55 protein-coding genes, 1 tRNA gene and 1 other RNA gene (1 of these 57 running past the window's edge) are annotated in these 56639 nt (G+C 60.7%); 41 read left to right on the top strand and 16 right to left on the bottom strand.

Annotation, left to right across the window (positions count from 1 at the left end; translation table 11 throughout):
- On the bottom strand, positions 1-444 hold the 5' portion of the coding sequence (locus KF821_08035) for a flippase-like domain-containing protein (GenBank protein ID MBX3005757.1). It extends 567 nt beyond the left edge of the window; 444 of the gene's 1011 nt are visible here — the first part of the coding sequence; the start codon lies at positions 442-444; the stop codon falls past the left edge of the window.
- 170 nt (positions 445-614) lie between these two features.
- Between KF821_08035 and KF821_08030 the strand changes: the two genes are divergently transcribed.
- From KF821_08030 to der, 5 genes are read left to right on the top strand one after another with little or no spacing between them, the layout of a single operon-like run.
- Complete coding sequence (locus KF821_08030) at positions 615-1799, top strand: glycine C-acetyltransferase (GenBank protein ID MBX3005756.1); 1185 nt, start codon at positions 615-617, stop codon at positions 1797-1799.
- 1 nt (position 1800) lies between these two features.
- Positions 1801-2949 (top strand): dephospho-CoA kinase, encoded by a 1149-nt coding sequence (gene coaE / locus KF821_08025; GenBank protein MBX3005755.1) that lies wholly within the window; start codon positions 1801-1803, stop codon positions 2947-2949.
- 2 nt (positions 2950-2951) lie between these two features.
- Positions 2952-3833 carry a diadenylate cyclase CdaA gene (gene cdaA / locus KF821_08020; GenBank protein ID MBX3005754.1) on the top strand — a complete coding sequence of 294 codons (882 nt, stop codon included), beginning with the start codon at positions 2952-2954 and terminating at the stop codon, positions 3831-3833.
- Positions 3833-5065: a hypothetical protein gene (locus KF821_08015; protein MBX3005753.1), complete on the top strand. Its 1233-nt coding sequence runs from the start codon at positions 3833-3835 to the stop codon at positions 5063-5065. Before cdaA ends, KF821_08015 begins: the two co-directional genes overlap by 1 nt.
- Positions 5066-5078: 13 nt before the next feature.
- Entirely contained in the window at positions 5079-6452 is a 1374-nt protein-coding gene (gene der, locus KF821_08010; GenBank protein MBX3005752.1) for a ribosome biogenesis GTPase Der, read from the top strand.
- A gap of 920 nt (positions 6453-7372) precedes the next feature.
- Here der and KF821_08005 read toward each other — a convergent pair.
- Positions 7373-7822: a hypothetical protein gene (locus tag KF821_08005; protein MBX3005751.1), complete on the bottom strand. Its 450-nt coding sequence runs from the start codon at positions 7820-7822 to the stop codon at positions 7373-7375.
- 130 nt (positions 7823-7952) lie between these two features.
- On the opposite strand from KF821_08005, the gene KF821_08000 reads away from it, so the two are divergent.
- Positions 7953-8612 (top strand): hemolysin III family protein, encoded by a 660-nt coding sequence (locus KF821_08000; protein MBX3005750.1) that lies wholly within the window; start codon positions 7953-7955, stop codon positions 8610-8612.
- Between the two features lie 55 nt (positions 8613-8667).
- Here KF821_08000 and KF821_07995 read toward each other — a convergent pair whose 3' ends face one another.
- Positions 8668-8832 (bottom strand): DUF1328 domain-containing protein, encoded by a 165-nt coding sequence (locus tag KF821_07995; protein ID MBX3005749.1) that lies wholly within the window; start codon positions 8830-8832, stop codon positions 8668-8670.
- Positions 8833-8970: 138 nt separating this feature from the next.
- On the opposite strand from KF821_07995, the gene KF821_07990 reads away from it, so the two are divergent.
- From KF821_07990 to KF821_07925, 14 genes are all read left to right on the top strand, one after another.
- A complete protein-coding gene (locus KF821_07990; protein ID MBX3005748.1) occupies positions 8971-9534 on the top strand; it encodes a dihydrofolate reductase family protein in 564 nt (187 codons plus the stop codon).
- Positions 9531-10331: a GntR family transcriptional regulator gene (locus KF821_07985; protein ID MBX3005747.1), complete on the top strand. Its 801-nt coding sequence runs from the start codon at positions 9531-9533 to the stop codon at positions 10329-10331. Before KF821_07990 ends, KF821_07985 begins: the two co-directional genes overlap by 4 nt.
- A gap of 42 nt (positions 10332-10373) precedes the next feature.
- The gene (gene rpiB / locus KF821_07980; protein MBX3005746.1) at positions 10374-10976 is read left to right on the top strand and encodes a ribose 5-phosphate isomerase B; all 603 of its coding nucleotides are present in this window, start codon (positions 10374-10376) and stop codon (positions 10974-10976) included.
- Complete coding sequence (gene deoC, locus KF821_07975) at positions 10963-11901, top strand: deoxyribose-phosphate aldolase (protein MBX3005745.1); 939 nt, start codon at positions 10963-10965, stop codon at positions 11899-11901. Before rpiB ends, deoC begins: the two co-directional genes overlap by 14 nt.
- 178 nt (positions 11902-12079) lie before the next feature.
- Positions 12080-12367, top strand: a complete 288-nt coding sequence (locus KF821_07970) for a EutN/CcmL family microcompartment protein (protein MBX3005744.1) — start codon at positions 12080-12082, stop codon at positions 12365-12367.
- 2 nt (positions 12368-12369) lie between these two features.
- Positions 12370-13842 (top strand): aldehyde dehydrogenase family protein, encoded by a 1473-nt coding sequence (locus KF821_07965; protein ID MBX3005743.1) that lies wholly within the window; start codon positions 12370-12372, stop codon positions 13840-13842.
- Between the two features lie 45 nt (positions 13843-13887).
- Positions 13888-14211 carry a BMC domain-containing protein gene (locus KF821_07960; protein ID MBX3005742.1) on the top strand — a complete coding sequence of 108 codons (324 nt, stop codon included), beginning with the start codon at positions 13888-13890 and terminating at the stop codon, positions 14209-14211.
- 74 nt (positions 14212-14285) lie between these two features.
- Positions 14286-15113 carry an ethanolamine utilization protein EutJ gene (gene eutJ, locus KF821_07955; GenBank protein MBX3005741.1) on the top strand — a complete coding sequence of 276 codons (828 nt, stop codon included), beginning with the start codon at positions 14286-14288 and terminating at the stop codon, positions 15111-15113.
- Positions 15114-15207: 94 nt separating this feature from the next.
- Positions 15208-15837: a hypothetical protein gene (locus KF821_07950; GenBank protein ID MBX3005740.1), complete on the top strand. Its 630-nt coding sequence runs from the start codon at positions 15208-15210 to the stop codon at positions 15835-15837.
- A 9-nt stretch (positions 15838-15846) separates the two neighbouring features.
- Positions 15847-16200 carry a hypothetical protein gene (locus KF821_07945; protein ID MBX3005739.1) on the top strand — a complete coding sequence of 118 codons (354 nt, stop codon included), beginning with the start codon at positions 15847-15849 and terminating at the stop codon, positions 16198-16200.
- Positions 16201-16521, top strand: a complete 321-nt coding sequence (locus tag KF821_07940; GenBank protein ID MBX3005738.1) for a EutN/CcmL family microcompartment protein — start codon at positions 16201-16203, stop codon at positions 16519-16521. It begins immediately after the preceding gene.
- The gene (locus KF821_07935) at positions 16521-16799 is read left to right on the top strand and encodes a EutN/CcmL family microcompartment protein (protein ID MBX3005737.1); all 279 of its coding nucleotides are present in this window, start codon (positions 16521-16523) and stop codon (positions 16797-16799) included. The genes KF821_07940 and KF821_07935 overlap by 1 nt, the downstream gene beginning before the upstream one ends.
- A 36-nt stretch (positions 16800-16835) precedes the next feature.
- A complete protein-coding gene (gene lepB, locus KF821_07930; GenBank protein MBX3005736.1) occupies positions 16836-17462 on the top strand; it encodes a signal peptidase I in 627 nt (208 codons plus the stop codon).
- Between the two features lie 131 nt (positions 17463-17593).
- Positions 17594-17666, top strand: a tRNA-Glu gene (locus KF821_07925).
- A 266-nt stretch (positions 17667-17932) separates the two neighbouring features.
- On the opposite strand, the gene KF821_07920 is transcribed toward KF821_07925, so the two are convergent.
- Positions 17933-18397: a hypothetical protein gene (locus tag KF821_07920; protein MBX3005735.1), complete on the bottom strand. Its 465-nt coding sequence runs from the start codon at positions 18395-18397 to the stop codon at positions 17933-17935.
- Between the two features lie 139 nt (positions 18398-18536).
- Between KF821_07920 and KF821_07915 the strand changes: the two genes are divergently transcribed.
- From KF821_07915 to KF821_07900, 4 genes are all read left to right on the top strand, one after another.
- A complete protein-coding gene (locus KF821_07915; GenBank protein MBX3005734.1) occupies positions 18537-19613 on the top strand; it encodes a zinc ABC transporter substrate-binding protein in 1077 nt (358 codons plus the stop codon).
- Between the two features lie 128 nt (positions 19614-19741).
- Complete coding sequence (locus KF821_07910) at positions 19742-21319, top strand: diguanylate cyclase (protein ID MBX3005733.1); 1578 nt, start codon at positions 19742-19744, stop codon at positions 21317-21319.
- A gap of 83 nt (positions 21320-21402) precedes the next feature.
- Entirely contained in the window at positions 21403-23442 is a 2040-nt protein-coding gene (locus tag KF821_07905; GenBank protein ID MBX3005732.1) for a PAS domain-containing protein, read from the top strand.
- A gap of 14 nt (positions 23443-23456) precedes the next feature.
- Complete coding sequence (locus KF821_07900; protein MBX3005731.1) at positions 23457-23897, top strand: response regulator; 441 nt, start codon at positions 23457-23459, stop codon at positions 23895-23897.
- A gap of 228 nt (positions 23898-24125) precedes the next feature.
- Here KF821_07900 and phoU read toward each other — a convergent pair whose 3' ends face one another.
- Positions 24126-24827, bottom strand: a complete 702-nt coding sequence (gene phoU / locus KF821_07895) for a phosphate signaling complex protein PhoU (protein MBX3005730.1) — start codon at positions 24825-24827, stop codon at positions 24126-24128.
- Positions 24828-25025: 198 nt separating this feature from the next.
- Between phoU and KF821_07890 the strand changes: the two genes are divergently transcribed.
- Positions 25026-25703, top strand: a complete 678-nt coding sequence (locus KF821_07890; protein MBX3005729.1) for a metal-dependent transcriptional regulator — start codon at positions 25026-25028, stop codon at positions 25701-25703.
- Positions 25704-26110: 407 nt separating this feature from the next.
- Here the strand turns inward: KF821_07890 and KF821_07885 are convergent, their stop codons facing one another.
- The 5 genes from KF821_07885 to KF821_07865 are packed head-to-tail and all read right to left on the bottom strand — an operon-like array spanning position 26111 to position 30950.
- The gene (locus KF821_07885) at positions 26111-26905 is read right to left on the bottom strand and encodes a hypothetical protein (GenBank protein MBX3005728.1); all 795 of its coding nucleotides are present in this window, start codon (positions 26903-26905) and stop codon (positions 26111-26113) included.
- 47 nt (positions 26906-26952) lie between these two features.
- Positions 26953-28248, bottom strand: coding sequence for an ATP-binding protein (locus tag KF821_07880; protein ID MBX3005727.1), 1296 nt, complete (start codon positions 28246-28248; stop codon positions 26953-26955).
- Between the two features lie 13 nt (positions 28249-28261).
- The gene (locus KF821_07875; protein MBX3005726.1) at positions 28262-28981 is read right to left on the bottom strand and encodes a DnaD domain protein; all 720 of its coding nucleotides are present in this window, start codon (positions 28979-28981) and stop codon (positions 28262-28264) included.
- On the bottom strand, positions 28950-30359 hold the full coding sequence (gene dnaB / locus KF821_07870; GenBank protein MBX3005725.1) for a replicative DNA helicase: 1410 nt from the start codon (positions 30357-30359) through the stop codon (positions 28950-28952). Before dnaB ends, KF821_07875 begins: the two co-directional genes overlap by 32 nt.
- Positions 30360-30950, bottom strand: coding sequence for a bifunctional nuclease family protein (locus KF821_07865; GenBank protein MBX3005724.1), 591 nt, complete (start codon positions 30948-30950; stop codon positions 30360-30362).
- Positions 30951-31254: 304 nt separating this feature from the next.
- Between KF821_07865 and KF821_07860 the strand changes: the two genes are divergently transcribed.
- The 3 genes from KF821_07860 (at position 31255) to KF821_07850 (ending at position 34484) form a co-directional block, all read left to right on the top strand.
- Positions 31255-31899 (top strand): response regulator transcription factor, encoded by a 645-nt coding sequence (locus tag KF821_07860; protein MBX3005723.1) that lies wholly within the window; start codon positions 31255-31257, stop codon positions 31897-31899.
- 237 nt (positions 31900-32136) lie between these two features.
- On the top strand, positions 32137-32724 hold the full coding sequence (locus tag KF821_07855) for a hypothetical protein (protein ID MBX3005722.1): 588 nt from the start codon (positions 32137-32139) through the stop codon (positions 32722-32724).
- 74 nt (positions 32725-32798) lie between these two features.
- A complete protein-coding gene (locus tag KF821_07850) occupies positions 32799-34484 on the top strand; it encodes a copper resistance protein CopC/CopD (GenBank protein ID MBX3005721.1) in 1686 nt (561 codons plus the stop codon).
- Between the two features lie 54 nt (positions 34485-34538).
- On the opposite strand, the gene KF821_07845 is transcribed toward KF821_07850, so the two are convergent.
- The 3 genes from KF821_07845 to rpsT all read right to left on the bottom strand — a co-directional run bounded on the left by KF821_07845 (position 34539) and on the right by rpsT (position 37558).
- Positions 34539-35354: a hypothetical protein gene (locus tag KF821_07845; protein MBX3005720.1), complete on the bottom strand. Its 816-nt coding sequence runs from the start codon at positions 35352-35354 to the stop codon at positions 34539-34541.
- A 61-nt stretch (positions 35355-35415) separates the two neighbouring features.
- Positions 35416-37191 carry an arginine--tRNA ligase gene (gene argS / locus KF821_07840; GenBank protein ID MBX3005719.1) on the bottom strand — a complete coding sequence of 592 codons (1776 nt, stop codon included), beginning with the start codon at positions 37189-37191 and terminating at the stop codon, positions 35416-35418.
- Positions 37192-37285: 94 nt separating this feature from the next.
- Positions 37286-37558, bottom strand: coding sequence for a 30S ribosomal protein S20 (gene rpsT / locus KF821_07835; protein MBX3005718.1), 273 nt, complete (start codon positions 37556-37558; stop codon positions 37286-37288).
- A gap of 294 nt (positions 37559-37852) precedes the next feature.
- Between rpsT and era the strand changes: the two genes are divergently transcribed.
- Positions 37853-38767 (top strand): GTPase Era, encoded by a 915-nt coding sequence (era, locus tag KF821_07830; protein ID MBX3005717.1) that lies wholly within the window; start codon positions 37853-37855, stop codon positions 38765-38767.
- Positions 38767-39495, top strand: coding sequence for a hypothetical protein (locus KF821_07825; protein ID MBX3005716.1), 729 nt, complete (start codon positions 38767-38769; stop codon positions 39493-39495). Before era ends, KF821_07825 begins: the two co-directional genes overlap by 1 nt.
- 18 nt (positions 39496-39513) lie before the next feature.
- Here the strand turns inward: KF821_07825 and KF821_07820 are convergent, their stop codons facing one another.
- Both KF821_07820 and KF821_07815 read right to left on the bottom strand, forming a co-directional pair.
- A complete protein-coding gene (locus tag KF821_07820; protein ID MBX3005715.1) occupies positions 39514-40035 on the bottom strand; it encodes a DinB family protein in 522 nt (173 codons plus the stop codon).
- Entirely contained in the window at positions 40032-40925 is an 894-nt protein-coding gene (locus KF821_07815; protein ID MBX3005714.1) for an NAD-binding protein, read from the bottom strand. The genes KF821_07820 and KF821_07815 overlap by 4 nt, the downstream gene beginning before the upstream one ends.
- A 175-nt stretch (positions 40926-41100) precedes the next feature.
- Here KF821_07815 and KF821_07810 point away from each other — a divergent pair, with 175 nt between their 5' ends.
- From KF821_07810 to KF821_07780, 7 genes are all read left to right on the top strand, one after another.
- The gene (locus KF821_07810) at positions 41101-42822 is read left to right on the top strand and encodes a class I mannose-6-phosphate isomerase (protein ID MBX3005713.1); all 1722 of its coding nucleotides are present in this window, start codon (positions 41101-41103) and stop codon (positions 42820-42822) included.
- 4 nt (positions 42823-42826) lie between these two features.
- The gene (locus KF821_07805) at positions 42827-45514 is read left to right on the top strand and encodes a hypothetical protein (GenBank protein MBX3005712.1); all 2688 of its coding nucleotides are present in this window, start codon (positions 42827-42829) and stop codon (positions 45512-45514) included.
- On the top strand, positions 45515-45838 hold the full coding sequence (locus KF821_07800) for a PTS fructose transporter subunit IIB (GenBank protein ID MBX3005711.1): 324 nt from the start codon (positions 45515-45517) through the stop codon (positions 45836-45838).
- Between the two features lie 92 nt (positions 45839-45930).
- Positions 45931-46968: a PTS fructose transporter subunit IIC gene (locus tag KF821_07795; protein ID MBX3005710.1), complete on the top strand. Its 1038-nt coding sequence runs from the start codon at positions 45931-45933 to the stop codon at positions 46966-46968.
- A gap of 116 nt (positions 46969-47084) precedes the next feature.
- Positions 47085-47522 (top strand): fructose PTS transporter subunit IIA, encoded by a 438-nt coding sequence (locus tag KF821_07790; protein MBX3005709.1) that lies wholly within the window; start codon positions 47085-47087, stop codon positions 47520-47522.
- A 47-nt stretch (positions 47523-47569) separates the two neighbouring features.
- On the top strand, positions 47570-48295 hold the full coding sequence (locus KF821_07785) for a GntR family transcriptional regulator (GenBank protein ID MBX3005708.1): 726 nt from the start codon (positions 47570-47572) through the stop codon (positions 48293-48295).
- 45 nt (positions 48296-48340) lie between these two features.
- On the top strand, positions 48341-48604 hold the full coding sequence (locus KF821_07780) for an HPr family phosphocarrier protein (GenBank protein MBX3005707.1): 264 nt from the start codon (positions 48341-48343) through the stop codon (positions 48602-48604).
- Positions 48605-48691: 87 nt separating this feature from the next.
- Here the strand turns inward: KF821_07780 and rnpB are convergent.
- Positions 48692-49028: RNase P RNA component class A (rnpB, locus tag KF821_07775), an RNA gene on the bottom strand.
- A 188-nt stretch (positions 49029-49216) separates the two neighbouring features.
- Here rnpB and KF821_07770 point away from each other — a divergent pair.
- The 4 genes from KF821_07770 (at position 49217) to fusA (ending at position 56624) form a co-directional block, all read left to right on the top strand.
- A complete protein-coding gene (locus KF821_07770; protein MBX3005706.1) occupies positions 49217-53149 on the top strand; it encodes a DNA-directed RNA polymerase subunit beta in 3933 nt (1310 codons plus the stop codon).
- Positions 53150-53594: 445 nt separating this feature from the next.
- The gene (gene rpsL / locus KF821_07765; GenBank protein ID MBX3005705.1) at positions 53595-54017 is read left to right on the top strand and encodes a 30S ribosomal protein S12; all 423 of its coding nucleotides are present in this window, start codon (positions 53595-53597) and stop codon (positions 54015-54017) included.
- A 47-nt stretch (positions 54018-54064) separates the two neighbouring features.
- Positions 54065-54535, top strand: coding sequence for a 30S ribosomal protein S7 (gene rpsG / locus KF821_07760; GenBank protein MBX3005704.1), 471 nt, complete (start codon positions 54065-54067; stop codon positions 54533-54535).
- A 19-nt stretch (positions 54536-54554) separates the two neighbouring features.
- Positions 54555-56624: an elongation factor G gene (fusA, locus tag KF821_07755; GenBank protein MBX3005703.1), complete on the top strand. Its 2070-nt coding sequence runs from the start codon at positions 54555-54557 to the stop codon at positions 56622-56624.
- Positions 56625-56639: the final 15 nt, after the last annotated feature.

Raw genomic sequence — 56639 nt, 5'->3', positions numbered from 1 at the left:
TTCCGGGCCGCTGATGTCATCACGGCGGAAGAGTACCAGCAGCCCCAGCACCAGGTAGAGCGCAAACCCCGCGTACTCGAACAACACGAAGAGCGCGCCAGCCACGGTGGCGTGCGCCGAGGGCAGTTGGCGGCGGTGTGCATCCGAGATGATCACGGCCATGCCGCTCATGCCCATCGAAGGCGCCACCACGTTGACGAAGTTGGCCGCGGCGGCTAGCGGCACCAGCGGCCCCAGGGGGCGTTCTACGCCCAGCGCGGCGAAGACGCTCTGGTAGGTGGCCGCGGTGCACAGCAGCCAACCAGCCACGCACAGCAGCGCCAGGGCGATGAAGCGCCAATCGCTGCGCTGCAGCACCACCAGGATCTCATCAAATTGGGTGAAGTGGTTGAGGATGAACAACACCCCCACCATTAGCGCCAGGCCGATCAGTAATTTTCGCATGTCGATAAATTATACAGTTCGCCTTTTTCTGCTGCTGTATGCGCGGCGCAGCGCTTGCCCCGTGGCTAAAGCGGCGCAGCGCAGTGCCTGAGCGTATAATAAGAATCAGGGCATTTGCGCGCCGTTGGTGCGCGCCGCGAGTTAATCTCAGTACACGCACAAGGAGCGCGATGACGGATCGATTGGCCTGGATTGGCGAAGAACTACAGGCCTTGCGTGATGCAGGGCTGTACAACCACATCCGTACCCTGGGATCGCCCCAGGGCGCCTGGCTACAGGTAGACGGCCAGCGCGTGCTCAACTTCTGCTCCAATAATTATCTGGGCCTGGCCAACCATCCACGCCTGCTCGCCGCCGCCGAAGCCGCCATGCGCCAGTATGGGCTGGGCCCCGGGGCGGTGCGTAGCATCGCCGGCACCATGGATTTGCACGTCGAGCTGGATACGCGTATGGCCGCCTTCAAGGGTGTGGAAGCGGCCATCACTTTGCAATCCGGCTTTACCGCCAATCTGGCCGTGTTGCCGGCGCTGGTGGGCAAGGAAGACGCCATTTTTTCGGATGAGCTCAACCATGCCAGCATCATTGATGGCAGCCGGCTCTCCGGGGCCAGCATCATTCGCTACAAGCATTGCGATCCGGCCGATTTGCAGCGCGTGCTGGCCGAGCGCCGCGGCGAGTTTCGCCGCGCCCTGGTGGTGACCGATGGCGTGTTCAGCATGGATGGCGATGTAGCCCCGCTGCCGGAGATCTATGCCGTCACCAGCCAGGCAGATGCGATCCTGATGGTAGATGATGCCCACGGTGAAGGCGTGCTGGGCAAGGGCGGCCGCGGCATCGTGGATCACTTTAATCTGCACGGCAAGGTGGATGTTGAGGTAGGCACCTTCTCCAAGGCCTTCGGCGTAGTGGGTGGGGTGGTGGCCGGCAATGAGCGCATTGTGGAATGGCTGCGCCAACGCGGCCGCCCCTTCCTGTTCTCTTCGGCGATGACTGTGCCGGATGTGGCCGCCTGCCTGGCGGCGGTGGACCTGCTTGAGGAATCCAGTGAGCTGGTGGACCGCTTGTGGGCCAATACCCAATTCTTCAAAACAGAAATGCAAGCGCTGGGCTTTGACACCGGCAAGAGCGTCACCCCGATCACCCCGGTGATGCTGGGGGATGAGCAGCTGGCCCAGCAATTCAGCCGTGAGCTGTTCGCCGCGGGCGTGTTTGCCATGGCGATCGCCTTCCCCACGGTGCCGCGTGGCACGGCGCGCTTACGCGTGATGATCTCAGCGGCGCATGACAGCAGTGACCTGGAACATGGCTTGCAGGCGTTCGCCGATGTGGGCCGCAAGCTGGGGGTGATTGGCTGAGATGAGCGCCTGGCCTGGGAAGTTTGTCATCGGCCTGACCGGCAACATCGCCACCGGCAAGAGTGTGGTGCGCCGCATGCTGGAGCATGCCGGCGCCTTTGGCATCGATGCGGATGCGCTTTCGCACCGCGCCATTGAACACAATGGCCCGGCCTATGCGGCCGTGGTGGAGCATTTTGGCAAATTTGTGCTCAAAGACGATGGCGAGATCGACCGCAAGAAGCTGGGCCAGATCGTATTCTCAGACCCGCAGGCCTTGAAGCTGCTCGAGAGCTTGATCCACCCGGCGGTGCGCCAGGGAGTAGACCATTTGGCGCGGCGCAGCTCGCACCAGGTCATCGTGATCGAGGCGATCAAGCTGCTCGAATCGCCGCTGCGCCAGATGTGTGATGTGATCTGGGTGGTGACCGCTAGCGAAGCCGTGCAACTGGCGCGCTTGGAAAACAAGCGCGGTATGACGCAAGAGGAAGCGCGCAAACGCATGGCCAGCCAGACGCCGCAAGCAGAGAAAGCGGCTGAGGCGGATACGGTGATCGAGAACAGTGTTTCGATCGAGCAGACCTGGCAGCAAGTCAAGGCTGCCTGGCGCGCGCTGTTCCCACAGGCGACCGGCGAAACCGTGCCGACGCGCTTGCGCGGGGCGGTGACGGCCGGGCTGGCCAATGGCATGCAAGTGATGCGCGCCCGGCCGCGCCAGGCGCAGGAGATTGCCGAGTTCATCAATGCCAATGCTGATCAAGCACAGTTGCAGGCCGCCCAGGTAGTGGATGCCTTTGGCGAGAAGGCCTTTTTATTGCTGCATACCCTGGATGGGCTGAAGGCCTTGCTGGGCTGGAAAGTGGAAAACCTGGTGGCGCGCGTGGATGGGCTGTTCGTCCAGCGTGGTTTGGCGCATGCTGAATACATCCCCTTCCTCGTTAGCGAAGTGGAGCAGGCCTCGCGTGAATTGCAGTGCGAGGTGATCTTGCTGTTCGTCAGCCCGCGGCTGGCGGCCCAGCGCGATCTGTGGCTGGCATTGGGCTACGAAGAGCGCCTGCCGCAGGAACTGCAGGTCAGCGCCTGGCATGAAGCCGCCCAGGAATCCAGCCGCCCCGATACGGTGATGCTGTTTAAGCAGTTGCGGGCTGACCGGGTGCTACGACCGATCTAGTTATGCGTAATCTATTTGACGAGCTCACGTTTATTTTGCAGCGCTTTAGCCTGGCCAGCTTTGTTGACCTGGCGCTGGTGACGCTCATCATTTTTGCGGCTTTGTTGTTTATTCGCAACACTCGCGCCATGGTGTTGCTGCGCGGTTTCCTGCTGCTCTACATCATGATCAGTCTGTTCACCGTGATCTTTGAGTTGCCGGCGTTCTCCTGGCTGGTGCGCAACTCCGTGCCGGCCATCCTGGTCGCTATCCCGGTGATCTTCGCCCCCGAGATCCGCCGCGTGCTGGAGCGCTTCGGGCGCGCCAGCACGATCCTCAGCGGGCGCAGCACGCGGCAAGGCGCCGGGCGTGATGTGATCGAATCGCTGGCGCACGCCGCCATCCGCCTCTCCGAGCGTCGCTTCGGTGCCCTGATCGTGCTGCAGCGTTTGGACAGCCTAGAGGAGTACGTGGAAACCGGGGTGCCGATGGGCGCCCAGGTGACGCCGGAATTATTGTTACAGATCTTCTATCCGAACACGCCGTTGCACGATGGCGCAGTGATCGTGGCGGATGACCGCATTATCGGCGCCTCCTGTGTGATGCCGCTGTCTTCCAGCGGCGTGCTGTCGGAGAGCGCCGGGCGGCGCATGGGCTTGCGCCACCGCGCCGCCCTAGGCACCTCGGAGATCAGTGATGCCGTGGCGCTGGTGGTCTCCGAGGAGACCGGCGCCATCTCGGTAGCCTTTGGTGGGCGCATGATCCAGCGCCTGGGCCGCGAGCGCCTGGAAGGCGTGCTGCGTGCCTTTTATCGCCCGGTGGAATCCGAGAGCGTATTGGATCGCTTGCTGACGCGCTATCTGCCCTTCCTGCTGCCTGACCCGCCAGAGGATTCGGAGGCTTGATGCTGCGCACGCTATGGCAACGACTGTGGGCCAACATCGGCACCCTGGCCCTGGCCTTCCTGCTGGCCTTCGCGGTGTGGATCTCGGCCGTGGTGGCGGCTGATCCCAACGAGGTGCGTGATTACCCCGTGCCGTTGGCCCTGGAGGTGCGTGGGCTCGATCCTGAGCTGATGGTGATCGGCAGCCTGCCCAGCGAGGTCAGTGTGCGCTTGGGCGCGCCCAGCTCATTGTGGGCGCAGCTCGTGGCCCAGCCGCGCCCGGTCAAGGCGTATGTTGACTTGAGCGGGCTGGAGGAAGGCGAACACGAGGTAGAGATCAAGGTCGAATCGAGTTTGCGGCCGATCCGCGTCGTCAGCCTCACCCTACAGCAGATCAGCGTGGCGCTGGAGCCGCGGGCGGTGCGCGAAGTGATGATCACGCCGCAATTGCAGGGCCAGTTGGCGCTGGGCTTCCAGTTGGATGGCGTCAGCGTGGCGCCCAGCAATGCCACCGTGGTTGGCCCGTTGAGCTTGATGGCGCAGGTGGCCGGCGTGCACGCCGTGCTGGATATTAGCCAGGCGCGTGAACCGATCAGCCTGCCAGTGACCCTGCAGGCGGTGGATGCCAATGGCGTCGTGCTGAGTGGCTTGACCATCGAACCCAGTGAAGCCACCCTGGATGTAAGCATCTTGCAATCCGGCGGCTATCGCGATGTGGCGGTGAAAGTGGAGACCAGCGGCCAACCCGCCAGCGGCTTCCGCGTCACCGATATTTCCGTCTCCCCGCCGGTGGTGACCCTGTTCTCGGCCGACCCGCAAGTAGTGGCCAACTTGCCCGGCTTCGTTACCACGCAGCCGCTCGATCTGACCAATTTGAATGATGATCTGGAAACGCGTTTGCTGCTGGCGCTGCCGCAGGGCGTCATCGTAGTGGGCGAGGAGCAGAACGTGCAGGTGACCGTGGGCATCGCCCCGGTGGAGAGCAGCGTGCTGCTCAACCTCAATGTGGAAGTCATCGGCCTGGCGGCCAACCGCACGGCCACACTTTCGCCGCAGAGCATCAGCGTTATCATCTCTGGTCCGCTGACGGTGCTGCAAAATCTATCGGCAGCGGATGTGCGGCTCATCGTGGACGTGAGCGATTTGGCGTTGGGCACGCATATGCTGGAGCCGGAGGCGGAGATCTTGCCCAATGGCGTGCAAATTTCATCGATCACGCCCAGCGCCATCGAAGTTGTGATCGCGCGTAAATAAAGAAGCGGATTTTATGTCAAAACCTGTTGTTGCTATTGTGGGCCGCCCCAACGTGGGCAAGAGTGCCCTGTTTAATCGCCTGGCTGGGCAGCGCCTGGCCGTGGTGGATGATGTGGCCGGCACTACGCGTGACCGCCTGTACGCCGAATCGGATTGGATCGGCGTGCAGTTCATCATCGTGGATACCGGCGGCATTGACCCCACGGCGGTCACGCGTGGCCGCGAGCCGCTCTCCATCGGCTCGGCCGAGTTCATCGAGCAGATCCGTGAGCAAGCCCAGCAGGCGGTAAGCGATGCCGATCTGGTGATGTTCGTGGTGGATGTGGAAAGCGGCGTCACCCCGGCGGATCGCGAAGTGGCCAGCATCCTGCGCCGCAGCCAACGCAAAGTGGAAGAGCGCCTCGAGCCGCCGGTGCTGCTGGTGGTCAACAAGGTCGATTCGGTGCAGCGCCGTGACCATCTGGCTGAGTTCTATGAGCTGGGCATGGGCGACCCGCATCCGGTGTCCGCCGTGCACGGCTCTGGCACCGGCGATATGCTGGATGCGCTGGTGGCTGCCCTGCCGCCGCAGCCAGAAGACCCGCAGGGTCTGGATGCAGATCTCTCGGTGGCTATCGTGGGCAAGCCCAATGCCGGCAAATCGACGCTGCTCAACGCGCTGGCGGGCGAGGAGCGCGCTATCGTCAGTGATATTCCTGGCACCACCCGTGACACCGTGGATAGTTATGTGGAGTTTGAGGGCCAGCGTGTCAAGCTGATCGATACCGCCGGGCTGCGCCGCCGTGGCAAGATCGAGCCCGGCGTGGAAAAATACTCGGCGATCCGCTCCGTGCGCGCCATCGAGCGGGCCGAAGTGGTGCTGTTGGTGATCGACGCCACCACGGGCATCACCGCTCAGGATGCGCACATTGCCGGCTATGTGCAGGACGCCTGGAAAAGCGCGGTAGTGCTGGTGAACAAGTGGGACGCGGTGGATAAAGACTCCTATAGTATGGATCAATACACGCGCAACATTCGCCATGTGCTGAAATTTATTGACTATGCACCTTTGCTGTTCATCTCGGCCAAAACCGGCCAGCGCGTGCAAGACGTGCTGCCGATGGCGATCAAAGTTGGCGCCGAGCGCATGGTCAAGCTCAGTACCTCGCAGGTCAACCGTGTGTTGGAAGAGGCCCAGGCGCACCAGCCGGCGCCCAACCGTGCCGGGCGCAACCTGCGTATTTACTACGGCACGCAGGTGCGCAGCGATCCGCCTACGTTTATGTTGTATTGCAATGACCCCAAGTTGCTGCACTTTACCTACGAGCGCTACTTGGAAAACCGCATCCGCGAAGCCTACGGCTTCCTGGGTACGCCGATACGCATTGTGGCGAAACAGCGAGAGTAGTGGATAGCTATTTAGCTATTAGCTGTTAGCGATTAGCGGTCAGCTTGTGGGCTTGCGTTCCTGTGGGCTGGGTTACAAAGGGCGCGTGTCGTTCTGAGCAAAGCGAAGAACATCTACGGCGCGTGTTTCAAACGTGCGTAGCGTGGAAGATGCGCCAGCAACGATCCTTCGCTGTTCTGGCTTCGGCGCCCCGGTGTGAGATTCGACACCCGCTCAGGATGACAAAGGGCGCGTGTCGTTCTGAGCAAAGCGAAGAACATCTACGGCGCGTGTTTCAAACATGCGTAGCGTGGAAGAGGTGCCAGCAAGGATCCTTCGCTGACCAAGGCTCGGCGCCCCGGTGTGTGATGCAAAACCCGCTCAGGATGACAGAGGGCGCGTGTCGTTCTGAGCAAAGCGGAGAACATCCCGATGTGTGTTTCATATGGGTAGCGTGGAGGGAGCGCCAGCAATGATCCTTCGCTGTTCTGGGTTCGGCGCCCCGGTGTGAGATTCAACACCCGCTCAGGATGACAAAGGGCGCGTGTCGTTCTGAGTAAAGCGAAGAACATCTACGGCGCGTGTTTCAAACGTGCGTAGCGTGGGAGAAGCGCCAGCAAGGTCCTTCGCTGGTGCGGGTTCGGCGTCCCAGTGTGAGATGCAACACCCGCTCAGGATGACAAAGGGCGCGTGTCGTTCTGAGCAAAGCGAAGAACATCTACGGCGCGTGTTTCAAACATGCGTAGCGTGGAAGATGCGCCAGCAATGATCCTTCGCTGTTCTGGCTTCGGCGCCCGGGTGTGTGATGCAAAACCCGCTCAGGATGACACGCGTAATTAGCAAACAAGCCGCACATTTCTGCGGTTTGTTTTTGTTTTGATTTTGTCTTTAGCTTATGGCTGACAGCTTATAGCTAACAACTAACAACTAACAGCTAACAGCTATTTCACTGCCAACTTCGACAGCGCCGCCGTTACCGACTTCAGATCCGCAGCGTGCGTCTTGAGTTTGTTCACATCGCCGGACTGCAGGCCGCTGCGCACCGAGCTCACCGTGGCCGAGGTCTTGGCCTCGTTGTCGATGATCAGCTGCGTCCATTTCTCCAGGTTGACCAGCATGGTCTGGGCGTTCTTGGGCACGATGGGCAGGTTCTTCACGATGGGCAGGATCACATCCAGCACCTGGTTGGCACTACGGGCGTATTTGACGGCCACCGTGTGCAGGCTACCGAAGGTTGTGGTGAGCTCCAGCGCTACTTCCTGAATGGAGTCAATCATCTGGGCGTTCTCGCGCACCGTACTGGAGATCTGGTCGAGCGAGCTGGAGAGTTTGTTGGAGAATTTGACGTAGCCGGTTTTGGAAGCGGCCGAGGTAGGGCGGGCGTTGCGCATGGATAGCTCCTGTTGGGAAAGGTAAATTTGGCGGCAGTATAACAACCTTGCGCCCTTGCGCTTGGTGCAATCAGGTTAAGGCTTGGTAAAGGGCTGCCTGGGCGGCCAGCACTTGGCTATAATTAACTCAATGAGCGTAAACATTCACGCCAATCGCTACACCCCGGCGGAGGAGCTGGCCAACAGCATCTCGCACGGTATTGGCATCGTCTTGTCGATTGCCGGTTTGGCCGTGCTGGCCAGCTTCGCTAGCCTGCACGGGACGGCCTGGCACATTGTCAGTTGCAGCATCTATGGGGCCACCCAGATCATGCTGTACACCACTTCCACCCTGTATCACGGCATCCCGCTGGAGCGCGCCAAGAAATGGCTGCGCGCGCTGGATCATTCGGCGATTTTTTTGCTCATCGCAGGAACGTATACGCCCTTCCTGCTGGTGAATCTGCGCGGGCCGTGGGGCTGGAGCCTGCTGGCGGTGGTGTGGACGCTGGCCATTGCCGGCATTGCCATGCAGGGCGTCATGCTCAAGCTGCCGCGTTGGGTCAATGCCATTCCGTACATCGGCATGAGCTGGCTGGTGGTGGTGGCCATTCGCCCGCTGCTGGAGAACGTGGCCCCTGGTGGCCTGTGGCTGCTGGCCGGCGGTGGCTTGGCTTACATGGTGGGTGTGATCTTCTATGTGTGGAAGAAGCTGCCCTTTAACCATGCTATCTGGCACGGTTTTGTGTTGCTGGGCAGCGCCTTGCACTACTTTTCTATTCTCTTCTATGTGATTCCGCTGGCGGCCTGAGTGCTAGCAACAAAAAAAGCCCGCCATTTGGCGGGCTTTTTTTGTGGTGCCTGGGCTACATGCGTGGCCGGCGCCCAAAGATGAGCGAGATCACGAACAGCACCAAAAACACCACGAACAAGATCTTGGCAATCTCAGTGGCCGTGCCGGCAATACCACCGAAGCCCAATGCACCGGCGATGAGCGCCACAATCAAAAAGGTAAGTGCCCAGTTAAGCATACATCCTCCTATTCTGCTGGCCGGGCGGCCAGCTATAGGGGACAACGGCAACCGCGAGACCAAGTTATCGCCAGGGGTTGACTCACATCTGGTTTTTATCTATCATAGGGACATGTTGGAACATGTAGGTATGAGTGCATGAAGACTCAATACTACACCGCCACCAGTTTGGATGGCTTCATTGCCACCGAGGATGATTCCTTGGAGTGGCTGTTCTCGCTGGGTGAACTAGCCGAGAGCAGCTACCCCGCCTTCATTACAGAAGTGGGGGCATTGGCAATGGGTTCCACGACCTACCAATGGTTGCAAGAGAACGCAGACGCAGTGATCGCCGAAACGGGCTCGGCCTGGCCTTACACACAACCCACCTGGGTATTCTCCAGCCGCACCTTGCCAGTGCTGGCTGAGGCAGATCTGCGCTTTTGCCGCGGCGACGTGCGCCCTGTCTACGCGGAGATGCGCGCCCAGGCCGGCGATAAGAATCTGTGGGTGGTGGGCGGCGGCGAGCTGGCCGGCCAGTTTTACGATGCCGGCTTGCTGGATGAAATCATCGTGCAAGTGGCCTCAGTCACTTTGGGGCAGGGCAAGCCTTTGTTTCCGCGCCGCCTGCCTAGCAACGCCCTGCGCCTCCGCGCTGTGCAGCAAATGGGCACCGGCATGGTGGAGCTACGCTACGAAGTCAACAAGGCGGCCGGCCAATGACGCTGCTGAACGAGAAGTCACGCGCCGCCAAGCCACTATACGAAGCCATGGCTGACGAGCTGCGCGAGCAAATGCGCAGCGGCCACCTGCAGCCCGGCCAGCGCATCCCCTCCGAAAGCGAGCTGTGCGAGCTGTACGGGGTGGGGCGCAACACCGTGCGCCACGCCATTGCTGACCTCACCGCCCAGGGCTACCTGCGCACGCTGCAAGGCGTGGGCAGCTTCGTCACTGAGCCACGCGTCAGCAAGACCGCCGAATACCTGCTAGGCTTCACGCAAGAGATGCAGATGCAAGGCCGCCAGGTAGCCAGCCGCGTGCTGGAAGCCAGCCTGGTGCCGGCGGATGCGTTTTTGGCACGCCGCCTGCAGGTGCAACTGGGCAGCCCGGTCGCGTTCCTCAACCGTCTGCGTTTTATGGACGGTGAGCCGACTGCTATCGAGCGCGCCTACCTGCCGCACGAACTCTTCCCCGGCATCCTTGAGCATGACTTTGCCAGCACCTCCCTGTATCAAATTCTGGCCGATGGATATGGCCAGCGCCCTGACCATGCCGAGCAGGAGATCGAAGCCAGCCTGGCCAGCGACCAGGTAGCCGAGCTGCTCGGCCTGCCGCAGCCCGCCGTGGTCTTTGTCTTCCATCGCGAGACGCGCACGGCTGAAGGCCGCGTCATCGAATATGTCGATTCTGAAGTGCGCGCGGACCACTTCCGCTTCTATGCCAATCTCAAACTGCATGCGCCTGTGCAGGATTTTGGCTTCCGCCGTTTGCCAGTGCCCGCCGGGAGCGGGCGAGGGTAGTGCGCTGCGCATTGAGCGACGCGCTTGCCCTATAATCTGACTATGCCTCCCGTGAGCGACGAGCAAGTTCAAGCCATCGTGCAGCGCGTGACTGCCCAGCTCGGCGCGGCTGGCGATGTGCCGGCGGCCAAGCCCGCCACACCCACCCAGCGTGAAGGCTTGAAGGTTCGCGTGGTAGCTCTGGGCGCTGATCATGGCGGTTACGCCATGAAAGAGGTGCTCAAGGAGCACTTGCAGGCCAATGGCTACACCATTGTGGACTGTGGCACCAACAGCACCCAAGCGGTGGATTATCCTGATTTTGCCGCCGCGGTGGCGCGCAAAGTGGCCAGCGGCGAAGCCTGGCGCGGCATCATTGTGGATGGCGCTGGCATCGGCAGTTGTATGGCTGCCAACAAAGTGCGCGGCGTGCGCGCCGCCTTGTGCTACGACTACGCTACGGCGGTCAACAGCCGTGAGCACAATGATGCGAATGTGCTCACGCTGGGCGCCGGGCTGATTGGCATGGCGCTGGCCAAGCAGATTGCTGACACTTGGCTGGCCACCGAATTTGGCGGCGGCCGCCACGCCGGGCGTGTGGACAAGATCATGGCGATCGAAGAGCGATCGGCCATCGAAAAAGAGGCAAACAATGGCATACGATAGCGAACAAGTGCGCAAAATTGTGGAGATCGTCACGCGTGAGGTTTTGCACGCGCTGGCGGAGCAGGAACACACCCACACGCATGACAACTGCGAGCACTGCACGCAGGAATGTGCCGATGGCATCTGCGTCAAGACCTGCTTTGACCGCGTGGGCCATGTGCTCAACGCCGGCGCCGAGCGCCTAACCTCTTCGCTGGGTGGTATCCCTGAAGACCCCAGCGTGGCCAAGCTGATCGACCACACGCTGCTCAAGCCAGACGCCACGCCAGACCAGATCGCCCAGTTGTGCTACGAGGCACGCAAACACGGCTTCGCCTCGGTGTGCGTAAACCCGGGCTACGTCAAGCTGTGTGCTGATTTGCTCAAGAACACGGATGTCAAAGTCTGCACCGTCATTGGCTTCCCGCTAGGTGCCGATGCGCCCGATGTCAAAGTCTTCGAGACCGAGACGGCCCTGCGTGACGGCGCTACCGAGATCGACATGGTTATCAACATCGGTGCACTCAAGGGGCGTGACTTTACTCTGGTCGCCCGTGACATTGCCGGCGTAGTGCACATCTCGCACGCCGCGGGTGTGCTGGTGAAAGTGATTATTGAAACGGCGCTGCTGGAAGAAGAAGAAAAGGTTACTGCCTGCTTGCTGGCCAAAGAAGCCGGTGCAGACTTCGTCAAGACCTCTACCGGCTTCTCGGGTGGGGGCGCTACCGCCGCCGATATTGCCCTGATGCGCCGCGTGGTTGGCCCAGACATGGGCGTGAAAGCCAGCGGCGGCGTGCGTGATTACGCTGACGCTAAAACGCTAGTGGACGCGGGCGCCACGCGCATCGGCGCCAGCGCAGGGGTCAAGATCGTGGCGGGCGAAAAAGAAATGAGCAGCACGCGCGTCAGCGCCGTGGCGGCTCCTGAACCGGCAAAGGCGTATTGATGTCCACGCAAACATATTTTGCATTGTCATCCCGAGCGAGCTATGTAGTGGCGCAAAGCGACACTACGGCGACGAGGGATCCTTTAGGCCATTTGAAGTCCAGGTGGACTTTTCTTGCCCTAAAGGATCCCTCCGCAGCCTTCGGCTTCGTCGGAATGACTGAGCAGCGAGGTTGTTTATGCTAATCGCAAAGATCATCGGCACGACTGTGGCCACTATCAAAGACCCCAAGCTGGAAGGCCGCAAATTGCTCATCTGCCGTGAGGCCGATGAGACTGGCAAAGCCACCGGCAAGCCCTATGTTGCTATCGACACCGTCAATGCCGGTGTCGGCGACCTGGTGCTCACCGCGCACGGCTCCAGCGGGCGCCAGACCGACATCACCAAAGACACGCCGGTGGATGCCGTCATCATGGCCGTCATCGACTCGCTGCAGGTGGATGGCGCCAACACCTATAAGAAGTAACCATGGCTGAACTCGACAAAGACCTCCAGTCCATCCAGCAGGCCCGCCACATGGTGGAAGCGGCTTATGCTGCCCACCGCATTTGGGCCACGGCTACACAAGAACAGGTGGACCGCGTGTGCCAGGCCATGGCGGATGCGGCCTATCAGGCCTCCGAGCGCCTCGGCCGTATGGCCAGCGAGGAAACCGGCTACGGCGTGCCTGAGCACAAGAAGCTCAAGAACGAATTCGCTTCCAAGCATGTGTGGGAGAGCATCAAGCACATCAAGACCGTGGGCGTGGTGCGCCATGACCCACAGACGCGTGTGTACGAAATTGCCTGGCCGATGGGCGTAGTGGCGGCGCTGACCCCCAGCACCAACCCTACCTCCACCACCATGAACAAGATCCTGATCTCGGTCAAGGCGCGCAATGGGGTAGTGGTCGCCCCGCATCCGGCGGCGGTGAACTGCTGCGTGGAGACGGCACGCCTGATGGCGCAAGCCGCTGTGGCGGCTGGCGCGCCCGAGGGGCTGGTGCAGTGCATGTCGCACATCAGCCTGCAGGGTACCAATGAACTCATGAGCCACCGACGCACCGCGGTGATCCTGGCTACCGGCGGCAGCCCCATGGTGCGCGCCGCCCATTCGCAGGGCAAGCCGGCCTACGGCGTTGGCCCCGGCAACGTGCCCGTGTATGTTGACCGCAGCGCCGATATTGAGCGCGCCGCCCGCTATATCGTGGCCAGCAAGTCGTTTGATTGCTCGGTCATCTGCGCTACCGAGCAGGCCGTCATCGCTGATCGGCCGATTGCCGCCCGCCTGCAGCAACTGATGGAGAACGAAGGCGCGTACTTCATGACTGAGTCGCAGACCCAGGCCATGCGCACCACGCTGTTCCATCCGGATGGCAGCATCAACACCGCCACGGTGGGCAAGTCGCCGCAGGTGCTGGCAGGGTTGGCGGGCATCAGCATTCCCAGCCATGCGCGCATTTTGGTAGCCAAGCTGCGCAAGATCGGGCGGGAAGAGCCGCTCTCGCGCGAGAAGCTCACCACCGTGCTGGGCTGGTACGAGGTGGACGGCTGGGAGCAGGGCTGTGACCGCTGCGTCGAGATGATCCTCTTCGGCGGGCGTGGCCATAGCGTCATCCTGCACACGGGCGATGACAAGATCGCTATGGCCTTCGGCTTGGAGAAGCCAGTGTTCCGCATCGGCGTCAACACCATGGGCACGCTGGGCACCATCGGCCTCACCACCAAGGTGATGCCCTCGCTGACCCTCGGCTCTGGCGGTATCGGCGGTGCCATCACCGGTGACAACATCACTGTCTATCATCTCTTCAATATCAAGCGCATGGCCTACGAAACCACGCCGCCACCTGAAGCCGCCATGCGGCCTGGCAGCGTGCCGGCTGGCCCCAGCCATGCGCCGTCCGTCACTGAGATTGAAAGTATTGTTCAAGAAGTAGTTCAGCAAATCCTGCGGAGTAACTAACTGCTCACTAATCACTCATCACTAAGAAAGTAGAAGGAGAAAGAAATGGCACAAGATTTGGGTTTGATTGCTTTGGGAATGGTGGAAACCCGTGGCCTGATCGGCGCGGTGGAAGCCGCAGATGCTATGGTGAAGGCTGCCAACGTCGTGCTCATTGGTTCTGAGTACGTAGGCGGCGGCTATGTCACCGTGATGGTGCGTGGCGATGTCGGTGCAGTCAAGGCCGCCACTGACGCTGGCGCCGCGGCTGCCAAACGTATTGGCGAGCTGGTGTCTGTGCATGTGATCCCGCGCCCGCACGAGAATGTTGAGATGATCCTGCCGCAGCAGACCCGCGGCAGCCTGGGCGGCCGCTCCGGCGCTAAGTAACGGACGCAAGTTTGTCCGTTCCGCCGATCGCCGTTACGCGTGACCCGGCTGCCGTCTTAGCCCGCGCCGCCGAAGTGCTGCGCTGGCTGGGTGACCCCGAGCCGGCGCCGCTGGCCGAGCCGCCGCAAGGCGCGTTGTATGTGGGCGCGGACCTGGGCACGGCCTACCTGACGCTGGTGGTGCTGGATGAAAGCGGCACACCCGTGGCGGGCGAATACCAGTTCGCCCAGGTGGTGCGTGACGGCCTGGTGGTGGATTATGCCGGTGCGGTAGACCGCCTGGCGGGTATGAAGGCCCGCGTGGAAGCACGCATCGGCCGCCCGCTGGAGTACGCCGCCAGCGCCTATCCACCCGGCGTCCCACTGGCCGAAGTACGCGCCACCGCCAACGTGGTGGAAGCGGCTGGCCTGCGCTGCGAGACCCTGGTGGATGAGCCCAGCGCCGCCAATGCGCTGCTGGGCATCCACAACGGCGCCATCGTGGATGTAGGCGGCGGCACGACCGGCATCGCCATCCTGCGCGACGGCGAGGTGGTCTACACCGCAGACGAAGCCACCGGCGGTACGCACTTCACGCTGGTGATCGCTGGGGCGCACGGTGTCAGCTTTGAGGACGCCGAGGCAATGAAGACCGACCCGGCGCAGCAGGCTCGCTTGCTGCCCGTGGTGCGCCCGGTAATGGAGAAGGTCGCCAGTATCACCGCCCGCCACATCGCTGCGTATGAGCAGCAAGGTGGTACGGTGGAGCAGCTCACCCTGGTCGGCGGCACGGTGAACTTTCCGGGCATGGCGCAGGTGGTGCAGGAGTACACCGGCATCGCTACCAGCGTTCCGCCGCACCCGGTCTTCGTCACGCCGATCGGCATGGCGTTGCACAGTAGGGATGTCATTGCGAGGACGTGAGGCGGCGTAGCCGCTGAGCGACGTGGCAATCTCCGAGCCCGTTTGGCAAGCTCGTGTTGCGGATAGCTCGCAGGACGAATATTAGAGGAGTTCTATGGCACAAGAAAAATTCTCATTACGCTGCTACTGCTATCTGGACCGCATGCAGCCGCAATACGCCGCCTTCGTCGGCACCATCACCCAGGGTGACCTGCCCACGGAGGGCATGGCCTCGCTGTATGTGGAAATGGCCCCCGGCAACGAAGCCTTCCGCATGGTGGACATCGCCGTCAAGGCCACCGAAGCCCGCCCCGGCGCCCAGTTGGTCGAACGCGAGTTCGGCATGTTCGAAGTGCACTCCATGAACCAGGCCGCCGTCAAAGAAGCCGGTCAGGCCGTGTTGGATCGATTGGGGCTGACGGTGCAAGACCGTATCAAGCCTAAGATCGCTTCACAGCAGATCATTACCAATGTGGACCCGTATCAGGCGCAGCTGCTCAACCGCTTCCGCAAGGGCAGCATGTTGGTGCCCGGCGAGACCATGCTGGTGATGGAAGTGGCCCCGGCCGCCTACATCAACCTGGCCTGCAACGAAGCCGAGAAGAGCGCCAATATCAAAGTCATGCACGTCTCCTCGGTGGGGCGCTTTGGCCGCATGTGGCTGGCGGGCAGCGAGTCTGAAATTGTTACCGCCAGCGAAGCGGCTACCAAGGCGCTGAACGCGCTGGACGGCATTGAAGGCTAAGGAGTAGGTATGGCCAAGGTCTTTTACACCGAGCGAGACATTGAAGACCTGGCGCGCCAGGGTGTGACCTCGCTCACCATCACGGACGACACCGTGCTCACCGAGCTGGCGCGCGAGAAAGCGCGCCGGGCGGGCATTGCCCTGGTGGACGAGAAGGACAGCCGTCCTTCTTCGGCACCGGCGCGCCCGTACATCAACGAGACCCCATCGCCCGCCGCCAGTGCGCCGGCCAAACCGGCCGCCGCTGGCAGCGAGTTGGAAGCGCGCGTGTTCACCGCGGTCAAGGCCAAGCTGGGTGGGCAGGTGGACGAAACCCTGTTGCGCACCATTGTGCAGCGCGTCGTTAAGAGTCTGGGCAAGTAGATGATCTTCGGGCGTGTGCGCGGCGTCGCCATCAGCACCATCAAGTATCCCGACATGGCCGGCTGCCGCCTGCTGGTAGTGCAGCCGCTGAACAGCAAGCTGGAGCCGGTGGGCGGCTTGCAGGTGGCGGTGGACGTGGTCGAAGCGGGCGAGGGCGATCTGTGCGTCATGGCCCGCTCGCGTGAGGCCGCCCTGGCGCTGCCGGACGTCAAGTTCGTGCCGGTGGACCTGGCGTTGGTGGGCCTGGTAGACGAATTGCAAGTGCGCCCCGACGGCGATTTTGATTTCACCCTCAAGGTGGGCACGGCCCGTTACAGCTGATGATCATTGGCAAAGTTACCGGAACGGTAGTCACCACGCTCAGTCATGCGGCCTTCAAACACCGCCGCCTGCTGGTCGTGCAGCCGCTGACCTTGCCGGGCGAGAAGCCCAGCGGTGACTTCATCGCCCTTGACAGCACGCAGGCCGGGGTGGGGGACACGGTGCTGGTCAATCGTGAGGGCAATGGCGCCCGCCAAGTCTTAGCTAACCCAGACGCCCCGGTCACCTCGGTGATCGTGGGCATTGTGGATTCGCTCTCAATTCCAGAGCTCGACTAAGTTCTCGGTTGCGGCTGTATAATCGCAACTTCACTCATGGCACTCCCTCCTTCTGCATTGCCTCCCTCCGAAGACGTTAGCCCACTCGAACGCCAGAATGTGGTGGCGCTGGAAACTCAGCCCCCCTCACAACTGCGCCGCTTCCTGGTCGAGACGATCGAAACCATCCTGCTGGCACTGTTCCTGTTCCTGGCGATCAACTTTGTTTCGGCGCGGGTGCGCGTGGATGGGGTGAGCATGGAGCCCACCTTCCAGTTGGGCGATTATGTCGTCGTCAATCGCCTGGCGTATCGCGCCGGCGCTATCGAGCGCGGCGATGTGATCGTCTTCCCGGCGCCCAGCAACCCAGAGCTGGATTACATCAAGCGCGTGATCGCATTGCCTGGCGATCATATTGCCATTTACAACGGTGCGGTGGTGGTGAACGGGGTCACCCTGCAAGAGCCCTACATCCTTGGCCCGCAGAATGGCAATTACGCCGAGCACGTCGTGCCCGCCGGGCAAGTATTTGTGATGGGCGATAATCGCAACAACTCCGATGATTCGCGCACCTGGGGCTTTTTGCAGATTGAGCAGATCGTTGGCAAAGCGATCTTTCGCTATTGGCCACTCACCAATATGACCGTGGTAGCTCACCCGGTACTTTTGCCTGCCCAACCGTAAACTGCTGCAAATTTTCCACATAGGCATGGTAAAATCTCGCCTTGCTCAAGTATGAGATCAGCCTCATACTTACGAGTGACCGTTGGAGTTCGCTTGCGAACTCCAGAGCCAATTGCGAAGCAATTGGCTACGCCCCCATCGTCTAGAGGCCTAGGACGTGGCCCTTTCAAGGCTAAAACCGGGGTTCGAATCCCCGTGGGGGCATTGCTGTAGAGGGGATGTGCCCTTTGGGCACATCCCCTCTACAGCTTTAGGGAGTTTCTACTCGGCTGTGCCGAGTCACGAAACTCCACGCATTGGTTCGGTACACATCCACAAAGGGGCATTCCTTTTACAGCTTCAAGGAGCTCCTACTGGGCTTCGACCAGTAAAGGAATTCCACACATTGGCTTGGTGGGCATCCCGCTAAGCACAAAAAGCAGAACGCCCCAAATTTGGGGCGTTTCGCTTTTGGAGCGCATCTTGCGTGCTTAGGGTTGCCCTTGCGCAGTGTAGCCATCGATCAGCCAGTTGTCTGCAATCTTGCGAACGCACAGGGCCACGGGGTAGCTGAAAGATTGGCCATCACTGGTCAGCTCGATGATCTCAGCACTCACTGCATACTCAGTGGCAGAGCGTAGCTGAACCTGCTGGATCTCGATGCGCTCCGGCCACGGGCTGGAGGTTTGGCGGCCCGGCGCCCGCGTGGGTGCGGCTTGCCAGGCGGCCAGCAACTCCGGGCTCACCAGTGGGCCGTAATGTGTTGCCATTTCTTGCTCTACGTTTGGCCCCAGCAGCGACACATTCTTGAGCCGTGTGCCGAATTCTTCAATGAGCGCACGCACTTGGGCTTCTTCGCCAGGTGCAATAGCTTGCGCAGTGGGGGTGGTGGCCAGTGGGCTGCATGCCGCCAGGCAGAGGGCGATGCTGGTGAATAAAGTGTAGATGCGTTGCATTGCAATGCCTCCAGGCACCGCTATTTCACCATGCTTGGCTTAGAAGTGTCTGAATAAACACCCAAATTGGCCTTGACCGGGCCAGGTTTCTCTGTATAATGAAAATGAAATTCATTTTCAATAAGAAAGAGGTTTTCATATGCGTATTTTCTTAGCAGCCATTGTGCTCTTGCTGGCAGCTTGCGCTCCGCAGGCCGCCGGGCAGGCCACGCCGGGCGGGCAATTGCAGGTAGTGGCGGCCAACTCCATCATTGCCGATGTCGTCGCCCAGGTGGGGGGCGAGCACATCGCACTCTCCGTGCTGGTGCCCGCCGGGGCAGATCCGCACGCGTTTGAGGCGACGCCGCAAGATGCGGCCAAGCTGGAAGGCGCCGCGCTGGTCTTTGTCAACGGCTTGGGTTTGGAAGAATCGATCGAGAGCGTATTGGCTCAGGCCAGCGCGGATGGCAAAGTGGTAGTGGTCTCGCAAGACCTTGACCTGCTTGCCTTTGAGGAAGATGCGGAAGGGGAACACGAGCACGAAGGGGAACACGAGCACGAAGGGGAGCACGAGCACGAAGGCGAGCATGAGGGTGAAGGGGAGCATGAGCACGAAGGTGAAGGGGAGCACGAGGGCGAGCATGAGCATGAAGGGGACCACGAGCATGAAGGTGAACACGAGCATGAAGGTGAACATCACCATCATGGCGGGCAAGATCCGCATGTGTGGATGGACCCCCACAATGTGCAGGCCTGGAGCGCTGTGATCAGCACGGCGCTGAGCCAGGCGGACCCTGCCCATGCGGCAGAGTACCAGGCCAACGCGGCCCGCTACCAAGCACAACTCGAAGAGTTGGATGGCTGGATTGCAGAGCAGGTTGCGGCGATCCCCGTGGAGCAGCGCCAACTGGTAACCGATCACGAGTCGTTCAACTACTTTGCGCGGCGCTACCAGTTTGAGATCGTCGGGGTGCTCATTCCCAGCTTCAGTTCACTCAGTGAAGTCTCGGCTGGGGAGTTGGCAACCTTGGAGCAAAGCTTGAGTAGCCATGCGGTGCCGGCGATCTTCATCGCCTCTTCGATCAACCCCAGCCTGGCAGAACGCATTGCCGACGACATCGGCGTACAGTTGGTGACACTATATGCAGAAAGCTTAAGCGAAGCCCAAGGGCCAGCGCCCAGCTACCTGGAGATGATGCGCTACAACGCGAGCGCCATCGTGGATGCGCTGAAGTAGGCAACACATTGCAAAGGCGCCGGTAACCAACACCGGCGCCTTTTTTTGTGGGTTGCCCTTGCCTGGCTTAGGCAAATTTTGGCATTTTTGATATAGTCAGCCTACTTTGTGGGCGCGAGGTGCCAATTTTGACGATTGAATGGGGATATGCGCTGGCTCTGGCGGTTGCCGGCCTCACGTCGGCTGGGGTAGCGCTTACCAATTGGCGCCAGCAGGCCTATCGCGGCGGGCGCGCCTTGATGGTGTTGCTGCTGGGCCTGAGCTGGTGGTCACTGACCTATGCGTTGTTTTGGCTGCGCCTGCCTGGCCCAACGCCCTTCTTTTGGCTGGATCTTACCTATATCGGCGTGCTGAGTGTGCCCACGGCGCTATTTTGTTTCGCGCTGCAGTTCACTGGCCACGGCCGCTACCTCAATGGGCTGAGCTTCCTGCTACTCATCACCATCCCGCTCCTGACCCTGGTGCTGCTATGGACGGATCCGCTGCATGGCGTCTTCTTTGCTGGCAAGCGGGTGACAGGGCAGGGGGTGATCTTCGATGGCGGCTTTGGTTTCTACGCCAACCTGGTCTACGGCTATGGCCTGATCCTGGTGGCGATTGGGTTCCTGTTGCGCGCCCTGGTGACCTCGCGCGGTTTGTATCGCAACCAGATCCTGGCGGTCCTGATCGGCTTGGCGATTCCCCTGGTGGTCAATGTGGCCAGCGTGGCCGGGCTGGCTCCCTTTCCCAATTTGGATCTCACTCCCTTCACCTTCACGCTCACCGGCATCATTTTTGCCTATGCCATCTTCCGCCTGGGCCTGCTGGATATTGTGCCGATTGCACGTCACACGCTGGTGGAGCAGATGAGCGACAGCCTGGTGGTATTGGATGCACGCGACCGCCTGGTGGATTACAACCCGGCGGCGCGCCAATTGCTTGGCCTCGGCGATGAAGTGCCGATTGGGCGGTCGGGAGCCGAGCTGTTTGGCGCCTGGCCGCAGTTGGCGGCGCTGTTGCTGCAGATGCGCCCGGCCAGCCAGGAGCTGGCCTGGCCGGGCCAACCCGCCCGCACGATCGAGCTGCACGTTGTGCCGCTGTATGACCAGACCGGGGGGTTTGAGGGCCGCCTGATCGTGATGCGCGATATCTCGCAGCGCGTTGAGGTGGAGCGCCGCCTGCGTGAGCAGATCGCCCATAACGAAGCCTTGCAAGCGCAGCTGCGCGAGCAAAGCATTCGCGATTCGCTGACCGGGGTGTTCAACCGGCGCTATCTGGAGGAATCATTGCCGCGCGAGCTGGCCAACGCCACGCGCAAGAACGAGCCGCTCAGTTTGGTGATGTTGGATATTGACCTGTTCAAAAATTTCAATGATGTCTACGGCCATGGGATTGGCGATACGGTGCTGCAGAGCCTGGGCCATATTCTGATGGAGAACACCCGCGCCGGCGACATCGTGTGCCGCTATGGCGGGGACGAGTTCATCGTCATGTTTCCGGGCGCCAGCGCCGAAAGAGCGCGCGAGCGCATTGATGAGTGCCGCCGGCGCTTCGCCGAGCAGCCAATCGTGATCCAGGGCCAGACGATACGCACCACCATCTCCGCCGGGGTGACCAGCTTCCCGCTGCACGCCCAAACTGGCGAGGCGTTGTTGCAGGTGGCAGACCAGGCCCTGTATCAGGCCAAGCAGCAAGGCAAGAACAGCGCCGTAATCCTCTCAGCGTAACCCTTGCAAATCTGTTAGCAGGCGGGTTTCAGAAATCAGGTAAGCTGGGGCGGGCAGCTTGCATAACTGCAAGTTGTTGCTGAGTGGAGGCCGCCATCACAACCAAACGTATTCCTCTGGTGCTCAGTTGGCTGGTACTGTTCTTCGGCCTGCTGGTCTATCTGGGTTGGGCGGTTCACAGCCCGGCACTCACCTCCATTCTGCCTGATCAAGCCACCATGAAGGCCAACACGGCCTTGTGCTTCATCTTGCTCGGCGCGGCGCTGGTGTTGCACCAGCAGCCCAGCCTGCGCAAGCAGCGCGCCGCGCGGCTACTGGCTAGCCTGGTATGTTTGCTCGCTCTGCTCACCCTGGTGCAGTTTCTTTTCAAGATCAATTTGGGCATTGATGAATTCCCATTTGTAGACGATATGGGCTCGGTAGCAACGGATGCGCTTGGGCGTATGTCGGCGCCTACGGCTATCTCCCTCAGCTTGATCTCGCTGACCGTCATAATGGAAAAGGCCTGGTCTGAGAAGACGCGCCGCTACATCCTCGTGTTGGTGCAGATCATCAGCTTGAGCGTGTTCCTCAGCTTCCCCTTCAGCCTGGCCTTTGGCGATAGTATCTTTTTGTATTTTGGCATGGCACTCAACACCTCGCTGCTGATGGTGTTCGCCACGCTGGTGCTTTTACTACAGATGGAAGATCGCGGCTGGATGGATCGTTTAATCGCGCCCACGCCGCACGGCGCCGCCACGCGCCGCCTGCTGGCTACCGTACTGTTGGTGCCATTTATGCTGGGCTGGCTGATTTACTATGGTGAAGACCGTGGTTGGTACGAGGCGGCGATCAGTCGCTCTACTTATACGATCACGGCCATGCTGCTGTTGGGCTTCATCGTGATCACCAGTGCAGAGCGTATGTACCTGGCCGGGCAGGCCCAACGCACCCTGGAGATCAACCTGGATGCGGTGTCGCGCCAGCTAAGTTCGCTGATCGAGAATTCGCCTTCGGCAATCTCGATCAAAGATGTGGCCGGGCGCTACCAGATGGCCAATTCGCAATTCAGCCGGCTGGTGCAGCTCCCCACCGCGGCGATCATTGGCCAGGAGGCGGATGCCGTCTTCAAGGAGCCGCTGCTGGAAGGCGTGCTGGAAAACGAAGTCCAGGCCTTGCTGACCCGGCGGCCAGCCAGCGCCGAGCTCAGCGCCGTGGTGGATGGGGTTGAGCGCACCTACCTCAATCTCAAGTTTCCGCTGTTCAATGAAGCAGAGGAGTTGCTGGGCCTGGGCGGGATCTGGACGGATATTACTGACCAGAAAAAGCTGGAAGACGATCTGCGCAGCAAAAATTTGGACCTGGAGCGCTCGAACAAAGAGCTCGAGCAGTTCGCCTATGTAGCCTCGCATGATCTGCAAGAGCCCTTGCGCATGGTGAGCAGCTATATGCAATTGCTCGAATCACGCTACAGCGACAAGCTGGATGATGATGCGCGCGAATTCATTGGCTTCGCCGTGGATGGCGCTTCGCGCATGCAGCGTTTGATCCAGGATCTTTTGGCCTTCTCACGCGTGGGGACGCGTGGGCGCGATCCGGAAGTTGTGCAATCTGGCAGTGTGCTGGAAGAGGCACTGCAGAACCTCTCGATGCGTATCAAGGAGAACGAGGCCCGCATTGAGTATGGCAGCCTGCCGGCGGTGTTCGTGGATCGTAACCAGTTCACCCAGGTGTTTCAGAACCTGGTGGGCAATGCGATCAAATTCCGTGCCGAGCGCCAACCGATTGTGGCGATCAATGCGGTGCGCGATGGCGAGCACTACTTGTTCAGCGTGCAAGACAATGGCATTGGCTTTGACCCCAAGCATGCTGAGCGCATCTTTGTCATCTTCCAGCGCCTGAACAGCCGTGAGGTCTACGAGGGCACCGGTATCGGCCTGGCGATCTGCAAGAAGATCATCGAGCGCCACGGCGGCCGCATCTGGGTCGAATCGACGCCGGGGCAGGGCACCACGTTTTACTTTACGCTGCCCGCCGAACCTGACCCCAAGCTGATGGACCGCCCGGAGGCCCAGCCGGCCGAGGACGCCGTGGCTGCCCCGGCCGCCGAAAGCATTGAACAGCGCGCCCGCCGGCTGATCTAAACAGGAGGAGTACGATGGAGAATGCTCAATTGATCGATATTCTGTTGGTTGAAGACAACCCCGGTGACGTGCGCTTGACGCAGGAAGCCTTCAAGGATGGCATGCTGACCAATAACCTGCATGTGGCCATGGATGGTGAACAAGCGATGGATTTTTTGCACCGCCGCGGCCAGTTTGCCGATGCACCGCGCCCCGATCTGATCTTGCTGGATCTAAACCTGCCGCGCATGAATGGGCGTGAGGTATTGGCGGCCATCAAGCAGGATGCAGATTTGAAGCGCATTCCGGTGGTGGTGCTGACCACCTCGCAAGATGAGGCCGATATCACCGAGAGCTATCGCCAGTTTGCCAGCTCGTATATCGTCAAGCCGGTGAGCATGGATAAGTTCTTGAAAGTGGTCAGCTCGTTCAAGCAATATTGGCTCAGCGTGGTGAAGCTGCCCACGCCGGACTAGATTGATCAGCTAGTTTTAAAAAGCCAAAGAGCCCGGTAACGGGCTCTTTGGTTTTGTTGCGCAGCGACAGCGTTAGCTCACAATGGTGAGGAGTGCTGCCGCTGCGCTAAGACGGATACTATCCATGGGCAACACCTCCTCGCGAGTGGGATAGCGGGGGTGGGAACTGACTGGAGTATGACACAGCCATGCGCGGGTGTCAAACCGAAAGTGACCTGAGCCGCGGCGCTATTCGGCCGGCTGCCACTTCTCGTCGTCGCTTACGTCAAACTCGCGCATCTCGCCGGTGGCGATGTAGGCGGTGCGCTCACAGATGTTGATCACGCGGTCGGCCAGGCGCTCCAGGTTATGGCAGGCCCACAGCAGATGATTGATCTGATCGATGCTCTCGGGGGCGGCGATCATCTGGTCGAGAATTTCGCGCTGCACTTCGTTGAACAGCGCGTCCACCTCATCGTCTTGCTTGGGCACGCTGCGTGCCAGCTCCACCTTGCCGGAGACGAAGGCTTCAAGCGCCTTGTGCAGCATGTCCACGCCGATATCGGCCATCGTGCTCAGGCCGCTGGGCGGCTTGAGGCGGGTCTGGCCGCCGAGATTGTGGGTGATGCGCGCAATGCCCTTGGCATAATCGCCCATGCGCTCCAGCTCCGTGATCACTTCCAGCACGGCGGTGAGCATGCGTAGATCGCGCGCCATAGGCTGCTGGGTGGCGATCAGCGTGATGGTGCGCTCTTCAATCTCGAAACGCTTGGTATTGATGCGCTTATCGTTCTTGTAGACCTCTTCGGAGAGGACGAAATTGCGCTCGCGCAGCGAGCGCACCGATTGCAGCGTGGCTTGCTCCACCATGCTGCCGAGCAGCAGCACCTCATCCATCAATTCCCCTAGTTTGCGTTCCAATGTTTCGCGCGTATTTGCGTTCACAGCCACCTCAGCCCTCATTATACATAGGCCCTCAGTATATGCTGAGGCGCAGCCACGGTGCTTTATTAAATGGTTAATTGTTTGTTTTCGGCCTTAGCAGAGGGGCGGGTGGGCAGGTGGCTGTGCCAGTTTGCGGCTTTGCTAGTATAATAGACTGAATTTGTATCAGAAAAATCATATTAACACCCAGGTTGAAACGAACCTATGACGAGTAGCTCCCAGGTAAGCCCCGCCATGCAGCGCTATGCTGCCGAGGTGTTCCGCATCCAGCAGGATGAGGGCAAAGTGTCGCTCTCGCACCTGGCCGAGCAAGTGGAATCCTCGCCGCAGGCGATTGCCCGCATGGTCAAGCGTCTTACCGATGCTGGCTTTGCCACCTACGAGCCGTACCGCGGCGTGCGTCTCACCAAAGAAGGCGAACGCATCGCCATGCCGGCGCTGCGCCGCCACCGCCTGGGCGAGGTGTTCCTGGTGAAGGTGATGGGCTACGACTGGGCCTCGGCCCACGAGCTCACCGATGTGTTCGAGCGCGGCATCAACGAGGAGCTCGAAGACCGTATTGACCAGCTTGCCGGCTTCCCGACTAATTGCCCGCACGGCGAGCCGATCCCGACCAAGGACGGCACGATCACGTTCCCCAACGATGGCCCGCTGGTGGATAAAGAAGTGGGCGTGAGCTGCAAGCTAACGCGGGTGCGCACCCATGATATGGATAAGCTGCGCTACATTGCCAACCTGGGCCTGACCCCGGGCGTGGAGTTCACCCTGGTGAGCCGGGCGCCGTTCAACGGCCCGCTGCGTCTGCAGATGGGCCGCAACGACCAGGTGATCGGCTATGAGCTGGCCAGCAGCCTGTGGGTGGAAGAGACCAAGGCGAGCTAAGTTAGGCATTGTGGTTTGAGTTGAGAGTTGAGAGCGGTTGGCGCAAGCTGGCCGCTTTTTTTTGTTTGGGTGGATCAGTAAAGGCAGATTGCCACGTCGCAACAAGCGGCTTACAAAAGGCCTGCTCGCCCTGTTGCTCCTCGTATAGTGGGAAGCGGGAACCGGCTGCAGTTGGGGGGTCACTGGGCTGCACCCTCACGCGTTTCCGGCGGGGTGGTTTTTATGGAATTGGGTCTGCGGATGCCCTTCGCTGCGCTCAGGGCGACACGCGAGGCATGTCGGTTTGGGTGATTAGTAGGGGCGCAGCATGCTGCGCCCCTACGGAGTTCGGTGGTAGATTGCCAAGACTGGCTTCAACTAGCGGCTGGGGAAGGAAGGATGCACGCAGGTGGTGAGGATTGGCAAATTTAAGATTGCTTCGACTTTGCGCTTAGATAGTTCACAAAGGCTGAGCACATAACCAAAAGCAATAATGCATCTTCTTGGCGCAAATCTGGACTATCTTGCATTGCATGCCTTACTCCCTCTTCATTACTCGTGTATCCATAAATTTTGAGCAAACCATCTTTGAGGGCGGGATGAATGCGATGTTTCTGTTCAATTAACTTGATGGCATCGCCTAAAGTAGCCTTGGGTAAGTTAGCAAGTTTTTGGGCAGCGCTTTCCACTGCAGAAATTGATTCTTTAATTGAATTGCGGTAATCGGGCTTCTCTTTATCAGATAGCAATTCAATTGCCCGAGTTAGATGGGTGGAAGCTCCGGGTATCTCTGTTTGATCTATGGCAGCTTGAATGGTCGAGATTTCCTCAGGGCTCGTAATTGGAAGAAAATTTCCGTCGATAATTCTGTAGCCAGAAAACTCGCTAACAAGAACATCCTCTAGAATCTCGATTGCATCAGTTGACATTAGATCTTTTGAGATTAGCCATTCAATAAAATCATACACCCCATGCCAAGCAGATGTAAAAAAGAAATTACGAAAAAATTCAAGTTGTGCAACTGGGTTGCTGGGTACATGGTCAACAGGGAGCTTCAAAAATGAATGGTAGAACTTAATGCTTACTGTTCTGATATCCATACCTTTGAAGCCAACGTGACCTTCGTTGAAGACAAATGTGTAAATTACATTCCAAAGTCTATTTCGCAAAGAATCGGACATTTCTGCAACTTGAATAGTCTCATTAACTGGGCTAATTCCCATGCGCTGACTAAAATTCATCTTTCCCTGCCCTAAACTAGTATGAGTTGCTACCGCTTCTTGCGCCCGGTGTAGGCCGGCGCAGTCAGCGCGTATATCGTGCACAGGCGCGTGTCCAGCATGCGCGCTCTGATGCGCGAGTCCATGTCCTCCAGCCGGTCGGCGGTGGTGATCACCGTGGGCAACTGGGCGTTGTAGCGGTGGGTGAAGAGCTGATACAGCTTTTCGCGCGCCCAGGGGGTGGCGGATTGCGTGCCCAAATCGTCCAGCACCAATAGTTCGGCGTTGCGCATCTCTTCGAAGCGCTGGTCGTAGCTCACTGGGCTGTTGGGGTTGAAGGTAGCGCGCAGATGGTCGAGCAGATCTGGCACCATGATGAACAGCGGCATGCGCCCCAGGTCCTGGGCGTAGTTGGCGATGGCGGCGGCCAGGTGCGTCTTGCCGCTGCCGTGGCCGCCGGTGAACACCAGCCAGCCCTTGGGCTTCTCGGCAAACTTGCGTGCCGCGTCGAAGGCTTTCTTTAGGCTGCGGCTGTCGGCAGCCGGCAGCCCCTCGCCCTCGCGCAGGTCAAAGCTGGCAAAGTTGCGCTCACGTAGCAGGTGCAGCGAGGAAAGCTCGTTGGCGCTGTCGTCGGTGGGGCGGCGGAAGTCAGGGGCCAGCATGCGGATCTGGGTCACCAGCTCCGGGTCGCTCAGGCGCGAGCGGATGCGGCCCTCGATCTGGTCGAGGGCCAAATTCGTGGTGACGATCAGCGGCAGGCGGTTGATGTAGCGGTGGTTGATGATCTGGAACAGCTTTTCCTGCGCCCAGGCCGTGGCGTTCTGCGTACCGAAATCATCCAGGATCAGCAGCGGTGCCTGGCGAATTTCTTCGAAACGTTCTTCGAAACTTTCCTCGGCGGAGCCGTAAGTGAAGCGCAAGCTGTCCAGCAAATCGGGCACGGTGATGAAGATCGTGGGCAGGCCAATCTGCACGGCGAAGTTGGCGATGGCAGCCGCCAGATGGGTCTTGCCGCTGCCGTAGCCGCCTTCAAAGAGCAGCCAGCCTTCCATATTCTGGGCAAACTGTTGCGATTGGTTGAAGGCCAGCTCCAACGAATCGGCCTGGCGGGCGGGCAGGCCCACGCGGCCGCGCGGCTCAAAGTTCTCGAAGGTGAGCTCGTTGAGCTCGTCCAGGCGGCTGATGGCGTACAGGCGGCGGCGGGCTTGCAGCGCCACCTCATCCTTGCGGCAGGTGCAGATGACCGTGCGGCCAAACTCCGGGTGCCCCAGCGGCTTGTCAGCGCGCACGTAGCCCAGACCGCCGCAATGGGGGCAGTTGGGGTCGCCAACCGTATCCGGCTGCATGTGGCTGTTCTGGTTAGTGTTCGATGAAGTCTGAGAATTCGCCTTCGACGTAGCTTCGCCGATCTTTTTCAGAATTCCCTTGAGTTCGTCGCTCATCGCGTCCGTCTTCCTGCCATCGGCGCAAGATGGCTTGTACATAGCTCCACGAGCGGGCGTTGTTTTCAACGGCGATGCGCATCGCCTCCTCCAGCCACTCTTGGGGGTACTCACGCTCGGCATCCTTGAGCGCATCCGCCATCATCGGGGTGATGGCGCCGATGTTGCGTTCGTAGAGCGCAAAAATGTTGGGGCGCTCGTGGGCCAGCTCGATCGGGTAGCGCCCATCGCCGCTGGGCTGCCACTCGCCGTTTTGCACGGCTTCGTACAGCGCCCGGCCGCGCGCCGAGTTGAGCATATAAAACTGGCGCGGCTGACCATCTAATTCTAGCTGGGCCTGCAGCAGCGTGCCACGCTGTACGGCTGCGGCCAACCCCGCGTCCAGGTCGGCTTGGCCGCCGGGCAGGCCGGAGAGGAACAGCGCATCCTCGGTGAAGTCTTGCGGCTGCAGGTAGCGCGCTTCGCCTTCCATGCGCTCCAGCTTCCACAGTGCGTACAGGGTCACCTTCAGCTCGGCCAGGCTGTCGATCTGCGGCAGCAGCTCGCTGAAAAAGGGGCCGGGCAGGCGCGTGAAGCGCACCTTGCCCGCGGGGAAGCCGCCGAAGCTACTGTGGCTGCTGCCCGGCTTGGCGCTCATTGAACCCCGCAAAATCCACGGTGCGCGTGGCTGCATTTTCAAACTTGGCCAGTTGCTCACGGAAGACCAGCTCGATCACGCCGGTAGGGCCATTGCGGTGCTTGCTGACCATGATCTCGGCGATGTTTTTGCGCAGGCTGTCTTCTTCGTACTGGTCTGGGCGATGGATGAACATCACGATGTCGGCATCCTGCTCCAGCGAACCCGACTCGCGCAGGTCCGACAGCATCGGGCGCTTGTCGGCGCGCTGCTCCACCGCACGCGAGAGTTGCGCCGCGGCCAGCACCGGCACGTTCAGCTCGCGCGCCAGCACTTTCAAGCTGCGCGAAATATGCGAGACTTCCTGCACGCGGTTGTCGTTGCGCCCGTCACCCTGCATCAGCTGCAAATAGTCCACCACGACCAAGTCCAGCCCAAACTCCATATGCAGGCGGCGGCACTTGGCGCGCATCTGCGTGGGCGAGATGCCCGGCGTATCATCCAAAAAGACTTTGATGCCGCCCAGCGTTTCCACCGCCTGGGCGAACAGATCCCACTCGCGCTGTTCCAGCTTGCCGCTCAGCATTTTCTGGGAGTTGATGCCGGTTTCCTGAGAGAGCAAACGCGCCACCAACTGCTCGTTGGACATTTCCATCGAGAAGATGGCCACATGCTTTTTATGCAATTGGGCGGCGTTCTTGACGATCGACATCAGGAAGCTGGATTTACCCTGAGCAGGGCGGCCGGCGATGATCAGCAGATCGGAGGGCTGCATACCGCTCAGCAAGCGGTCCAGGTCAATAAAGCCGGTCGGCACGCCGTAAAATTCCTCGCTGCGCCGCGAGAGCTGGTCAATGCGGTCGTAATAATCGCTGATGACCTGCTTGATCGGCTTGAGGTCGGTGGAGAGCTGGTGGTCGCTGGCGCCAAAGACGGCTTTCTCGGCTTCCTCGATAGCCGCCTCGACGCTCAGGTTCTCCTGATAGGCGGTCTTGGCGATCTTGTTGGCGGCTTCCAGCAGGCGGCGGCGGATGCTGGTCTGCTGCACCAGGCGGCCGTAGGCCTCGGCGTGCAGCGAGCTGGGCACGTTGTTGATCAGCCCAGTGATGTAGGCCGGGCCGCCAATCTCGGCGAGGTGGCCGTTCTTATCCAGGTCTTCGGTGACGGTGAGCAGATCGATGGGGATGCGCTGCTCGTGCAGGCGGGTAAAGGCTTCCCACACCCAGCGCAGGCGGTGAATGTGAAAGTCTTCGGCGGTGAGGAAATCGGCAACGTCGTAGTACGCCTCAGGGTTGATCAGCACCGAGCCGATGACGGCTTCTTCGGCCTCGCGGCTGTGCGGCACCAGTTGCTGCGGGCCGCTGGGGGGCGGGCTGTCTGAGGCGTAGGCGTCACTCATCTAGTTGTTCTTGCCCTTGGTGGGCTTGCCGTTCTCGTCATCATCATCGCTGATGTCGAGCTGGGAGAGAAAATCTTCGAAGGCTTCCAGGCGCTCTTCCGGGTTCACGCGAGTATCGGTCATCTCGGTTTCTTCGAGCAGCGGCCGATCGCCATCCGAATGGGCACCCTGATCCATATCTTCCTCGGGTACGATGCCGGCCGCGTCGAGCACGCTGCGCGCCACCAGGATGGGCACATGCGTGCGCACGGCCACCGCCAGCGCATCCGAGGGGCGCGAGTCGATCTCGATCGTGCGCCCGTTGGCTTCCACCACAATGTTGCCGTAGAACACATCGTTCTTGAGGTCGTGCACTTCCACGCGCACCACGCGGCCATCCAGGCTGCGCACCACTTCGCGGATCAGGTCGTGCGTCATCGGGCGGGCCACTTCCACTTCCTGCAGCGCAAAGGTGATCTGCTCGGCCATGTAGGGATCGATCCAGATCGCCAGGTAGCGATCTGCTTCGGCTTCGCGCAAGATCACCACGCGTTGCTGCGACATCAGCCCTACGCGGATGCTATCAATCACCACTTCGATCATTTCGCTCATTTTGTGTATGCCTCCGGGCCAAACAGCCCAGGCCTGAAAGGCTGGCCGCACGCAGAGGCAGTGCGATGGCCAGCGAATAGTGCGCTATTTTATCATCCGTCCCGCGTGCCTGGCGCCAGCCGCACAACCCTCAACCTTAACGAGTGCTGGCGGGTAGCCTGAAAGTCCTGCTTTTCTTTAAGGTTTGTGCGTTATAATTTTTGCTCGGTACGGATGAATGAGTTTAGGCGCAGGTCTCTCTTAAGCACGTTGGGGGTATTGGCACATGGCGCGTAAACTATCTCAGGCAAGTAAAACAAAGATATTGTGGGTGGAAGGCCGTTGGATCAGCAACGGCGAATTTGTGCCTGCCTTGCTTAAGAAGGGCTTCCAGGTGGAGCGCGTGCCCAGCGGCAAAGACGCGTTGGAGCGCGTCGGCCAGGCCAAGTTCGACCTGGTGATCTTGGATGCGGCCTCGATGCGCACCAATGGGCGCCGCATCTGCACCTCGATCCGCAGCCGGGTCAGCACGATGCCGATCCTGCTGATCTCTGACCCCGCCCGCCCGCTGGAAGCTGAATTCGAATGCGCCAACGCGGTGTTGGTGCTGCCCTTCACCCAGCGCAAGCTGCTCAACCGCATCGCCCCCTTGCTGCCGCCGGAAGAGGGCCGCCTGCTCAAGGCCGGCCCGATCGAGCTGGATCTGGATAGCCACGCAGTCAAAGTGGGCGCCAAGAAGACCGTGCTCACGCCGCGCTTGGTGCGCCTGCTGCAATTGCTCATTGATAGCAAGGGCGAAGTGGTGGAGCGCAACGCGCTATTCAAGAAAGTATGGCGCACCAACTACACAGGGGATACGCGCACACTGGATGTGCACATCAGTTGGCTGCGCAACGCCATCGAGAAAGACCCCAAGAAGCCTAAGCTGCTGGTCACCGTGCGCGGGGTAGGTTACCGCCTGGATATCTAGCTCCTACGCGCCGGCCATAGCTTTTAGCACCCTCTGGATGCTAGCACCCTCTGGGTGCTTTTTCTTTGCCTGGAACCACCCACGCGAGCATCTTCCCGGCAGCCTGAGTTGCGCGGCTTTGTCCTACAATTGTCCCAAAAAATTGGTGAGCTTTCACACTGGCTGCCCGGCGCCTAAAGGTAGATAAGGGGGGACTTGCCTGTGCAGGCATGATGTGCCCAAAGAAAGAGGAGAGTTATGCGTAAATTAAGTGTTTTGGTTGCAGCCCTGGTTGTTTTGGCTCTGCTGGCCAGCCCCGTAGGCATGCTGGCGGCATTTGCCCACGGCCATATTGAAGCCGGTGACTATGAGATCGTGGTGGGGTGGGACATAGAGCCCGCTTATCAGGGCGATGTCAATGGCATTGAACTGAGCATCACCAACTCGGTCACTGGGGAGCCGGTGGAAGGCGCCGAAGCGACCCTGCACCTGGAGCTGACCTATGGCAGCACCACCCGCGAGCTGCCGTTGGCGGCGCGCTGGGGCCAGCCGGGCGGCTACATTGCACATGCCTTGCCCACCGCCGCCGGTGACTATACCGTGCGTATCTATGGTGAGATCAATGGCACGCCGGTGGATGCCAGCATGACCAGCGGGCCGCACACCTTCAGCAGCATCAATGTCAAGTCCGATATCGCCTTCCCCGCCGCCGAGCCTAGCGTGGCTGAGCTGGCCGGCAAGCTGCAGACGGCGACCCTGTTGGGTGCGCTGGGCGCTGTCGCTGGTGTGGCCGGGCTGGTAGTAAGCTTAACCCGCGGCCAGGCCAAGCGCGGCAAATCCAAGTAAGCTGCGCGCCGCACATCAATTCAGAGCCTGGCCCGCGGGCCAGGCTCTTTGCTCATATTAAGGACGGGTTGCACATGAAGCGAGTTTTCATTGCCAGTGGGTTGGCATTGAGCGCGGCGGCGGCGCTGGTGTGGGGTGTGTGGGCACATGCCAGCATCCTCTCCTCGCAGCCCGCCAGCGGCGAGCTGTTGCAGGCCGCACCAGCGGAAATCATCCTGACCTTTACCGAAGAGATCGACCCTGCCTTCAGCCAAGTGCAGCTATTCAACTCTGCCAAGCAGCTGGTCAATCCCGGGCCGGGCAACGTGGATGCCAGTGCGCCGCGCGTGCTGCGCCTGCCGCTGGAGCCGCTGCCGCAGGACAGCTACACGGCGGTGTGGCGCGTGCGCTCCAATGCCGATGGCCACGTGACCGAAGGCGCCATTCCGTTTGGGGTGGGCGTGGACGCCGAGCTGGATGAGTTGACCCCGCCGCCGGGCTTCGTCGATCCGGCGCTGCGCTTTCCGCCGCTGTTGGAAAGCAGCGTGCGTTGGCTCAATTTTGTGGGCCTGGCGCTGGCCTATGGCGGCGTGGTGTTTTGGCTGTTGGTCGTGCAACCCTTGGCGGCCAGCCTGGGCCAGCCGCTGGTGGCCGGGGTGGCGCGGAGCATTCGCCGCAGCACGCTGGCCGGCAGCGGGCTGCTGCTGCTGGCTACGCTTGGCCTGCTGGCGGTGCAGGCGCTCAACATCGCCGGCGCAGACTTGTGGGTGACGCTGGCCGGCATCAGCAGCGGCTACATCGGCCGCCTGTGGTGGGCACGCTCCGCGCTGGCCCTGGCCAGCGGCGTGCTGGCCTGGCGAGCCTTGCCCGCGGCCGCGCCGCGCACATGGCGCTTGCTCGCCGGGCTGGGGGGCTTGGCCGTGCTCACTGTCAGTCTCACCGCGCACGCTGCGGCCCTGCGGCCACTGGCGCCCCTGGCCATCGTGGCCGATTGGCTGCATGTGGCCGCCACGGTGAGCTGGTTAGGTGGCCTGCTGCCCTTGCTGGACGCGGTTGTGCGCAGCCGCCAGGCGTCACGAGCGCGCATGGCGGTATTGGTGCCGCGTTTCTCGCGCCTGGCGATCGCTGCCGTGGTGCTGCTGGCGCTCACCGGCCTGCTCAGCTATTGGCTGCACATTGGGCAGCTCTGGCTGCTGCCGACTACCAGCTACGGCCGTGCCCTGATTGCGAAGACCGTGCTGTTCGCTGGCTTGCTAGGGCTGGGGGCGATCAACCTGCGCATCCTTACGCCGCGCTTACGCAAACATGCCGCGCCGGCCCTCAGCGCCTTTGGCCGCACCATCCGCACTGAGTTGCTGCTGGGCCTGTTGGTGTTGCTGCTGGTGGGGGCGATGACCAGCATCGCACCCAGCCAGGCAGCCTGGGCGGCCCACGCCCAAGCCTACGCGCGCGTGCAAGTGCACGAATACGCCGGGGATGAGGTGCGCCTGACCGTCTACATTGCCCCGGCACAGGTGGGCGTGAACCAGTTCACGGTAGATGTAAACGACGCGCGCCGCAACCCGCAGCAGCTGCCCAGTGAGGTGTTGCTGCGCTTTTCTCAGCCGGGCTCCAGCCTGGGCATTATCGAGGCGCAGGCCGCGGCCGGCGATGCGCCTGGGCGCTACGCCGTGACTGGAAATTACTTGAGCCTGCCGGGGAGTTGGCAGGTGGAGGTGATCTTGCGCCGCGGCGGCGCCAATGATGTCAGCACGCGCTTTATCTTGCCGCTGAAGCCGTAAAACAAAAAAAGGCCCTTGCAGATGCAAGGGCCTTTGTCTTCGCCGATATTCAGTCTACGCAGGTTGGTAGGCTTCCAGCGTCAGGCATTTGACCCCGCCACCGGACTTTGTGAATTCGCTCATCTCCAGCGCATGGGTTTGGAAACCAGCGGCATGCAAAGCGGCCTGCAGCCGCGGGGCATGCGGCGTGCTCATGATCACCTGATCACCCAGCACGATGGAGTTGCAGGCCAGCAGCTCGGCTTCCTCGGCGGCCACCTCGATCAGCGTCACCCCCAGGCTGCGCAGGCGCTCCAGGCTGGCGGCGCCGATGGCGGCAGGCGCGTAGGCGAGGGTAGTGGCATTCAGTGGGCACAGCACGGTATCTACATGGAAATGGGGCGCCAGTACTTCGATCGGCAGCACCTCTACGTTGAGGATGCGCTCGAGGTGGGCGTGTGCTTGCTTATCACTGCGCACCCCATACCCGGCGAATATGCGCCCGTTCCAGTAGACCGCATCCCCGTTGCCTTCAAAGAGCACATCCTCGGGCAGGCGGTGGATGGTGTAGCCACGCTCAGCGAAGCGCGCTACCTGGGGCTCCACCTCGCCGGCGCGCTCGGCGTGCCGGAAGCGGCTGGCGATGGCTTGCGTGCCATACAGAAAGATCGAATCGCCGGTGAACACCGAATCAGGCCATCCCGGCATCGGATCGAGCACTTCTACCGCCACGCCCTGCGCTTGATACAACTGGTAAAGCGCATCCCACTGCTGTTGCGCCAGGGGGCGGTCAACCGCATTGCTGGGGTCCATCCAGTGGTTAATGCTGTAGGTGATCTCAAACTGGCTAGGGCGGGTGAGGTAAAAGCGACGTGGCGGGGTATTGGGCATCAGGTTTCCAGTGAGTGAGATGAATCAGCCACCGCATACGCGGTGGCTGGATAGGATAAGTTTACATTACTTCTGGAGCAACAATCCCCAGCAGCGCCAAACCATTACGCATCGCCTGGCGCGCCGCCGCCACCAGGGCCAGGCGGAAGCTACGCTGCGGCTCCTCGGTTTGCAGCACCGGGCACTGATTGTAGAAATCATTGAAGCCCTTGGCCAGCTCGTAGGTGAGGTTGGTGATGTGCAGTGTCTTGTGCTCGTTGGCGGCGCGCTGGATCGCATCCGGCAGGCGCGAGATCAGCTCGATCAGCTCGATCTCGCTCGGCTCCAGTGCGTGCTGCGGCGGTTGTTGCGCACTCGCGGCGCCTTCGGCGGCGGCCTTGCGCAAAATGCTGTTAGCGCGCACGCAGGCGTATTGGATATACGGGGCGGCCTGGCCGTTGAAATCCAGCGCGGCTTCCCAATCGAAGGTGGCGATCTTGGTGGTCTCGCGGGCCAGCATCGGGTACTTGATCGCCGCCAGGCCCACCTGCTGGGCTACGCTCAGGCGCGTGGCCTCATCCAACTCCGGGTTCTTCTCGGCCACGATGGCCGCGGCGCGCTGAGTGGCCTGCTCGATCAGCTCCTCCAGCAGCACCACGACGCCCTCGCGTGAGGAGATGATCACGTTCCCCGGCAGATTGACGATCTCGTAGGGCAGGTGCAGCACCTTTTGCATCAGCGCCTCGTGCCCGGCCAGCTCCAGGGTCTTGAACACCTGGGTGAAGTGCAGGCTTTGGCGTACATCGACGACATAGATCGACTGGTCGAGGGCGTAGTCAATAAATTTCTGCAGCGCCAGTGCCAGATCCCAGGCGCCGTAGAGAGAGGTGCCGTCTGAGCGTTGCAGCACCAGCACGCGATACTTCTCCTGCAGCCCCAGCAACTCATCCAGCTTGACGACTACGGTGCCGCCTTCGGCGCGCTCGTCTACCGCGATCTGGCGCGCGATCAGCTCATCAATGATCGGCTTGCACAGCCGCTCCATCTCGCTCTCAAAGTAGATGCGGTCAAAGTGAATGCCCATCTGCGCGTAGATCTCGTTGAAGCCATCCAGCGACCATTGGCGCGTCTGCAGCCACAGGTCGTAGACGGTTTTGTCTTCGGCTTCCCACTGGGAGAACAGCGTGCGGATCTCAGCCTCGCCGTTGGGGTCGGCTTCCAGCTCGCGGCTGGATTCGGAGTAGAGATCGCCCATCCAGCGCGTCACGTCCTTGACGGGCGGTTGCTCGCCGGCGTGGCGCCGGGTGTAGTTCCACATCCACTTCATTACGTCTTTGCCATAATCGCCAATATAGTTGGCGCGCACCATCTCGTAGCCGGCGGCTTCGAGGATGTTGCTCAACGCCGCACCGAGGATCATGTTGCGCAGGTGGCCGACGTGGAAGGCTTTGTGGGTATTGGGTTGCGAGAACTCGAGCATCACGCGCTGCTGCTTGGGTTCGCCCCAGCCGTAGCGCTCCGCTTGGCTGAGCACGTTGGTCAGCACGCGCCCGGCAAATTCGGCGGTGTCGAAATACAGGTTCAGGTAGCCCTTCACGGCTTCCACGCGCGTGAAGCCGGGCAGGCTGGCGAGTTCGGCAGCCAGTTGCTCGGCCAGCTGCGTGGCGCGCTGCGGCACGTTGATCTTCTGGCCGGATTGCTTGGCTTCCTGCGAAGCCAGTTGGAACAGCGAGGTGGCAATGCCCCATTCCCCTGCGAAGGGGATCTGGCTCCAGCTCAGCGTGGGGGCGGGCAAGCTGGCGGCGCGGCAAAATTCGAGGATGCGCGCCTCAGCGGCGGCCTTTTCAGCAGTGAACATAGGGCGTGATTATACGGCAGGTGAGGGGGCTGCGCCGCCTGGCAACAAAATAGGCCTGCGTGAGCAGGCCTATTGGGTGGCAGGTGTAAGCAGGTTACTTGCCGGTTTCCAACGCGTGCAGCTTGCTCATCAAGTTACCTTTGCGGCGAGCGGCATTGTTGGCGTGGATGATGCTCTTCTTGGCGGCCTTGTCCAGGGCGACCACAGCCACCTTGGTGGCTTCCTTGGCCTGCTCTACATCGCCCGCGGCGATGGCGGCATTGGCCTTGCGCACAAACGTATTGGCCGAGCTGCGATAAACACGATTCTGCAGACGGCGCTTCTCGTTCTGCCGGTTGCGCTTGATGGCAGATTTAATGTTTGCCAAAGTAATTCCTCCGAATCCTATATGAAAGCGGAGGGATTTTACATGATTGGCGCGGCTTTGTCCAGAGCCTGGTGAGCGGTGAGGAGGGAGCAGTGCATGAGCAATTCTCACCCGTTTGGGAGGAGTGGGTGGTTTACCCTTTGGGTTCCCTGTTCCCTGTTCCTGTTCCCTGTTCCCTGTTCCCTGTTCACTGATCACTGATCACTGATCACTGCTCCCTTATTCCTGATTACTCGTTCCCCCTGTTTACTAATCACCGTTCCCTGCTCACTCGCTTTTCCCACCCCTGATAAAATGAAAGTAATGACATTTAAAGCAGGTTACGTATCCGTTTTGGGCCGCCCCAATGTGGGCAAATCCACCTTGATGAATGCCCTGTTGGGGCAAAAGGTGGCGGCCGTATCTTCCAAGCCGCAAACCACGCGGCGCAACCAACTGGGCATCTTGACCACCGAAAAGGCCCAGATGATCTTTGTTGATACCCCTGGCGTGCACCAGCGCCGCAGCAAGTTGGGCGATTTTATGAACGCCGATGCTTTCTACGCCCTCGATGATGGCGATGTCTTGCTGTTCCTGGTGGATGCTTCCACCCCGCCCACCGAGGAGGATCGCGGCCTGGCGGAACGCCTGGCGGCGCGCCAGCGCCAGCAGCCGCTGCTCTTGGCGCTGAACAAGATCGACCTGGTGAGCGATGAGGAGACGCGCAGCGCACGCCGTGAGCAGTATGGCGCGCTGGCCAGCGCAGTCCAGCTGCTGGAGTTCTCGGCCAGTAGCGGCGCCGGCCTGCCCGAGCTGCTGCAAACGCTGGAAGCCTTGCTGCCCGCGGGCGATCCCTTCTACCCGCCGGACCAAATTACCGATTTTTGGGAGCGCCAGATCGCCGCCGACCTAATCCGCGAGGCGGCGTTGCAATCGCTGCGCGATGAAGTGCCCCACGGCATCGCTGTGCGCATCGACGAGTACCTCGAACGCGGCGAGCAGGGCGCCAAGATCGAGGCCACCCTGTTCGTAGAGCGCGACTCGCATAAGGGCATCGTAGTGGGCGAGGGCGGGCGCATGATCAAGAAAATTGGCCAGGCGGCGCGTGAAGAGATCGAGAAAATGAGCGCACGTAACGTGTTTTTGGAGTTGCGCGTGAAAGTAAACGAAGGCTGGCGTGATGATGAGCTGCAGTTGGAGCGCATGGGCTACGCCCGGAGGAAAGACTGATGGTGTGGTCGGGATTGCTTGTGCTTGCTGTGGTAGCGATTGCGGTTGGCGCCTGGGCGGCTGGCCGCCTGGAAGACGAAGCTGAACGCCGCGGCCTGGCGCATGCCGCCGCGCTAACGCTGTACTTGCTGCTGGCGCTGTGGATCGTGGGCCAGGCTGGCGTGCGCACCTTCACCGGTTCGGAAAGCCGCTACCTGGGCAACTTTGTGGTGGCGCTGCTGGTGCTGGCGGCGGGCGAGTTGCTGGCAGGCTGGGGCAGCCTGGCCTGGGCGGCGCGTGCCCCAGCGGCCACGGCGATCGCCGCGGTGCTCCTGGCGCTGGGCTTCAAGATCTTCGAGTTGCATCCCTATGCCCCGGTGCCAGCGCTGATTTTGGTAGTCCTGGTGCTGGCGGTGATGGTGCAAGCCAGCCGCCGCTTGGCACAGGCCAAGCGCGGGCGTAGCAAGCCCAGTGCCAGCCAGGTGCAATGGCGCACGCTGTACATCAGTGCGATCGGCATGCTGGTGTATGCGGCATTGTATAAGCTCATCGAGCGCGGCTGGCCGATGGCCAGCGCGTATGCGGCGGCCGGCGGCAGCCTGTTGTTTGCGTTGGCCCAGTTGTGGTGGGCACGCCAGGTATTGCTGCGCCAGGAGCACGCACCCGCCTGGCTGCGCCGCCTGACCCTGCAGGCGGGCGTGCTGCTGATGGTGGTGGGCGCGTTCTTTGTGTATCAGGGATTTATTTAGCGTTTTGCGTTTTTTTATTTACAGTTCTGCACGGGTGACGTATTGGCTTTGGTAGCCGGTTTGCTGGCCTAGGAAGAGCTTGAGTTGCGCGGCGTGCTCTTGCAGATGGCGCAGGTTATAAAGCTGTAGTTCGCCGTAGCTAGGCTCACCCCAGGGGAAGCTGCACACGCGGGCGGCCTGCTCCGGCGTCAGGTTCAGCACGATGTCCTTGCACTTCTGGCGGCAGATGGCCAGATAATCGAGCAGCGCTTGTTTCGAGAGTACCGCGGGCAGAGTTTCGTGTGGCTGCATCTCCACCAATGGGTACGGCGCGGGCGGGGCGAAGCCTTCTTCTGTGCCAAACAGGTGAATATCCAGCCAGAAGATGGCGTGATAGCCCAGATACCAAAAGGTCGAGAAGCCCTTGGCCATCCATTGGTCGGGGTGGTCGTTCCACAGCCTGGCCTGCCACAGTTCCGCAGGGCAATCGGCAATCACTAGAGCCAGCTCGTCGATCGCTGCACCGTATTGGCGCCACAGCGCTTCGTTACTCAGGCTCATAGCAGCTCCACGCCTGCTAACTGCTCCATCACGCCTACTATGGCGGAGTTATCCAGGTCTTGCATGCCCAGCGCCATCATGGCGTTGAAAAGTTGTGTGTTGGCAGCGGTGGCGGGCAGCGGCATGCCCAACTCCTTGGCGGTTTCCATCACGATGCCCAGATCCTTCACCTGCATATAGGCTTTGAAGCCTGGCTGGCGCTTGCCCTCGAAGAGCAGCTGCGGCTTATTGTCCAGCGTCCAGCATTGGGCGGCGCCGCCGCGGATGGCGGCCACCACCTTCTGCGCGTCCACCTCGGCTTTGCGAGCCAGGATCAGCAGCTCGGCCATGACCGCCATTTGCGCCGCCACCATCATCTGGTTGCAGCACTTGGCTACCTGGCCCGCCCCCGGCCCGCCGATGTGCGTGATCGCCTTACTAAAGGCTGCCAGGGCCGGTCGGGCCGTTTCCAGCGCGGCGGCGTCACCGCCCACCATGGTGGTCAGCGTGCCGTTCTGCGCGCCAATCTGGCCGCCGCTCACCGGCGCATCGAGGAAGTGCATGCCGCGCGCGGCCAGCGCCGCGGCCAGGTGCCGCGCCGTGGCCGGTTTGATCGTCGAGTGGTCGATCACGATCAGGCCGGGCTGTGCGCCGGAGAGGATGCCATCTTCGCCTAACACGCAGCCTTCTACATCGGGCGAGTCAGGCAGGCAGGTCATGATGATCTCGGCGTGTTCGGCCACTTCTCTAGCCGAGCCGGCTTGGTGGGCGCCTTGGGCCACCAGCTCGTCGACGGCGGCCTGGCTGCGGTTGTGTACCCACAGCGGGAAGCCGGCCTTCAATAGATGGGCGGCCATCGGTTTGCCCATCAGGCCCAGACCGATAAAACCGAGGGTGGGGGAATTGCTCATATGCTGCTGCTCCTTGTGGCTGCGTTTGTGGGGCGAACTACCCTTGACAGGCTTGTTTGATAATAATATATTGTCATAACATTATGTACTCAGGAGGCTGCGGCCGGTAAGCATGGGCTTTGCGTACAAACCAATTCCATTTGATGATCTCACCGCCGTTAATCCTGTGGCTCCTGTGGCTGATCTCAAAACTTCGCTTACCGAGGCTGCCAATGCCCTGGCTGCCCAGCTTCCCACCGGCTTGTTGGTGCTGGACGGTATGCCTGGCGCCAATATCAACGGCCTGGTGGATGCCATTCGCCAAGCCGCACCTTCCGTTACCTTCCAAGACGTTTCCCAATTCTATCGCTCCCCACAAGACATCCGAAATCTGCTCGCCCCGTATCTGCCCATGGATCGCGAAACCGATCCGGAGCTGATCTTCGGCAGGCTGTTCGATCAGGGCTATGAGCCCTTCTTCGATAGCCAGGCGCTTGCCGCCTTCCTCGCCAGCGTGCCGGCGGATGCTAGCACGGTGCTCTTCGGCCTGGGCAGCGCAGCCGCCCAGCCGCGGCACGCGGCTGCCGCAATCGCCTTCGTTGACGTAACGCCCAAAGACGAAGCGTGGCGTGTATTCGCCGGCCAGTATCAGTGCCTGGGCAGCAACGGCGAATACGACATGGATACCACCGTGCGCCAGACCTATTTCATTGACAATGAGTTGGCCGTGGGTTTGCGTAAGCAACTGGTGCAGGGGGGGCTGATTGACCACTACCTGCTTGACTCTAGCCTCTCGTTCAGCCTGCTCAGCGGCCGCTCCCTGCAGGCGGTGTGTGAGCAGTTGCAAGCGCGCCCGCTGCGCGCCAAGCCCGTATATGTCGAGGGTGTGTGGGGCGGCCAGTTCCTGCAGCGCTACCGCAACGTGCCCAAAGACCTGGTAGACAAAGTAGCCTGGTCGTTTGAGCTCATTCATACCGAAGCCAGCTTGCTGGCGCAGAGTGGTGAGCACCTCATCGACATCCCCTTCCTTACCTTTATGGATGCGGTGGCGCAGGGCGTAATTGGCCCCAAGCTGCACGCCCGTTTTGGCAGTTACCTGCCCATCCGCTTCAACTACGATGATACATGGCACAGCAACGGCAATATGTCGGTGCAGTGCCATCCCAACGACGCCATGGCGCGTGAGCTGTATGGTGATTACGCCGCCCAGCACGAGGCCTATTACGTCGTGCTCACCGGGCACGGCGCGGCTACCTACTGCGGCTTCCGCTCGGATGCCGATCCGCACAAGTTCTTGGAGCTGGTGCGCCAGTCTGAGAAAGACAGCTCGCTGGTGGATTACCAGGCCTATGTGCATGCCATCCCATCCAACGTGGGCCGCCAAATCCTCCTGCCAGCGGGTACAGTCCACGCCTCTGGCCGCAACCAGCTGGTGTTGGAACTCGGCACGCTGACGATGAGCGCCTACACCTATAAGATGTATGACTACACGCGCATGGACATCACCGGCAAGCCCCGCCCGCTGCACACCAAGCTGGGTGAGCAGGCCTTGCGCTTTGAGCGCGATGAAAAGTGGGTGATGGAGAACATTGCCTTTGAGCCGCGTCCTTTTGCCACTGGCGAAGGCTGGCGTGAGCTGCTGGTAGGGCAGCACGAAGAGATCTTTTTCGAGACCCATCGCATCGAAATGGAAACCGGCAGCCGCTACCCGGGTGACAACCACGGCGATTTTTGCGTGCTCACCGTGGTAGACGGCGAGGCCGTTCGCGTCCAATCAGTAGCAGACCCCAGCAAAGGTTATGACGCCAAGTACCTGGATGTCATTCTGGTGCCCGCCAGCCTGGGCCGTTACGAAGTGATTGCACAAGGCAAGCAGCCGGTAGTGCTGCACAAGGCCTTTGTAAGAGAGGATAAGTAGCAGTATGTCTGAGAAACTGATCGCTCACGGTATTCACCATACCCATTGGGACCCGTATTGGTGGTTTAGCTCGCAAGAGTCGATGGTGGTGTTTGCCTACAACATGCGCGAGATGATGCGCGCCTTTGCTGATGGCCGCGTCAAAGATTTCTTCTTTGACGGACAAACCGTGGCGATTGACGAATATCTTCAGCTCCACCCTGAGGATACCGAAGAGGTGCGCGGCCTGGTGTCCAGTGGCAAGCTGGTCATTGGGCCGTTTGTGTCTCAGCTCGATACCTACATGAGCTCCGCTGAGTCGGTGGTTAACAACCTGCGCCTAGGCATCAAGAACGCCAAGAAGCTGGGCAAAGCCTCACGCATTGCCTATCTGGCAGACCCGTTCGGCGCCGCCAGCGACATGCCCAAGATCTACAACCAGTTCGGCATAAAAGAGTTCGTCTTCACCCGTGGGGTGGGCGATATCTACGGGCTCGGTAATGAGTTTTACTTCAAATCCAATGACGGCAGCCAGGTACTGTGCAATGTGCTGCTGTCTGGTTACGGCTACGGCGCCCACGCCTTCCGTGACGGCAAGCTGTTCACCAACGAGGCCGAGGACTACAACAAGATCGATGTCGCTAAGCTGATCGACCGCCTCGTAGAACGCAGCACGCTCAAGAACGAGTTCGTCTTCCCGCTGGGCTTTGACCAGAACCCAGTCATGCTGGACATTCCCGAGAAGATCAAGCACTACAACAGCATTCAAGACCGCATTGAATTCAAGTACACCACCTGGGCCGAGTATTTTGAGCATGTACGTAAGAACGGCAAAGACCTAAAGACACATGTGGGCGAGATCCTCTCGCCGCAATATCACCGCCTTCATATGAATGGCATGCACTCGGCGCGCTCGGACATCAAGACCCTGATTGACCGCGTAGAGCGCCGCATCTCCTACGAAGTGCAGCCCATGATGGCCATGCTGGATGCGGTGGGTATCCCTTACGACCAGGGCCTCATCGATGAGACCTGGTACAAGCTGGTCAATTGCCAGACCCACGGCTCCGCCACCCACGGTGATGAGACCAACAAAGCCATCAAAGACATGGCCACCATCTCGTACAACATCATGCGTGGCACGCGTGATTACTTGTGCCGTCTGCTGTCCTTCTCAGTAGATGACAGCCAGCTGCCCGGTATGGCGCTGGTGGTCATCAACAGCCTGCCGTGGAAGCGCGAGATGGTGCAGCGCCTCTCCATCGTGTCGCGCGGCCCCGGCTTCACTCTGGAGCTGGAGGGCAAGACCCTGCCGTACACCGTGCTGGAGCAGGTCAAGCACTATTGGGGCGTGGCACGCAAGAATCCGGCCGATATGAACGAAGACGTGTGGTTCTACCGCACAGAAATTGTTTGCAACCTGGGCGAGTTTGACGGTATCTCTTACAAGACCCTCTCCGTAGTGGAGCAGGGCGACCAGGCTCCCGAAGTGGTCGTCCCACAGAATCAGCACAGTATCGAGAATGAGTTCCTCAGCGTGAGCTGCGATGCTGAGGGCATCACCATCACTGACAAGCGCACCGGCCAGAGCGTGCAGCGTGCGCTGTTCCTGCAGGACGGCGGCGACGAAGGTGACAGCTACGATTACGACTATCCGGCCCCCGAAGACGAGTGGCTGGTGACGCGCGAAATCACCGCCGCCGACTTCAAGACCAGCACGCAGACTGGCTTGCACGCCGAGATGCTCTTCGAAGGCGAGATGGCCATCCCCAGCAATCTGGAGCAGCGCAAGCTGAAGGTAGCTGATCACACGCTGCCGTTCTGGGTGAAGCTCAGCCTGGATGACAGTGGCATCCTACGCGTGCGCGGCGAGGTGGTCAACAGCAGCGTAGACCACCGCCTGCGCATCGGCATTCGCACCCACAAAACCATCGAAACCTTCCATGCCGGGGCGCAGTACAGCCTCATTGAGCGCCCTTGTGTGCGCGAGGAAATGGCGATCTGGAAGGAACTGAAGTACTTCGAAGAGCCCAGCGCCACCGGCCCGCTGCTCAACCATGTCAGCACCCAGGACGAGCAGGGCGTGCTCACCGTCTTCACTCGCAGCCTCAAGGAATACGAATTCGTGGGTGAGGGCTTTGGTGACCTGATGCTCACCGTACTGCGTGCCATGGGCTACGTGGGCCTGCCCGACCGCCACCGCCGTCCAGGCCGCCCCAGCGGCATGCCGGAGCGCCTGCTGCCCGCGCCCACCCATCAAATGCAGGGGACGGTGGAGTTTGACTTTGGTATTGGCTTCTCGGCCACGCTGGATGGCAACAAGCTCTTCCGCGAGTACGCCATCTTCGCCGTAGACCCGATCTACAGCCAGAAGCAGAAGATCGATCCCACTTTCTTCCTGATCAGCTACTTCCCCATCAACCCGTGGGTACCGGCGCTGCCGGCGCACTTCAAGTTCGCCTCGATCGACTCAGATGCCAGCTTTGGCACACTGATCAAGTCTGACGGTGGCGAAGGCTACATCCTGCGCATGTTCAACGCCGAGGCCGCGCCGCAGCCCTCTGGTTCGCTCTCGCTGGGCGCTGGCCTGGCGCTGACTGGCAAGACCGACCTGGTGGAAGAGAACCACACTCCCATGCACACCCTCGCTGAGCAGTTTGCCGCGGGTGAACTACTCAACCTCGTCATCACCAAAACCGGAAAGGATGCATAGATGAAGAAACTCGTTGGCGTGGCCGCCTGCCCGGCAGGCATTGCCCATACCTACATTGCAGCCGAGACCCTGATCAAGTTTGCCAAGCAGCACGGCTACGACTTGAAGATGGAGACCAATGGGGCAGGGGGCGTGGAAAACCGCCTCACGGATGAAGACATCCAGGAAGCCGAAGCGATTGTGCTGGCCGTCGACACCATGGTGGAGATGGAACGCTTCCGTGGCAAGCCAATACTCACCGTGTCATCTTCTGACGCCATTCATCGTGGCGAGCAAGTGATCCAACAGATCGTAGACGGCAAAGCCGAAGTCTACAACCCCTAAGGAGGCGGTCGCACACAAATATCATCGAGGAGTCGTTGCGTTTGATTTTCGCTTGGCCAACCCGCTAGGGTTGGCCCCATAAGGAGAAAGACATGGATCGAAAAGCTATCTATCGCCATTTGATGTCGGGTGTCTCGTATTTCATCCCGTTCATCGTGGCTGGCGGCGTACTTATTTCGTTCGCCTTCCTGTTTGATGCGTCCAACTCGGGTGCGGCCAGCTTCGGCGCCAGCAACCCCGTCTCGGCCTGGCTGCTGACCGTCGGCGCCACCACCATCGGCATGATGCTGCCCATCCTGGGTGGCTACATTGCCTACTCCATCGCTGATCGCCCCGGCCTGCTGGCTGGTGTAGTGGTGGGTTTGCTGGCGCGTGATGGTGGCTCCGGCTTCCTGGGCACCATCGCCGGCGCCTTCCTGGCCGGCTGGCTGATCAACCTGCTCAAGAAAGCTACCAAGGGCCTGCCGCGCTCCTTTGAGGGTGCTAAGACCCTGATCATCTACCCGGTGGTCGGTACCATCCTGGTGGCCCTGGGCATGATCGCCATCAACGCTTTCGTGACCCCGCTCAACGGCGCCGTCAACGGCTTCCTGCAGAGCCTCAGCACTGGTAACGCCGCCCTGTTGGGCGCTGTCATTGGCGCCATGGCCGCTTTTGACGTCGGTGGCCCGGTCAACAAGGCTGCCTACCTCTTCTCGGTGGCTACCCTCACTGCCGCCGATGGCAGCGCCGTGCCTTCCGTGGCGATGGGTGCCATCGGCGCCGCTGCCTTCGCCATCAGCGGTGGCTGCGCCCTGGCCACCTTCCTGTTCCCCAAGAAGTTCTCGCCTGAGCTGCGTGACGCCGGCAAGCCGGCCGCCATCATGGGCCTGAGCTTCATCGCTGAAGGCGCCATTCCCTTCGTGATTGCTCATCCTAAGGTGGTGCTGCCTTCGATCATGATCGGCGCGGCGGTGGGCGGTGCGTTGGCGGGTATGTTTGGCATCACCCTCAGCGCTCCGATCGGTGGTATTTTCACCATCCCCTTGGTCAACAACATCCCTCTCTACCTCGTCTTTGGTGCTATTGGCACGATTGTGGCGGCGGTGATGATGGGCATGCTGTTGAAGGATCACCAAGAAGCCAAGTAGTTCGGTTTTACACTGGCCGTGCGCGATTCCCCTGGCGCATGGCCGGATGTGCACCTCCTCATTCTGGCTGGCTGGCAACCCCAGCCAGCCAGAACAGGCGCTGCGAGGATACTTGTATGGACACAATCATTAATGAACAGTTGATCGCCCTGGATGTAGCCCTGGCGGATAAGGCGGCGGTGATCGCCCAGGTGGCTGCCTTGCTGGATGCCGCCGGCCGGCTGAGTGACCCGGCGCGCTACATCGAGGATGTGTATGAACGTGAGGCGATGGTGCCTACGGGCATCGGCAACCTGATCGCCATTCCGCATGCACGTTCGGCGGGTGTGGCGCATTCGGGCCTGGTGTACCTGCGCCTGGCGGCCCCGGTGGCTTGGAACGAGGATGAGCAGGCGCGCTTGGTGTTCGGCATCGCCGTGCCCGAAGAGAATACGGATAACTTGCACCTCAAGATCCTCTCCTCGGTGGCCAAGAAATTGCTTGATGATAAAATCAGGCAGTTACTTGAAGAATCCTCCGCCAAACAAGCCATTCTGGATGCGTTGTTGGCCTAGCTATGGGGCTGTGGGGCATTCGCTTTCCATCATCTGATACGGGCCACATGCAGAATTCAAGCGCCAAACCATCCCTGCCAAAGTATCGCCAGATCGAAGAAGAGCTGCGCTATAAGATTCTGTTTGGGCACTGGAAGCCCGGGCACCAGATCCTGACTGAAATGGAGCTGTGCGAGCAATACCAGGTGAGCCGCATCACCATCCGCAAGGCGCTCAACGAGCTGGAGAACGCCGGCTACCTGGTGCGCCAGAGCGGCAAGGGTAGCTTTGTGACTGACTGGCAAGAGAACCTGGCAGAGCGCCCGGTGCTCAAAAGCTTCACTAATGAAATGCACGCCCTGGGCAAGAAGGCCACCACCGTGGATGTCGAGCTTGCTGAAACCAAGGCTGACAAGATCCTGGCGGGCATCCTCAACATCGCCGAAGGCGACCCGATCATTCAGCTTAAACGTGTGCGTGCCGTGGATGACGGCGTATTGATCGGCTATTCGATCAATACCTTTCCCTTTACGCGCGAATTTTCCACCAACCCGGCGGATTATTACCAATCCTTCTACGAGTACCTGGGCCAGTTTGGCATCTTCTTCACCTCCGCCCTGGATTACCTTGAAGCGATGCTGCCGCCACCCGAAGTGGCCGAGAAGCTGCGTATCGCGGCGTCGGAGCCGGTGCTCAAGAGCGTCAAGATCAGCCACAGCACAGACCGGCGCTTCACCGAATACAACATTTGCTACTACGTGGGCCGTGAGTACCGCTATTACGTCAAGTACTAACGCGGCTTGTTTCCCGATCCAACTAAAAGAATAGGAGGGTTCAGCATGAAATCGATCGAGCTGACCATTGAGAACGCGGTGGGCTTGCATGCACGCCCAGCCACCTTGTTCGTCAAAGCGGCCCAGAAGCACGCCGCTGAAATCACCGTCACCTACGAGGGGCGCACCGTCAGCGCCAAGAGCCTGCTGGCTTTGCTCACGCTGGCCGTGGGGCAGGGCGGGGTGATCCAGCTCTCGGCCGAGGGGGAGGGCGCCGAGGCGGCGCTGGCGGAATTGCAGGCGCTGGCGGCTAACAATTTTGGGGAGTAGTGCGTTAGGTAATGTGCTAGGCCGCACGCGTGAATGGGACTGGAATGGAAACAGTGCCGCTGCCCCGGGGAGGGTGCAGCGGCACTGTTTCCAGGCCGGTCTATAAGCCGCATTTTGTCCAGCCCGCAGAACGGGCTTGGATGATCATCTATCTGTGCAGCCTACCCGAGGCTCAAGTGCAGCGGGCCGCTGCTCACCTCTGTTTGGCCTTGCTCCCAGCGGGGGTTGCCTGGCCGCGGACATTGCTGCCGCGCCGGTGAGCTCTTACCTCACCATTTCACCCTGGCCGCTTGCGCGGTGGTGTATTTCTGTGGCCCGATCCGGCAGGTTTCCCCGCCCCGGGATTTCCCCGGCGCCATGCCCTATGGAGTGCGGACTTTCCTCGAGCCCCCCGAAGGGAACCCGCGATCATCCGACCAACCTGGAAGCGGTATGATACAGCACGCTAGCCGGGGGAGTCAAATGCCAGTGAGCCAGCTTACTTCTTCCTTAAATACGCTTGACATCTTTAGACCGCATGCTCTATAATCACCTGTCGCAAACTGGCCGCCCTTTGTGAAATTGAGAGCGGCTGGTCTTTTTTTCGTTGTACACCCTTTTAGGAGGCGCTGAATGGCGCAAGCTCTTCCCACCAAAACGTACTCCCGTCTGTCCACGCAGTTGACCCTGCCTGACCTCATCGAGGTGCAGCTCAGCTCGTTCCGCCGTCTCAAGTCGGATGGCTTGGGCGACCTCTTCCATGAGATTTCGCCAATTGAATCCTACAACAAGGGTATGCGCTTGTATTTCCCCAGCCGCACGCCCGAAGCCAAGCAGTGGGATTTGAAGTATTGGTTTGAAGACCCCAAATTCTCCATCGAAGAGTGCATCGAGCGCGATCTTACCTATGCCAGCCCGCTGTACATCTCCGTGCTGCTGGCCGGGCCGGATGTGCCCGAGCCGATCAAGCAAGATATCTTCCTGGGTGACTTCCCTGAGATGACCGAGAAGGGCACCTTCATCATCAACGGTACCGAGCGCGTGGTGGTTTCGCAACTGATCCGCTCGCCGGGTGTGTACTTCGAAGCCCCACTGGACCGCGCCACCAACCGCCCGCAGGCCACCGCCAAGCTGATCCCTGACCGCGGCGCCTGGATGGAGTTCGAGACGCGCAAGGCTGACTACCTGACCCTGAAGTTCAACCGCAAGCGCACCGTGCCCATCACGGTGCTGTTGCGCGCCCTGTGCGCCGTGGATGACGGCAACCGCACCTCGCCGCTCAAGCATGGCACCGACGAAGAGATCATGGCGCTGTTCGCCGATATCGATACCAACCCGGACCGCCAGTTCATTCAGGCCACCCTGAATCAGGAGCCGGAGTGGGACACCAACAATGGCAAGCTCACCATCGCCCAAGCGGCGCTGATCGAATTCTTCAAGCGCATGCGCCCCGGTGACCCGGCCACCTTGGATAACGCTACCGAATTCCTCGAGACCCAGCTGTTCGACCAGCGCCACTATGACCTGGAGCGCGTGGGCCGCTACAAGCTCAATCAGAAGTTGGGCCAGAAGGACCGCGTGGCGCTGGATCACCGCACCATGACCAAGTGGGACTTGGTGAACCTCACCCGGCGCATGATCCTGATCAACAATGGCGTGGAGCACGCCGATGATATTGACCACCTCGGCAACCGCCGCCTCAAGACGGTGGGTGAGCTGATCCAAAACAAGCTGCGCGTGGGTATGCGCCGCATGGAGCGCGTGATCAAAGAGCGCATGTCCATCCGTGACCAGGAACAGCTCTCGCCGATCACGCTGATCAACATCCGCCCGATGGTGGCCGCACTGCGTGAGTTCTACGGCTCCAGCCAGCTCTCGCAGTTCATGGATCAAACCAACCCGCTGTCCGAGCTGCGCCACAAGCGCCGCGTCTCGGCGCTCGGCCCTGGCGGTCTGCGCCGTGAGCGTGCCGGCTTCGATGTGCGTGACGTGCATCACTCGCACTACGGCCGCATCTGCCCGATCGAGACCCCCGAAGGCCCGAACATCGGCCTGATCGGTAACCTGGCCTCCTTCGCCCGCGTGAACGACTATGGCTTCGTGGAGACCCCGTACCGCAAGGTGACCGGGGCGCTGCCGCCGGACGACAAGCGCCTGGTGGGCCGCAAGCTGCGCGAGGACCTGGTGGACCCCAAGAACGAGAAGGTGGTTGCCAAAGAAGGCACGCGCATCGATGACAAGCTGGCCAAGGAAATTGCCAAGCTGGGTGTGGAAGAAGTGCTGGTGGTGCCTTACGTCACCGATGAAGTGCACTTCCTCTCGGCTGATGATGAAGACCGCTACTACATCGCGCAAGCCAGCGCGCTGCTGAACGAAGAGGGTGAGTTTGTGCGCCAGCGTGCTTCGTGCCGCTATGGCTCCAGCTTCCTGTTCGCCAGTGCTGAAGATATTGAATACATGGATGTTGCCCCGCACCAGGTGGTGGGCATCAGTGCTGCGCTGATCCCGTTTCTGGAGCACGACGACGCCAACCGCGCCCTGATGGGTTCGAACATGATGTCGCAAGCCGTGCCGCTGCTGGTGCCCGAAGTGCCGTTGGTCTCCACCGGTATGGAGAGCCACGCCGCCAAAGACTCTGGCCAGGTCATCCAGGCCGAAGAGGACGGCGAAGTCGTCTCCGTGAGCGGTGATGAAGTCACCATCAAGGGCAGCAAGAGCAAGAAGGATCGCACCTACAAGCTGCGCAAATACCAGCGCTCGAACCAGAGCACCTGCATTGACCAGCGCCCGGCCGTCGTCAAGGGCCAGCGCGTCAAGAAGGGCGATGTCATCGCTGACTCCTCCTCCACGGTGGATGGTTTGCTGGCCCTGGGCCAGAACGCGGTGGTGGCCTTCCTCTCCTGGGAGGGTGGCAACTTTGAAGACGCCATCCTGATCAGCGAGAAGATGGTGCAAGACGATCGCTTTACCTCGATCCACATCGAGAAGTATGAGCTCGAGGCGCGCGACACCAAGCTCGGCCCTGAGGAGATCACTCGCGACATCCCCAACGTGGGCGAAGAAGCGGTGAAGGACCTCGACGAGTACGGCATCGTGCGCATCGGCGCCGAAGTTGGCCCCAACGACATCCTGGTGGGCAAGATCACGCCCAAGGGTGAGAAGGAACTCACGCCCGAAGAGCGCCTGTTGCGCGCCATCTTCGGCGAGAAATCGCGTGACGTCAAAGACACCTCGCTGCGTATGCCGCACGGTGAGCGCGGCAAGGTGGTGGACGTACAGGTCTTCTCCCGCGAGGACAACATTGAACTCTCCGCCGGGGTAGAGAAGATGGTGCGCGTCTCCGTGGCGCAGCGCCGCAAGATCACCGCCGGCGACAAAATGTCTGGCCGCCACGGCAACAAGGGTGTGGTGTCCAAGGTGGTGCCGGTGGAGGATATGCCCTTCCTTGAAGACGGCACCCCGGTCGACGTCATCCTCAACCCGCTGGGTGTGCCTGGCCGTATGAACATCGGCCAGATCTTGGAAACCCACTTGGGCTGGGCGGCCAAGCGCCTCGGCTTCCGCGCCCTGGTGCCCGTCTTCGACGGTGCCAGCGAGTACGAGATCGAAGCCGAGCTGGCGCGTGCCTGGCTGATGGATCAAGCCTGGAAGGAAACTGGCGAGAAGGCCTGGGCCTGGCTGGCAGAACAAGACAGCGCCTACGATGCCGAATCGCTGGAAGATGATAATGAAGTGCGCAACCTGTATCTGGAGCAGTGGTTGGGCAAGGAGTACAGCATGAGCCGCGTGGCGCAGGATATGACCTATGCGCGCCAATCCACTGTGCGCGAATGGCTGAAGGACAAGGGCTACAACGCCGATGACCTGCTGGCCTTTGAGCATGCGGATATCTCGCTGCCGGTACGCAAAGAGCGCGGCCAGAAGGCCACCAACGCCTGTGCGCGCCTGTGGCTGATCAGCCTCGGTGAGGATGATCCCGGCAAGAATGCCGACGACGAAACCCTGCGCATGCTGGCGCAGCGCGCCATGGTCAAGCACCACAAGCCCATCCCCTACCTGGGCAAGCAGGCCCTGCGCGATGGCAAGACTGGCCAGCAGTATGACCAGCCGGTCACCGTGGGCGTGATGAACATGCTCAAGCTGCATCACCTGGTGGAAGACAAGGTGCATGCCCGCTCCACCGGCCCGTACAGCCTGGTCACCCAGCAGCCGCTGGGCGGTAAGGCGCAGTTCGGTGGCCAGCGCTTCGGTGAAATGGAAGTGTGGGCGCTGGAAGCCTATGGCGCCTCCTACACCCTGCAGGAGATGCTCACCGTCAAATCCGACGATGTTGTCGGCCGCGTCAAGACCTACGAATCGATCGTCAAGGGTGAGCCCATCGAAGAGCCCGGCATTCCGGCTTCCTTCCGCGTGTTGGTGAAAGAGCTGCAGTCCCTGGGCCTTTCGGTGGAAGCGGAAACCGAAGACGGCGTGGTCAAGTTCGGCAAGGAAGAGCAGCGTGCTCGCCCGCCGCGTCTCGGCACAGGCTTGCTGGGGCTGGGTGAGGACCTCAAGAAGACACCTTGACGGCTAAAAAGAGCACGGTTAGAATCCATCCTCGCGTACAACTGGAAATGGGCGTAGTGCCCACGGCTGAACGCGAAAACTGAATACCCCGCAGCACAGCTGCGGAACCGAGCCAAGTAATACAACGAGGCCATCCGCTGCATCAGGTGGCCTCGTACTCTGTGGGCGGGCTGCACAAGCCCGCCCACGGAGCCAGGCGGAGAACATGCTCCGCCGCTGGCGACCTTCACCAGGAACGGGGAGGGTGCGCTGGTGGTCGCCCCGGCAGATCGTAGCAGTCTGGCGCGGGCAACCCCACAACGGAATACTGCTGGGCTGCGGCCCACAATCACAGCGAGGGTGAGAGCTTGCTGTGCAGGCAACACAAGCATGGTGCGGCGGGAAACCACCGCCGCGGCAAAACGCAAGCGCGTTTTTGCCGACAAGTAGAAAACGGAGAAAGATAGTGCCGACAATCAATCAGTTAGTTCGCAAGGGCCGCAAGACCAAGCGCGGCAAAACCAAGGCGCCTGCGCTGCAGTATGTGTTGAACACCTACAAGCAGCGCCGTATCCGCCAGGCTAAGGGTGCGCCGCAGAAGCGTGGTGTTTGCACCGTCGTGCGCACCATGACCCCCAAGAAACCGAATTCGGCCTTGCGCAAGATTGCCCGTGTGCGTCTGAGCAATGGTATGGAAGTGACCGCCTACATCCCGGGTGAGGGCCACACGCTGCAAGAGCACTCCGTAGTGCTGGTGCGTGGCGGCCGTGTGAAGGACCTGCCGGGTGTGCGCTATCACATCGTGCGCGGTACGCTGGATACCACCGGCGTGAATGACCGCAAGCAAGCCCGTTCAAAATATGGCAGCAAGCGGCCTAAGGCCGCCTAAGCAGCTCACCTTGGTGAGCTTGCCGCAGTTAATGGAGATGTAAGTACATGGCACGACGCAGACGCCCAGACAAACGAGTCAGCACCCCCGATGTGCGCTACAAGAGCACCGAGGTGCAGGCTTTTATCAATCGCATGATGCTGGATGGCAAGAAGAGCACGGCCACGCGCCTGATCTACGATGCCTTCGACATGATCGAGGCCAAGACCAAGCAAAACCCGCTGGAAGTCTTTCAGACCGCGTTGAAGAACGTTGGCCCCAGCATGGAAGTGCGCCCCCGCCGTGTGGGTGGCGCCACCTACCAGGTGCCGATGGAAGTGAGCAGCTCGCGCGCCTTCGCGCTGGCCGCCCGCTGGATCGTAGCCTCAGCCCGCGCCCGCGGCGGCAAATCCTTTGCCGAGAAGCTGGCCGGTGAGTTGAGCGAAGCCGCGCAGGGGCAGGGGGCCTCGGTGCGCAAGAAAGAAGAAACCCACAAGATGGCAGAGGCCAACCGCGCCTTCTCCCATTACCGTGTTTAGTTGGAGCTTTTAGACCAGAATGGCTAATTACCCACTTGAGAAGTTTAGAAACATAGGCATTATTGCCCACATTGACGCCGGGAAGACGACCACTACCGAGCGTATCTTGTTCTACACCGGCAAGACCCACCGCCTGGGTGATGTAGACGAGGGCAACACCGTTACCGACTGGATGGAACAAGAGCGCGAGCGCGGCATCACGATTGTGTCTGCCGCAGTGACCGCCGAGTGGAAAGGCCATCTGATCAACGTTATTGACACCCCGGGCCACATTGACTTCACTGCCGAAGTGCAGCGCTCGCTGCGCGTGCTTGACGGCGGTATCGTGGTCTTTGACGCCGTGATGGGTGTCGAGCCGCAGTCTGAAACCGTATGGCGCCAGGCTGACCGCTACGAAGTGCCGCGCATCTGCTTCATCAATAAGATGGACCGCATCGGCGCCTCCTTCGAACGCAGTGTCGAGAGCATCCGCACCCGTTTGGGGGCCAACCCGATCCCGATGCAGTTGCCGATCGGCGCCGAATCCGGCTTCCAGGGCGTGGTGGACCTGCTGACGATGCGCTCGATCGTGTGGTCAGACGATGGCAGCAAGCCGGTGGAAGGCGAAGTACCGGCTGACCTGTTGGCCGCGGCCACCCAGCAGCGCGAGCAGATGGTGGAAGCCATCGCCGAAACCGATGACGATCTGACTGTCAAGTACCTCGATGGCCAGGAGATCTCGATCGATGAGCTCAAGGCAGCCCTGCGCCGTGCCATCATTGCCGGCAAGGCCAACGCAATCTTCTGCGGCTCTTCTTTGAAGAACCGTGGTGTGCAAGCGGTGCTGGATGCGGTAGTGGACTACCTGCCTTCGCCGCTGGACATTCCGGCGGTCAAGGGGATTGACCCGCGCACCGAGCAGCCCGTGGAGCGCCACGCGCGCAACGACGAGCCCGCCTCGGCGCTGGTGTTCAAGATCGTGGCTGACCCGTACGTCGGCCGCCTGGCGTATTTCCGCGTGTACTCCGGCAAGATCGAGAAGGGTGGCTCGGTATACAACCCGGTCAAGCGCCAACGCGAGCGCATCGGCCGCTTGATCCGTATGTATGCTGACCGCCGCGAAGAAGTAGACGTCATCGAAGCGGGTGACATCGGCGCCGTATTGGGCCTGAAGAACTCCATCACCGGTGACACGCTGTGTGATGAGAACAAGCAGATCGTGCTCGAAGCGATCAGCTTCCCCGAGCCGGTGATCTCGATCGCCGTGGAACCCAAAACCGCGGTTGACCAGGACAAGATGGCTGAAGCCTTGCATCGCCTGGCCGAAGAGGATCCCACCTTCCGCGTCAAGTCTGACCCGGAGACAGCCCAAACCGTCATCTCCGGCATGGGCGAGCTCCACCTGGAGATCCTGGTGGATCGCATGATGCGTGAGTATGGCGTGCAGGCCAACGTCGGCCGCCCACGCGTCGCCTACCGCGAAACCATCACGCGCAAAGTCAAGAAGGCCGAAATGCGCTACGCCAAGCAGTCCGGTGGTCGTGGTCAGTACGGTCACGTCGTCTTCGAGATGGTTCCCGATGAGCCCGGCAAGGGCGTAAGCTTCGAGAACAAGATCGTCGGTGGCGCTATTCCTAAGGAATACATCCCCGCCGTGCAAAAGGGCGTGATGGAAGCCTCCGAGTCGGGCACCGTAGGTGGCTACCCGGTGGTTGACGTCAAGGTCACCCTGTACGACGGTTCGTTCCACGAAGTCGACTCGAATGAAATGGCGTTCAAGATGGCTGCCTCGATGGCCTTCAAAGAAGGTATGCGTCTCGGCAAGGCCGTTTTGATGGAGCCGATCATGAAGGTGGAAGTGACCGTGCCCGAAGAGTTCCTGGGTGACATCGTGGGCCAGCTGAGCGCTCGCCGCGGTGAGATCCAGGGTATGGACCATCGCCCCGGTGGGGTGCAGGCTATCCGTGCCATGATGCCGCTTTCGGAAATGTTCGGTTACGCCACCGAGTTGCGCTCGGCCACCAAGGGCCGTGGCGCCTTCACGATGGAATTCGATCACTACACGCAGGTCTCGGAGAAGCTGGCCGAAGAGCTGATCAAAGCCAACTAGAACTTATACAGATAG

It is taken from the genome of Anaerolineales bacterium (genome assembly GCA_019637755.1).
In the GTDB taxonomy this organism is placed as follows: domain Bacteria; phylum Chloroflexota; class Anaerolineae; order Anaerolineales; family UBA11579; genus JAMCZK01.
This window is presented reverse-complemented; position numbering and strand designations above follow the sequence as displayed.

Excerpts from the sequence above, each read along its gene's own strand:
- fusA (MBX3005703.1), top strand. The coding sequence starts at position 54,555 with ATGGCTAATTACCCACTTGAGAAGTTTAGAAACATAGGCATTATTGCC.
- KF821_07940 (MBX3005738.1), top strand. The coding sequence starts at position 16,201 with ATGATCTTCGGGCGTGTGCGCGGCGTCGCCATCAGCACCATCAAGTAT.
- argS (MBX3005719.1), bottom strand. The coding sequence starts at position 37,191 with ATGTTCACTGCTGAAAAGGCCGCCGCTGAGGCGCGCATCCTCGAATTT.
- KF821_07965 (MBX3005743.1), top strand. The coding sequence starts at position 12,370 with ATGGCTGAACTCGACAAAGACCTCCAGTCCATCCAGCAGGCCCGCCAC.
- coaE (MBX3005755.1), top strand. The coding sequence starts at position 1,801 with ATGAGCGCCTGGCCTGGGAAGTTTGTCATCGGCCTGACCGGCAACATC.
- era (MBX3005717.1), top strand. The coding sequence starts at position 37,853 with ATGAAAGTAATGACATTTAAAGCAGGTTACGTATCCGTTTTGGGCCGC.
- KF821_07880 (MBX3005727.1), bottom strand. The coding sequence starts at position 28,248 with ATGCAGCCGGATACGGTTGGCGACCCCAACTGCCCCCATTGCGGCGGT.
- KF821_07850 (MBX3005721.1), top strand. The coding sequence starts at position 32,799 with ATGAAGCGAGTTTTCATTGCCAGTGGGTTGGCATTGAGCGCGGCGGCG.
- KF821_07845 (MBX3005720.1), bottom strand. The coding sequence starts at position 35,354 with ATGCCCAATACCCCGCCACGTCGCTTTTACCTCACCCGCCCTAGCCAG.
- KF821_07985 (MBX3005747.1), top strand. The coding sequence starts at position 9,531 with ATGACGCTGCTGAACGAGAAGTCACGCGCCGCCAAGCCACTATACGAA.
- KF821_07945 (MBX3005739.1), top strand. The coding sequence starts at position 15,847 with ATGGCCAAGGTCTTTTACACCGAGCGAGACATTGAAGACCTGGCGCGC.
- KF821_07805 (MBX3005712.1), top strand. The coding sequence starts at position 42,827 with ATGTCTGAGAAACTGATCGCTCACGGTATTCACCATACCCATTGGGAC.
- rpsG (MBX3005704.1), top strand. The coding sequence starts at position 54,065 with ATGGCACGACGCAGACGCCCAGACAAACGAGTCAGCACCCCCGATGTG.
- KF821_07950 (MBX3005740.1), top strand. The coding sequence starts at position 15,208 with ATGGCACAAGAAAAATTCTCATTACGCTGCTACTGCTATCTGGACCGC.
- KF821_07970 (MBX3005744.1), top strand. The coding sequence starts at position 12,080 with ATGCTAATCGCAAAGATCATCGGCACGACTGTGGCCACTATCAAAGAC.
- cdaA (MBX3005754.1), top strand. The coding sequence starts at position 2,952 with ATGCGTAATCTATTTGACGAGCTCACGTTTATTTTGCAGCGCTTTAGC.
- KF821_07825 (MBX3005716.1), top strand. The coding sequence starts at position 38,767 with ATGGTGTGGTCGGGATTGCTTGTGCTTGCTGTGGTAGCGATTGCGGTT.
- KF821_08005 (MBX3005751.1), bottom strand. The coding sequence starts at position 7,822 with ATGCGCAACGCCCGCCCTACCTCGGCCGCTTCCAAAACCGGCTACGTC.
- KF821_07990 (MBX3005748.1), top strand. The coding sequence starts at position 8,971 with ATGAAGACTCAATACTACACCGCCACCAGTTTGGATGGCTTCATTGCC.
- KF821_07780 (MBX3005707.1), top strand. The coding sequence starts at position 48,341 with ATGAAATCGATCGAGCTGACCATTGAGAACGCGGTGGGCTTGCATGCA.
- KF821_08000 (MBX3005750.1), top strand. The coding sequence starts at position 7,953 with ATGAGCGTAAACATTCACGCCAATCGCTACACCCCGGCGGAGGAGCTG.
- der (MBX3005752.1), top strand. The coding sequence starts at position 5,079 with ATGTCAAAACCTGTTGTTGCTATTGTGGGCCGCCCCAACGTGGGCAAG.
- KF821_07790 (MBX3005709.1), top strand. The coding sequence starts at position 47,085 with ATGGACACAATCATTAATGAACAGTTGATCGCCCTGGATGTAGCCCTG.
- KF821_07785 (MBX3005708.1), top strand. The coding sequence starts at position 47,570 with ATGCAGAATTCAAGCGCCAAACCATCCCTGCCAAAGTATCGCCAGATC.
- KF821_07820 (MBX3005715.1), bottom strand. The coding sequence starts at position 40,035 with ATGAGCCTGAGTAACGAAGCGCTGTGGCGCCAATACGGTGCAGCGATC.
- rpiB (MBX3005746.1), top strand. The coding sequence starts at position 10,374 with ATGCCTCCCGTGAGCGACGAGCAAGTTCAAGCCATCGTGCAGCGCGTG.
- KF821_08015 (MBX3005753.1), top strand. The coding sequence starts at position 3,833 with ATGCTGCGCACGCTATGGCAACGACTGTGGGCCAACATCGGCACCCTG.
- KF821_07960 (MBX3005742.1), top strand. The coding sequence starts at position 13,888 with ATGGCACAAGATTTGGGTTTGATTGCTTTGGGAATGGTGGAAACCCGT.
- KF821_07795 (MBX3005710.1), top strand. The coding sequence starts at position 45,931 with ATGGATCGAAAAGCTATCTATCGCCATTTGATGTCGGGTGTCTCGTAT.
- KF821_08030 (MBX3005756.1), top strand. The coding sequence starts at position 615 with ATGACGGATCGATTGGCCTGGATTGGCGAAGAACTACAGGCCTTGCGT.
- deoC (MBX3005745.1), top strand. The coding sequence starts at position 10,963 with ATGGCATACGATAGCGAACAAGTGCGCAAAATTGTGGAGATCGTCACG.
- KF821_07900 (MBX3005731.1), top strand. The coding sequence starts at position 23,457 with ATGGAGAATGCTCAATTGATCGATATTCTGTTGGTTGAAGACAACCCC.
- dnaB (MBX3005725.1), bottom strand. The coding sequence starts at position 30,359 with ATGAGTGACGCCTACGCCTCAGACAGCCCGCCCCCCAGCGGCCCGCAG.
- KF821_07865 (MBX3005724.1), bottom strand. The coding sequence starts at position 30,950 with ATGAGCGAAATGATCGAAGTGGTGATTGATAGCATCCGCGTAGGGCTG.
- KF821_07770 (MBX3005706.1), top strand. The coding sequence starts at position 49,217 with ATGGCGCAAGCTCTTCCCACCAAAACGTACTCCCGTCTGTCCACGCAG.
- KF821_07920 (MBX3005735.1), bottom strand. The coding sequence starts at position 18,397 with ATGCAACGCATCTACACTTTATTCACCAGCATCGCCCTCTGCCTGGCG.
- KF821_07875 (MBX3005726.1), bottom strand. The coding sequence starts at position 28,981 with ATGAGCGCCAAGCCGGGCAGCAGCCACAGTAGCTTCGGCGGCTTCCCC.
- KF821_07885 (MBX3005728.1), bottom strand. The coding sequence starts at position 26,905 with ATGGGAATTAGCCCAGTTAATGAGACTATTCAAGTTGCAGAAATGTCC.
- KF821_07855 (MBX3005722.1), top strand. The coding sequence starts at position 32,137 with ATGCGTAAATTAAGTGTTTTGGTTGCAGCCCTGGTTGTTTTGGCTCTG.
- KF821_07935 (MBX3005737.1), top strand. The coding sequence starts at position 16,521 with ATGATCATTGGCAAAGTTACCGGAACGGTAGTCACCACGCTCAGTCAT.
- KF821_07800 (MBX3005711.1), top strand. The coding sequence starts at position 45,515 with ATGAAGAAACTCGTTGGCGTGGCCGCCTGCCCGGCAGGCATTGCCCAT.
- KF821_07995 (MBX3005749.1), bottom strand. The coding sequence starts at position 8,832 with ATGCTTAACTGGGCACTTACCTTTTTGATTGTGGCGCTCATCGCCGGT.
- lepB (MBX3005736.1), top strand. The coding sequence starts at position 16,836 with ATGGCACTCCCTCCTTCTGCATTGCCTCCCTCCGAAGACGTTAGCCCA.
- KF821_07815 (MBX3005714.1), bottom strand. The coding sequence starts at position 40,925 with ATGAGCAATTCCCCCACCCTCGGTTTTATCGGTCTGGGCCTGATGGGC.
- KF821_07890 (MBX3005729.1), top strand. The coding sequence starts at position 25,026 with ATGACGAGTAGCTCCCAGGTAAGCCCCGCCATGCAGCGCTATGCTGCC.
- KF821_07915 (MBX3005734.1), top strand. The coding sequence starts at position 18,537 with ATGCGTATTTTCTTAGCAGCCATTGTGCTCTTGCTGGCAGCTTGCGCT.